This is a genomic window from Parasphingomonas puruogangriensis, from assembly GCF_036663635.1.
Taxonomy (GTDB): domain Bacteria; phylum Pseudomonadota; class Alphaproteobacteria; order Sphingomonadales; family Sphingomonadaceae; genus Sphingomonas.
Genome location: NZ_JAXOJI010000002.1, coordinates 230,040 through 287,710 on the forward strand (window position 1 = coordinate 230,040; position 57,671 = coordinate 287,710).

Annotated in this window: 49 protein-coding genes and 1 pseudogene (2 of these 50 cut by a window edge); 26 read left to right on the forward strand and 24 right to left on the reverse strand. The window is 65.1% G+C overall.

Annotated elements, in window-relative coordinates:
• Nucleotides 1-2,615: the 3' portion of a discoidin domain-containing protein gene (locus U1739_RS06550; RefSeq protein WP_332705408.1), read on the forward strand. The gene continues 388 nt to the left of window position 1, outside the view; the window shows 2,615 of its 3,003 coding nt (coding positions 389-3,003); its start codon lies off the left edge, out of view; the stop codon is at nt 2,613-2,615.
• Here U1739_RS06550 and U1739_RS06555 read toward each other — a convergent pair.
• The gene (locus U1739_RS06555; RefSeq protein WP_332705411.1) at nt 2,588-4,900 is read right to left on the reverse strand and encodes a GH92 family glycosyl hydrolase; all 2,313 of its coding nucleotides are present in this window, start codon (nt 4,898-4,900) and stop codon (nt 2,588-2,590) included. The two genes, U1739_RS06550 and U1739_RS06555, sit on opposite strands and share 28 nt — an antisense overlap.
• A gap of 153 nt (nt 4,901-5,053) precedes the next feature.
• Entirely contained in the window at nt 5,054-6,850 is a 1,797-nt protein-coding gene (locus U1739_RS06560) for a DUF885 domain-containing protein (RefSeq protein ID WP_332705414.1), read from the reverse strand.
• Between the two features lie 187 nt (nt 6,851-7,037).
• On the opposite strand from U1739_RS06560, the gene U1739_RS06565 reads away from it, so the two are divergent.
• Nucleotides 7,038-7,268, forward strand: a complete 231-nt coding sequence (locus U1739_RS06565) for a hypothetical protein (protein WP_332705417.1) — start codon at nt 7,038-7,040, stop codon at nt 7,266-7,268.
• Nucleotides 7,269-7,415: 147 nt separating this feature from the next.
• Entirely contained in the window at nt 7,416-7,775 is a 360-nt protein-coding gene (locus tag U1739_RS06570) for a YbaN family protein (protein WP_332705420.1), read from the forward strand.
• A 4-nt stretch (nt 7,776-7,779) separates the two neighbouring features.
• Here the strand turns inward: U1739_RS06570 and U1739_RS06575 are convergent, their stop codons facing one another.
• Nucleotides 7,780-8,064, reverse strand: a complete 285-nt coding sequence (locus U1739_RS06575; protein ID WP_332705423.1) for a hypothetical protein — start codon at nt 8,062-8,064, stop codon at nt 7,780-7,782.
• A gap of 268 nt (nt 8,065-8,332) precedes the next feature.
• Between U1739_RS06575 and U1739_RS06580 the strand changes: the two genes are divergently transcribed.
• Nucleotides 8,333-8,857 (forward strand): Ros/MucR family transcriptional regulator, encoded by a 525-nt coding sequence (locus U1739_RS06580; protein WP_332705426.1) that lies wholly within the window; start codon nt 8,333-8,335, stop codon nt 8,855-8,857.
• A 40-nt stretch (nt 8,858-8,897) separates the two neighbouring features.
• On the opposite strand, the gene U1739_RS06585 is transcribed toward U1739_RS06580, so the two are convergent.
• From U1739_RS06585 to U1739_RS06625, 9 genes and pseudogenes are all read right to left on the reverse strand, one after another.
• Nucleotides 8,898-9,251, reverse strand: a complete 354-nt coding sequence (locus U1739_RS06585) for a HesB/IscA family protein (protein ID WP_332705429.1) — start codon at nt 9,249-9,251, stop codon at nt 8,898-8,900.
• Entirely contained in the window at nt 9,251-9,724 is a 474-nt protein-coding gene (locus U1739_RS06590) for an SUF system Fe-S cluster assembly protein (RefSeq protein WP_332705432.1), read from the reverse strand. Before U1739_RS06590 ends, U1739_RS06585 begins: the two co-directional genes overlap by 1 nt.
• Nucleotides 9,721-10,935, reverse strand: a complete 1,215-nt coding sequence (locus U1739_RS06595) for a cysteine desulfurase (protein WP_332705435.1) — start codon at nt 10,933-10,935, stop codon at nt 9,721-9,723. The genes U1739_RS06590 and U1739_RS06595 overlap by 4 nt, the downstream gene beginning before the upstream one ends.
• Before the next feature lie 130 nt (nt 10,936-11,065).
• Nucleotides 11,066-11,818, reverse strand: coding sequence for a SufD family Fe-S cluster assembly protein (locus U1739_RS06600; RefSeq protein WP_332705438.1), 753 nt, complete (start codon nt 11,816-11,818; stop codon nt 11,066-11,068).
• Nucleotides 11,819-11,930: 112 nt separating this feature from the next.
• Entirely contained in the window at nt 11,931-12,767 is an 837-nt protein-coding gene (sufC, locus tag U1739_RS06605; RefSeq protein ID WP_332705441.1) for a Fe-S cluster assembly ATPase SufC, read from the reverse strand.
• Nucleotides 12,767-13,093: a hypothetical protein gene (locus tag U1739_RS06610; RefSeq protein ID WP_332705444.1), complete on the reverse strand. Its 327-nt coding sequence runs from the start codon at nt 13,091-13,093 to the stop codon at nt 12,767-12,769. The genes sufC and U1739_RS06610 overlap by 1 nt, the downstream gene beginning before the upstream one ends.
• The gene (sufB, locus tag U1739_RS06615) at nt 13,090-14,574 is read right to left on the reverse strand and encodes a Fe-S cluster assembly protein SufB (protein WP_332705447.1); all 1,485 of its coding nucleotides are present in this window, start codon (nt 14,572-14,574) and stop codon (nt 13,090-13,092) included. Before sufB ends, U1739_RS06610 begins: the two co-directional genes overlap by 4 nt.
• A gap of 154 nt (nt 14,575-14,728) precedes the next feature.
• A pseudogene (locus tag U1739_RS06620) lies at nt 14,729-15,136 on the reverse strand (SUF system Fe-S cluster assembly regulator); the annotation flags it as partial.
• Between the two features lie 236 nt (nt 15,137-15,372).
• The gene (locus U1739_RS06625; RefSeq protein WP_332706571.1) at nt 15,373-16,221 is read right to left on the reverse strand and encodes a helix-turn-helix transcriptional regulator; all 849 of its coding nucleotides are present in this window, start codon (nt 16,219-16,221) and stop codon (nt 15,373-15,375) included.
• Nucleotides 16,222-16,470: 249 nt separating this feature from the next.
• On the opposite strand from U1739_RS06625, the gene U1739_RS06630 reads away from it, so the two are divergent.
• The 3 genes from U1739_RS06630 to U1739_RS06640 all read left to right on the forward strand — a co-directional run bounded on the left by U1739_RS06630 (nt 16,471) and on the right by U1739_RS06640 (nt 21,143).
• Nucleotides 16,471-17,508 carry a quinone-dependent dihydroorotate dehydrogenase gene (locus tag U1739_RS06630; protein WP_332705450.1) on the forward strand — a complete coding sequence of 346 codons (1,038 nt, stop codon included), beginning with the start codon at nt 16,471-16,473 and terminating at the stop codon, nt 17,506-17,508.
• A 49-nt stretch (nt 17,509-17,557) separates the two neighbouring features.
• On the forward strand, nt 17,558-19,222 hold the full coding sequence (ggt, locus tag U1739_RS06635; RefSeq protein WP_332705453.1) for a gamma-glutamyltransferase: 1,665 nt from the start codon (nt 17,558-17,560) through the stop codon (nt 19,220-19,222).
• Between the two features lie 103 nt (nt 19,223-19,325).
• A complete protein-coding gene (locus U1739_RS06640; RefSeq protein ID WP_332705456.1) occupies nt 19,326-21,143 on the forward strand; it encodes an AMP-dependent synthetase/ligase in 1,818 nt (605 codons plus the stop codon).
• A gap of 156 nt (nt 21,144-21,299) precedes the next feature.
• Here the strand turns inward: U1739_RS06640 and U1739_RS06645 are convergent, their stop codons facing one another.
• On the reverse strand, nt 21,300-24,281 hold the full coding sequence (locus U1739_RS06645) for a M16 family metallopeptidase (protein ID WP_332705459.1): 2,982 nt from the start codon (nt 24,279-24,281) through the stop codon (nt 21,300-21,302).
• A gap of 172 nt (nt 24,282-24,453) precedes the next feature.
• On the opposite strand from U1739_RS06645, the gene U1739_RS06650 reads away from it, so the two are divergent.
• The 16 genes from U1739_RS06650 (at nt 24,454) to U1739_RS06725 (ending at nt 38,838) form a co-directional block, all read left to right on the forward strand.
• Complete coding sequence (locus U1739_RS06650) at nt 24,454-25,278, forward strand: aspartyl/asparaginyl beta-hydroxylase domain-containing protein (RefSeq protein WP_332705462.1); 825 nt, start codon at nt 24,454-24,456, stop codon at nt 25,276-25,278.
• Between the two features lie 184 nt (nt 25,279-25,462).
• The gene (locus tag U1739_RS06655) at nt 25,463-26,035 is read left to right on the forward strand and encodes a NifU family protein (RefSeq protein ID WP_332705465.1); all 573 of its coding nucleotides are present in this window, start codon (nt 25,463-25,465) and stop codon (nt 26,033-26,035) included.
• Nucleotides 26,036-26,058: 23 nt separating this feature from the next.
• Nucleotides 26,059-26,652, forward strand: a complete 594-nt coding sequence (locus tag U1739_RS06660) for a malonic semialdehyde reductase (RefSeq protein WP_332705468.1) — start codon at nt 26,059-26,061, stop codon at nt 26,650-26,652.
• 89 nt (nt 26,653-26,741) lie between these two features.
• Nucleotides 26,742-27,377 carry a tRNA (adenosine(37)-N6)-threonylcarbamoyltransferase complex dimerization subunit type 1 TsaB gene (gene tsaB, locus U1739_RS06665; protein WP_332705471.1) on the forward strand — a complete coding sequence of 212 codons (636 nt, stop codon included), beginning with the start codon at nt 26,742-26,744 and terminating at the stop codon, nt 27,375-27,377.
• On the forward strand, nt 27,374-27,850 hold the full coding sequence (locus tag U1739_RS06670) for a GNAT family N-acetyltransferase (protein WP_332705473.1): 477 nt from the start codon (nt 27,374-27,376) through the stop codon (nt 27,848-27,850). The genes tsaB and U1739_RS06670 overlap by 4 nt, the downstream gene beginning before the upstream one ends.
• A gap of 126 nt (nt 27,851-27,976) precedes the next feature.
• Complete coding sequence (locus U1739_RS06675; RefSeq protein ID WP_443025514.1) at nt 27,977-28,387, forward strand: Ros/MucR family transcriptional regulator; 411 nt, start codon at nt 27,977-27,979, stop codon at nt 28,385-28,387.
• A gap of 179 nt (nt 28,388-28,566) precedes the next feature.
• The gene (locus tag U1739_RS06680; protein ID WP_332705479.1) at nt 28,567-28,989 is read left to right on the forward strand and encodes a Fur family transcriptional regulator; all 423 of its coding nucleotides are present in this window, start codon (nt 28,567-28,569) and stop codon (nt 28,987-28,989) included.
• A 159-nt stretch (nt 28,990-29,148) separates the two neighbouring features.
• On the forward strand, nt 29,149-30,021 hold the full coding sequence (locus tag U1739_RS06685) for a lysophospholipid acyltransferase family protein (RefSeq protein ID WP_332705482.1): 873 nt from the start codon (nt 29,149-29,151) through the stop codon (nt 30,019-30,021).
• 106 nt (nt 30,022-30,127) lie between these two features.
• Complete coding sequence (gene miaB / locus U1739_RS06690) at nt 30,128-31,447, forward strand: tRNA (N6-isopentenyl adenosine(37)-C2)-methylthiotransferase MiaB (RefSeq protein ID WP_332705485.1); 1,320 nt, start codon at nt 30,128-30,130, stop codon at nt 31,445-31,447.
• Between the two features lie 221 nt (nt 31,448-31,668).
• The gene (locus U1739_RS06695) at nt 31,669-32,664 is read left to right on the forward strand and encodes a PhoH family protein (protein ID WP_332705488.1); all 996 of its coding nucleotides are present in this window, start codon (nt 31,669-31,671) and stop codon (nt 32,662-32,664) included.
• A gap of 47 nt (nt 32,665-32,711) precedes the next feature.
• The gene (locus U1739_RS06700; RefSeq protein WP_332705491.1) at nt 32,712-32,966 is read left to right on the forward strand and encodes a type II toxin-antitoxin system VapB family antitoxin; all 255 of its coding nucleotides are present in this window, start codon (nt 32,712-32,714) and stop codon (nt 32,964-32,966) included.
• Entirely contained in the window at nt 32,963-33,358 is a 396-nt protein-coding gene (locus tag U1739_RS06705; RefSeq protein WP_332705494.1) for a type II toxin-antitoxin system VapC family toxin, read from the forward strand. Before U1739_RS06700 ends, U1739_RS06705 begins: the two co-directional genes overlap by 4 nt.
• Entirely contained in the window at nt 33,358-33,870 is a 513-nt protein-coding gene (gene ybeY, locus U1739_RS06710; RefSeq protein ID WP_332705498.1) for an rRNA maturation RNase YbeY, read from the forward strand. Before U1739_RS06705 ends, ybeY begins: the two co-directional genes overlap by 1 nt.
• An 8-nt stretch (nt 33,871-33,878) precedes the next feature.
• Nucleotides 33,879-34,796, forward strand: a complete 918-nt coding sequence (locus tag U1739_RS06715; RefSeq protein ID WP_332705501.1) for a hemolysin family protein — start codon at nt 33,879-33,881, stop codon at nt 34,794-34,796.
• A gap of 319 nt (nt 34,797-35,115) precedes the next feature.
• Nucleotides 35,116-37,368, forward strand: a complete 2,253-nt coding sequence (gene katG / locus U1739_RS06720; protein WP_332705504.1) for a catalase/peroxidase HPI — start codon at nt 35,116-35,118, stop codon at nt 37,366-37,368.
• Nucleotides 37,369-37,512: 144 nt separating this feature from the next.
• On the forward strand, nt 37,513-38,838 hold the full coding sequence (locus U1739_RS06725) for a PQQ-dependent sugar dehydrogenase (RefSeq protein WP_332705507.1): 1,326 nt from the start codon (nt 37,513-37,515) through the stop codon (nt 38,836-38,838).
• A 123-nt stretch (nt 38,839-38,961) separates the two neighbouring features.
• Here the strand turns inward: U1739_RS06725 and U1739_RS06730 are convergent, their stop codons facing one another.
• A complete protein-coding gene (locus tag U1739_RS06730; RefSeq protein WP_332705510.1) occupies nt 38,962-39,264 on the reverse strand; it encodes a polyhydroxyalkanoic acid system family protein in 303 nt (100 codons plus the stop codon).
• 10 nt (nt 39,265-39,274) lie between these two features.
• Nucleotides 39,275-39,691: a VOC family protein gene (locus tag U1739_RS06735; protein ID WP_332706574.1), complete on the reverse strand. Its 417-nt coding sequence runs from the start codon at nt 39,689-39,691 to the stop codon at nt 39,275-39,277.
• Between the two features lie 212 nt (nt 39,692-39,903).
• Here U1739_RS06735 and lnt point away from each other — a divergent pair, with 212 nt between their 5' ends.
• Both lnt and metK read left to right on the forward strand, forming a co-directional pair.
• Nucleotides 39,904-41,445, forward strand: a complete 1,542-nt coding sequence (gene lnt, locus U1739_RS06740; RefSeq protein ID WP_332705513.1) for an apolipoprotein N-acyltransferase — start codon at nt 39,904-39,906, stop codon at nt 41,443-41,445.
• A gap of 74 nt (nt 41,446-41,519) precedes the next feature.
• Entirely contained in the window at nt 41,520-42,737 is a 1,218-nt protein-coding gene (gene metK, locus U1739_RS06745; RefSeq protein WP_332705516.1) for a methionine adenosyltransferase, read from the forward strand.
• On the opposite strand, the gene U1739_RS06750 is transcribed toward metK, so the two are convergent.
• Nucleotides 42,685-43,320 (reverse strand): phosphatase PAP2 family protein, encoded by a 636-nt coding sequence (locus tag U1739_RS06750; protein WP_332705519.1) that lies wholly within the window; start codon nt 43,318-43,320, stop codon nt 42,685-42,687. The two genes, metK and U1739_RS06750, sit on opposite strands and share 53 nt — an antisense overlap.
• Nucleotides 43,321-43,394: 74 nt before the next feature.
• On the opposite strand from U1739_RS06750, the gene trmB reads away from it, so the two are divergent.
• On the forward strand, nt 43,395-44,075 hold the full coding sequence (gene trmB / locus U1739_RS06755; RefSeq protein WP_332705522.1) for a tRNA (guanosine(46)-N7)-methyltransferase TrmB: 681 nt from the start codon (nt 43,395-43,397) through the stop codon (nt 44,073-44,075).
• Nucleotides 44,076-44,402: 327 nt separating this feature from the next.
• On the opposite strand, the gene U1739_RS06760 is transcribed toward trmB, so the two are convergent.
• The 8 genes from U1739_RS06760 to U1739_RS06795 form a co-directional block, all read right to left on the reverse strand.
• Entirely contained in the window at nt 44,403-45,611 is a 1,209-nt protein-coding gene (locus U1739_RS06760) for an alkaline phosphatase (RefSeq protein ID WP_332705525.1), read from the reverse strand.
• Complete coding sequence (locus U1739_RS06765) at nt 45,608-46,930, reverse strand: sensor histidine kinase (protein WP_332705528.1); 1,323 nt, start codon at nt 46,928-46,930, stop codon at nt 45,608-45,610. The genes U1739_RS06760 and U1739_RS06765 overlap by 4 nt, the downstream gene beginning before the upstream one ends.
• A 101-nt stretch (nt 46,931-47,031) precedes the next feature.
• Entirely contained in the window at nt 47,032-47,760 is a 729-nt protein-coding gene (locus U1739_RS06770) for a response regulator transcription factor (RefSeq protein WP_332705531.1), read from the reverse strand.
• Nucleotides 47,761-47,847: 87 nt separating this feature from the next.
• A complete protein-coding gene (locus tag U1739_RS06775) occupies nt 47,848-50,733 on the reverse strand; it encodes a TonB-dependent receptor (RefSeq protein ID WP_332705534.1) in 2,886 nt (961 codons plus the stop codon).
• A 742-nt stretch (nt 50,734-51,475) separates the two neighbouring features.
• Nucleotides 51,476-52,975, reverse strand: a complete 1,500-nt coding sequence (locus U1739_RS06780) for a tannase/feruloyl esterase family alpha/beta hydrolase (RefSeq protein ID WP_332705537.1) — start codon at nt 52,973-52,975, stop codon at nt 51,476-51,478.
• Nucleotides 52,975-55,650: a TonB-dependent receptor gene (locus tag U1739_RS06785; protein ID WP_332705539.1), complete on the reverse strand. Its 2,676-nt coding sequence runs from the start codon at nt 55,648-55,650 to the stop codon at nt 52,975-52,977. Before U1739_RS06785 ends, U1739_RS06780 begins: the two co-directional genes overlap by 1 nt.
• Before the next feature lie 59 nt (nt 55,651-55,709).
• On the reverse strand, nt 55,710-56,738 hold the full coding sequence (locus tag U1739_RS06790; protein ID WP_332705542.1) for a hypothetical protein: 1,029 nt from the start codon (nt 56,736-56,738) through the stop codon (nt 55,710-55,712).
• Nucleotides 56,735-57,671, reverse strand: partial view of a CapA family protein gene (locus U1739_RS06795; protein WP_332705545.1) — the 3' portion only. 185 nt of this gene lie beyond the right edge of the window; only the last 937 of its 1,122 coding nucleotides appear in the window; the start codon falls outside the window, past its right edge; the stop codon is at nt 56,735-56,737. Before U1739_RS06795 ends, U1739_RS06790 begins: the two co-directional genes overlap by 4 nt.

Genomic DNA, 57,671 nt, shown 5'->3' on the forward strand with positions numbered 1-57,671 from the left:
TGGAGATCGTCGTCGTGCGCGGGCGCGATGGCGGCGCCGGGCGGATCGAAATCGCCGATCTCGCCTTCACCCCCCTGCCCGTGCCCACCCCGCTGCCGCCACCCCGCGCCAGCGATGCGCGCGCGCTCGATGCCAGGCGGACGCTCGCCCGTCCGCTTACGATCGACTTTGGCGGCGTGCGCGAGTTGGGCGGCTTGACCCTGACCTGGGGGTCACGGTTCGCCCCACGTTACACAATCGAGGCGTCGGACGATCGCCGCCGCTGGCGCACGCTGCGCTCCGTGACGGCAGGCGATGGCGGCGACGATCCGCTCGCTCTGCCCGGCACCGAGACACGCTATCTGCGCCTCACCGCCGCCGGTCGGCCCGACCTGACCAGCGTCCGCGTGATGCCGCCCGAATGGGGTGCCACGCCCAATGCGATGATTGCCGCCCTGGCCCAGGCGGCACCGCGCGGCGCCTATCCGCGCGGTTTTACCGAACAATCCTATTGGACGCTGGTGGCCAGTGACGGCGGCGCAGTATCGGGGCTGATCGGCGAGGATGGCGCGATCGAAGTGGCCAAGGGTGGCTTCTCGATCGAACCGTTCGTCGTCGCCGGCGGCAAGCGCGTGTCCTGGGCAAACGTCACGCCCGAACAGTCTTTACGCGGGGATTATCTGCCGATCCCGCAGGTCCTGTGGCGCGGCGACGGCTGGACCCTGGCGACTACGCTTGTCGCCGACCAGACAACGCCGCGGCTGCTGGCGCGCTGGCGGCTGACCAACACCGGCGATCGTCCCCGCACCTTGCGGCTGGCGCTCGGCATACGGCCGTTTCAAGTCAATCCGGCCGCGCAGTTTCTCAGCCAGCAGGGCGGCGTCAGCCCGATCGCGCGCATCGCCTGGGCCGAAGGCGCGCTCGCCGTGACCTCACCGCCAGCGATCGCCGGCGACCCCGCCGTCACCCGCACCTTATTCCCGCTCACCCCGCCGACTAACGTCGCGGCACGGCCGTTCGATCAAGGCGCACTTCGGCCCAGCGATAGCGGCGCGCTCATGGTGGACGATCCCGCCCACCTCGCCGCCGCCACGCTCGACTGGCAAGCAACGCTAGCCCCCGGCGAAACGCTCGACGTGCCGATGGCGATCGGTGGCGCCATGCCGAATCGCGCCACATTCGACGCCGCCGAGCGGGCCACCGCTGCCTATTGGCAACGCGCGCTGGGTACCGTCACGATCACCGCCCCACCGCCCAAGCAAGCGGTCGCCGACACGCTCAAGACCGCGCTCGCGCATATCCTGATGAGCCGCGAGGGGGCGGCGCTTAAGCCGGGTACACGGTCGTACGACCGCAGCTGGATCCGCGATGGCGCGATGATCGGCGATACGCTGCTGCGGCTCGGCCAGCCGGGGCCGGTGCGCGCCTTTGCCGATTGGTATGGCACCAAATTATTCGCCAATGGCAAGGTGCCGTGTTGCGTCGATGCGCGCGGGCCCGATCCGGTGCCGGAGAATGACAGCCAAGGCGAGTATATCCACCTCGTCACGCAACTCTATCGCTACACCGGCGACCGCGCCGCGCTGGCGCGCGACTGGCCGGCACTGGACGGCGCGCGCCGCTACATGGAGAGCCAGCGCCAGTCGGAGCGCAGCGCCGCCAACCTCACGCCCGAGCGCCGCCACCTCTACGGCCTGCTGCCACCGTCGATCAGCCACGAAGGCTATTCGGCCGAGGCGCAATACAGTCTGTGGGACGATTTCTGGGGGCTGACCGGTTACAAGGATGCGGCCTTTGCGGCCTCGGTGCTGGGCAAGCCGGAGCGCGCCACGATCGCGGCGCAGCGCGACCAGTTCGCCGCCGATATCCACGCGGCGATCGCCGCCTCGACCAAGCGTTTCGCGATCGATTTCATCCCCGGCGCGGTCAGCCTCGGCGATTTCGATGCCACCTCGACGACGATGGCGCTCGATCCCGCCGGCGAAGGCGCGAGGCTCGATCCCAAGCTGCTGAGCAACACCTTTGCCAAGCAATATGATCGCGTCATGGCGCGCGCCGCGCCGGGCGCGGCCTGGGCGGACTATACGCCGTACGAATTGCGCAATGTCTCAGCGCTGGTCCGGCTCGGCCAGCCCGCCCGCGCCAATGACCTGCTCACCGCCTATATGGCCGATCGCCGCCCGGCGGCGTGGAACGGCTGGGCCGAAGTGGTCGGCCGAAACCCCCGCGACATCCGCTTCATCGGTGACATGCCGCACGCCTGGGTCGCCTCGGACTTCATCCGCGCCGCGCTCGACCTGTTCGCCTATGTCGGCGATGACGAGACGATCGTGCTGGTGGGTGGGCTGGACGGCGCCTGGCTGGCCGGCACGGGCACGGCGATACGCGGGCTGCGCACGCCCTACGGCGCGCTCGACCTGGCGGCGCGCGACGATCGCGGCACGCTGCGGCTCGACCTGTCCGGCGACGCCCGGCCGCCAGGCGGGTTCGTCATCGACTGGCCGTTTGCTGGAACGCCCGGCAGCGCCACGATCGACGGCCAAAGGGGCGTCGCGGTCGGGCGCCGGTTACAGGTGCCGGCGGCAGCGCGGCACATCGTGTGGCAGCCTCAATCCGGCCGCGTCGACATCGAATAGGGCCGCGCCGCCGTGCCGCTCGCCCAGATCTTGTTCGGCGTCGCGCTCATCGTGAAACGCAGCTCACCGCCAGTGCGGATCTCGGCATCGGTGAGATAGCTGCGGTTGAGCGCCGCGCCGTTCAAGGTGATGCCCGCGACATAGCGGTTGGTCGGCGACAGTGCGTGGGCGACCATTGTGAAGCGCTTGCCGCCGGGCAGATTGAGCACGGCGCGATCGACGAACGGACGGCCGATGACATATTCGTTCGATCCCGGCGCCAGCGGGTAGAAGCCGAGCGCGGTGAATACCAGCCAGGCCGACATCTGCCCGAGATCGTCATTGCCCGACAGGCCATCGGGCGCCGGCATATATTGCGAGGCGACGATCTGCCCGAGCCGTTCCTGCGTCCGCCACGGCGCGCCGGCAACGGCGTAGAGATAGGCGACGTGATGGCTCGGCTCGTTGCCATGGATATATTGCCCGATCAGCCCGGCGATATCCTCGGCATGGCTGTAATCGACTTTCGAATTGTCGAACTCGAACATCGCGTCGAGCTTGGCGATCGCCTTGCGATCCCCGCCGAGCAAGCGGATCAGCCCGGCCTGATCCTGCGGCATGAACCAGCTATATTGCCAGGCATTGCCCTCGGTATAATCCGATCCGTAATTGATCGCGGTGGGATCGAACGGCGTGCGGAACGCGCCGCTCGACAGCCGCGCGCGCAGCCAGCCGGTCTTGACGTCGAAGCTGTTGCGCCAATTGCCCGCGCGCTTTTCGAACCGTGCGGCAATCTCGCTGCGCCCCATCGCCCGCGCCATCCGCGCGATCGTCCAGTCGTCATAGGCATATTCGACTGTCTTGGACGCTGCTTCCGCCTCCTTGTCGATCGGCACATAGCCGCGCTTGATATACTCGCCCAAGCCACCGTACGGCGCATAATCCGCGCTCGCGACCATCGCCGCCAGCGCGGCATCGGCATCGAAACCGCGAATGCCCTTGAGATACGCGTCGGCGATCACCGGCGCGGCGTGATAGCCGATCATCGTCCAGGTCTCGCGCCCGGCGAACTGCCACACCGGCAGGATTCCGTCCGGGCTATGCTCGCGGCTGGCGACCAGCGAACGCACGATATCGTTGGTCGTCTCGGCCGGCTGGACCAAGGTGAGCAGGGGATGTTCGGCGCGGAACGTGTCCCACAGCGAAAAGGTCGAGCGGAAGGTATAGCCGGTCGCGACACGCACCTGATCGTCCGGCCCGCGATAGCGGCCATCCATATCGCTCCACACGCTCGGTGCGAGCAGCGCGTGATACAGCGCGGTATAAAAGTTGGTCCGCATCGGCGCCGGCGCGTCGATCTCCACCGCGCCGAGCGCGTTGGTCCAGGCCGCCGTGGTGCGTGCGCGAACCGCGTCGAACCCGCCCGGCTCGGCATTGAGATTGGCCACCGCGCCCTGCTCGTCAACCCCGGACAGCGCCACCTTCACCTCGAGCGGCGCGGCCAGCGAACCGAAATCGAGCCGTGCTTCGAGCGCACGGCCGAGCTTCTCGACCAGCGCGTCGCTATCGCGACCGAGGCCTTGAAAGCCCTTGTAGGGCACCGTGGTATCGCGATCGACCAACGCGTGGCCGGTGAGTGGCGCTGAGAAGCGCATGGCAAAGAACAGCTTTCGCCCCGGTGCCCAGCCGCGTGTCTCGCGAAAGCCGGTGAGCGTGCCGTCGGGGCGCAGGTGCAGGCCTGACCATAGAATCTTGCCGGGATAATCGTATAGCGAGGAGCGCAGATCGAGCACTAGATGCGCGGGCTTGCCCGGCGCGAAGGCATAACGATGCACGCCGATCCGCGTCCCCGCGGTCAGCTCGGCGCGCACCCCATTATCGGCCAGGGTCACGGCATAATAACCCGGCCGCGCCACTTCGCTGGCATGATCGAAGCGCGAACGATAGCCCGAGCCAGGCTTGGCGGGATCGCCCGGATCGAGCTGCGCCATGCCCGATTGCGGCATGACCAGGATGTCGCCCAGATCGGAATGGCCGGCACCGGAAAAATGCGTGTGGCTGAAGCCCTGGATCGTCGGATCCTCGTAGCGATAGCCTGCCGCGTGGGGATAGCAGGCGCGGATCTGGCAGCTCGTGTCAGTATCGGGCGACAATTGCACCATGCCGAACGGCGCGGTCGCGCCGGGAAAGGTGTGGCCCTGCCCGCCCGTGCCGATCATCGGATCGACCGCGTCGATCGGCGTGGCCGCCTGCTGCGCCATGGCGGCGCTGGACACGGAAAGGGCGAGCAGCAGTAGGATACGCATGAGCGTGGTTTAAGCAGATGCTCGGCCTGACTGTCCAATCGGACGTGGCCTGACTGTCCAATCGGACGTGGCCTGACTGTCCAATCGGACGTGGCCTGACTGTCCAATCGGACATTGGGCAGTCAGTCCGACGGGAGCACAGTCACAGCGCCCTCAACCGGCCCGCACGACCCGCTCCAGCACCGCCAGCGGCATCGCACCCTTGAGCAACACGGCGTGGAATTGCTTGAGCGAGAAGCCCGGTTTCTTCTCCGCTTCGGCGCGCAGCCGCGTCCAGATCGTGTGGCCGATCTTGTAGCTGCACGCCTGCCCCGGCCAGACGGTGTAGCGATCGATCTCGCTTTGGCTGCGACCGCGCGCGATGCCGGTGGTGGCGATGAGATAGTCGGTCGCCTGCTCGCGACTCCAGCGTTTGCTGTGCATGCCGCTATCGACCACCAGCCGCGTGGCGCGGAACAGCAACGATTGCAGATAGCCGACCTGGCCGAGCGGATCGCCCTCATACATGCCCATTTCGTCGGCCAATTGCTCGGCATAGAGCGCCCAGCCTTCGGAATAGCCACTGAAGAAGCCGCGGCGCCGGATCAGCGGGATTGCCGTGCTTTCCAGCGCGAGCCCGACCTGCAGGTGATGGCCCGGCACGGCTTCGTGATGCGTCAGCGTCGCCAGTCCGAATTTCGGCCGATCGAACGTATCGCGCAGGTTGATGTAATAGATTGCCGGGCGCGAACCATCGAGCGAGGCGTTCTGGTAATAGCCCCCCGGCGCGCCGGCCTGGATCGTCGGCGGCACGCGGCGCACTTCGACCGGCGCGGCGGGCACCGTGGCGAACACTTCCGGCAAGCGCTTCTGCATCGCCTTGATCTGGCTGTTGAGCTGCGCCAGCAAGGCATCGCGCCCGGCATCGGTATTGGGGTAAAGCTGATCGGGCCGCTTGTTCAGCGCGACGAGGCGCTCGCCGACGCTCCCCTGGCTCATTCCCTGACTTTTCAGGATCGTGTCGATCCGCGCACCGATCTCGGCGACCTGCGCCAGGCCGAGGCGGTGGATTTCGTCGCCGCTCATCGCCACCGTCGTCGCCGCCTCGGCCGCCGCGGCGTAATAGGCATCGCCATCGGGCAGGCGCCAGCAGCCGGCATCATGCACCGCCTTGCCGCGCAACGCGGTGACCAAGGCACGCTGCCGCTCGACCGCCGGGAAAATCTCGCGGGCGACGATCGCCGTCGCCTGGGCCACGCGGTCGTCGGGCAGGTTGGCCGCCTTCAGTTTGGCGGCGAAGCTCGCCACCATCACCGTCTTGTCGGCCGGCGCCTCGAGCAGGCTACCGAGCTGTTTCAGCGTGGTATCGAGAATATAGTCCGGTGCGAACACGCCGCGGGCCGCATCGTCGCGCTGCTGCGCCGTGCTGTCGTCGAGCGCCTTGGGAAAGGCAGCGAGCCGCGCGAGATAGGCGTCCGCCTCGCCCGCATCGCGGACCCGCACCTGTGATTCGAGGAAATCGGGCACGTCGCGATACGGGCCGCTCAGCTGGCTCAGCACATAGGGGGCGAACCGGCCGAGGCTGCTGCCATAAGTGAAGCGCTTGGCCCCGGCCAAGGCGCGGGTCAGCTGGTAGCTGACCACTTCGTAATCGAGCGCGGCTGCCGGCGACAGCCCGGCCGTCCCGAAGGCGCGCAGTTCGGCCAGTTCGGCCTTGGCGCGGGCCAGATCCTTGGCCCGTCCCGCCGCCGACTGATCGTCGAGCTGCGCTTTCAGCGCGGCGCGCGCGCCCGTATCCAGCCCAAGCCGCGTTGCCTGTTCGGGCGACTCGCCGAGCCGCGCGTAGAAGAAGCGATCGAGCATCGTGCGCAGCGCCACATCGCGGTTGGCGGCCGCGACGGCCGCGCGCAGCGGCAGCGCGCCGGCCACGGAGACGGCTGCGGCACTGGCGAGAAAACGGCGACGATGCATGGGGATACTCCTGTAATCCTGCCGACGGTCATAGCCGAGCGTCGGCGCCGATAGCCACCGCCATCGCGCGCTGTGCCCGCCAGCCCTGCTCCACGACTGGCCCCCGCCTCCGCCCGTGATCCGCGATGTTCCAAATCGCCCCAGCAAACCCTAAGGGCGTGCCCGAACAAGGCGAAGATGGATCGGCATGACGGGAAGCGAGATACAGGATCTGCTGGTGGCGGCGTTGGCGCGCAAAAGCGGCGGCAGTGCGCGCAGCTGGCGGCTGGCCATCGGCCCGGTCCGCGTCTACGACGCCAGGACGCACCCGTTGTGCAATTGGTCGGTGACGCCGTCCGGCAGCGTGCGTGAAATTGCCGCGATCGAGCATCTGCTCGACACCGTACGGCTGAGCCACCCGATGGTTACCGGGGCCTGAGCCACCCGAAGACTGTTGCGAACCCTTCGCACAAACCATAGGTCAGCCAGGCGGCGCGCGGCGCGTTGCGGTGGCAAACAGAGAGCGATCGTCATCGACAGTTCTACCCCCGACGGCCCGACGCCCACGCCCCGCGGCAACCGCGCGTTGCGTGCCGGCTGGCTGGTGCTGGGGCTGATCTGCGTGGCGCTGGGGGTGATCGGCGCGATCGTGCCGCTGATGCCGACCACCATCTTCCTGATCCTGGCGGCCGGCTGTTTCGCCCGCTCGTCGCCCCGGCTGGAGGCCTGGCTGCTCGATCACAAGCGCTTCGGCCCCACGTTGCGCGCGTGGCGCGCGGAAGGGGCGATCCCGCGCCGCGGCAAGATCGCCGCCTGTTGCGGGATGGCGCTCGGCTTCGTGCTGTTCCTGCTCGGCGCGCATCCGGGCTGGCTTCCCGCGCTGCTGGTCGCGGCGCTGATCGGCGGATGCGCCGCCTATGTCGTGTCGCGCCCGTCGCCGACCTGACCGGCTAGCGCACGATCCAGCGCGGATGACCGTCCGCGCTCAGCACGATATCGGGCACGCCGATCGGGTCGCTGCCCGTCTCCACCCAGCCGGCCCCCGAACAATGATCGCAGATCGCGCGCTTGCAGCGGAAGCTGACCAAGTCGATCTCGACATTCCATTGCCCGTGGCCGCGACATATCGTGCAGCGGCTGTCGAGCGTGCCGTTGCGCGGCTGTAGCGGCACGATATCGAATGCGTGCGGACTGTCCGGCCCAGTACAATAGACGATGTTGCTGTCATGCGGCATTTGGGCGTCCCTGATGAGAAGTGCTCAACGCCGAGCGCGGCGCTTCGCTCCCACTGCGGGCACTGCGCGATCCCGACCGGCGCGCACCGCCACGCGGCACTTTAAACAGCGTGTAGCAGATAGAACCAAAATTGTTTGAATTTAAGTGATGAGTTTCGCGCAGCACTACAAGTATTAGCAGTCGACATTGGAACACCATATATTATATCGAGCGCACCAATTGGGTCGTGCTGGCGCCGCCAGCAACCAAGAATTCAGGAGCGCTTCCATGTCTGATGACACAACACTCGACGCCGTCGAACTTGCTGCCGAACTGACCATCGCCTGGCTCGGCAACCAGAACAACCGCGTTTCGGCAGAAGACGTGCCAGCATTCCTGCGCACGATGTACAGCACGGTGAGCGAACTTTCTGGCGCTGCCGGAACATCCGCTGATGCCGGCGAAGAAACCGCCCCCGAGCAGGAATATACTGCCGCGGTCAGCGTGCGAAAGTCTCTGGCTTCCAAAGATCACATCATCTCGATGATCGACGGCAAGCCTTACAAGACGTTGCGCCGGCATCTTTCCACCCACGGCATGACCCCTGAACAATATCGCGAACGTTATAATCTCAAGGCCGATTATCCGATGGTCGCCGAGACCTATTCGGAACAGCGCCGCGCCATGGCGCACCGCATCGGCTTGGGCCAGAAGGGCCGCGCCGCGCGTGCCGCCTCGTCCGAGACTGCCGCTGCCGCCGGCGCCGTCGCCGACAAGCCCAAGCGCGGTCGCCGTCCAGCCAGCGCCGAATAACGGAAACAACCGCGCGGTCCCCACGGGATCGCGCGGTCGGTTAGACGGTGAAGCTTTCGCCGCAGCCGCACGCACCCTTGGCGTTGGGGTTCTGGAACACGAAGCCGGCGGCGAAATCGTCCTCCACCCAATCCATCGTGCTGCCGATCAGATACAGGATCGAGCCGCCATCGACGAACAACGTGCCGCCCGGCGTGTCGATGCGCTCGTCGAACGGTTTCGCCTCGGTGACGTAATCGACCGAATAGGCCAGCCCGGAACAGCCGCGGCGCGGCGTGGACAGCTTGACGCCGATCGCCTCGGCCGGCGCCTTGCCCATCAGCTCGGCGATGCGCGCGTGCGCCGAGGGCGTCAGGTTGAGCGCCGCAGGGCGCGGGCGAGCGATCGTGGCCATCACAACATCCCCAATTCGAGCTTGGCGTCGTCGCTCATCTTCTGCGGATCCCAGGCCGGATCCCACACCAGATTGACCTCGGACGTTCCAACTCCCGGTACCGCGCCGACGCGCAATTCGACTTCCATCGGCATCGATTCCGCCACCGGACAATTGGGCGTGGTCAGCGTCATGGTCACCACGGCATGGCCGTCGGCGGTGACGTCGACGCCGTAGATCAGCCCGAGATCGTAGATGTTGACCGGGATTTCCGGATCGTAGATTTCCTTCAACGCATCGACGACAGCCTCGTACAGCGCCCCGCCCGGCTCGCCCGGCACGTCGCCGGCCGGCTTCTGCGCCAAAAAGCCTTCGAGATAGTCGCGCTTGCGCTCGGCTGGCGCGGCGAACGGTTCCGGCGCCTCGACGCGGGCGCGCGGCGGCGCGGCGACGGCGCTTACTTCTTCGATCGCTATGCTGCGTTCTTCGTTCATCCGAAGATCCTCGTTACTCGTTGAATACCCGCCACTAGTGCGTCCACGTCGGCGGCCGAATTATACACGCCGAAGCTCGCCCGGGCGGTCGCATCGACACCCAGCACCTGCATCAGCGGCTGCGCGCAATGATGTCCGGCGCGGATCGCCACCTTCGCTTCGTCCAAGATGGTGCCGATGTCATGCGGATGCACCCCCTCGATACTGAACGAGACGATCCCAGCGCTGTCCTCCGGCCCAAACAGGGTGACCGAATTGATCTGCGACAGCGCGTCGCGGGTCTTGGCGACGAGCGCGGTTTCGTGCGCGTGGATCGCGTCGAGGCCGACGCTTTCGACATAGTCGATCGCCGCATGCAGACCGAGCACGCCGACGATATGCGGCGTGCCGGCCTCGAACCGACCCGGCGGCGGCGCATAGGTCGTCTTCTCGAACGTGACCTTGTCGATCATTGCGCCGCCGCCCTGATAGGGCGGCATCGCCTCAAGCAAGTCGCCCCTGCCCCACAGCACGCCGATGCCCGTCGGGCCGTACAGCTTGTGGCCGGAGAAGACGTAGAAATCGCATTCGAGCGCGGCGACATCGACCGCCATGCGCGGCACCGCCTGGCAACCGTCGAGCAGGATTTTCGCGCCGACGCTGTGGGCGATATCCGCAGCCCGACGCGCGTCGAGCACCGAGCCGAGCACGTTGGAGACGTGCGCCAGCGCGACGAGCTTGTGCGCGGGCGTGATCATCGCCTGCATCGCATCCAGATCGATGCGGTGATCGGCGGTCAGCGGGATCACGTCGATCGCGGCGCCGACGCGCTCGGCAACCATCTGCCACGGCACGATATTGCTGTGATGCTCGAGCTGGGAGAGCAAGATGCGGTCGCCGGCCTTGAGCTGCGTGCCGGCCCAGCACTGCGCGACGAGGTTGATCCCCTCGGTCGCGCCGCGGACGAAGACGATCTCGTCGGGCGTGGTCGCGCCGATGAAGCTTGCGACCTTCTTGCGCGCGGCTTCATAGGCGAGCGTCATGTCGGCCGAGCGCTGGTACACGCCGCGATGGACGGTGGCATAATCGGTGTCGTAGCCTCGCGTGATCGCATTGATGACCACTTGCGGCTTCTGCGCGGTGGCGGCGGTGTCGAGATAGGCCCAGCCGCTGGGGATGGCAGGGAAATCAGTCACGCGGTCGAGCGGGCGGGTGTCGAGAAGGACGCTCATCTTCCCCCCTCCCGTTTGCGGGAGGGGCCGGGGGTGGGCTCCCGGCCAACGGCAAACGCAGCGCTACCGGTAAGCGCGAGCCCACCCCTAACCCCTCCCGCAAGCGGGAGGGGGATAAGAACAGCGCGTATCACAACATCCGCTCCAACGCCGCCTGCGCTGCCGCTTCGATGCGCTCCCGCTCGCCGGCATCCGCGATGCCCTCGAACACACTGGCGATGAACGCGCGCAGCAACAGCGCCTTAGCCTCGGCCGGCGCGATCCCGCGCGAGGCGAGATAGAATAAGGCGTTGGCATCCAGCTCGCCGACCGTCGCGCCATGCGCGCACTTCACGTCGTCGGCGTAGATTTCCAGCTCGGGCTTGGCATTGGCGGTGGCGGTGCGCGACAGCAGCGTCGCCTTCACGCTCTGCGACGCATCGGTCTTCTGCGCATGCCGCGCGACCGCGACCTTACCGAGGTACGAACCCGTCGCCCGGCCCGCGAGCACCGAGCGCACGACCTGATTGGAGCTCGCGTTCGGCTCGATATGGTTGAGCGTCGTGACGATCTCCAGCGTCTGATCGCCCCCGCCGAGGATCGCCCCGCCGAGCTCGAAATGCGCGCCTTCGTGGCACGTCACGTCGATCGTCACGCGACCAAGCTTGCCGCCGATGTTGAGGACATGGAACGTCGCGGTAGCCCCGGCGCGCAGGATGACGCGGTAATCGCGGATCGCGACGGCATCGAGCGCGTCATCCTGCAGGATGACGCGCGAGATCGACGTGCCGGCGGGGACATCGATGACTTCCGGCGCGGGCACGGGCCAGACCGAGGCGACAGCCTGCAGATCACTGTAGCGCCAGCTTTCATCCCTCCGTGTGGGGAGTGTTGCAACGTTCATAACCAGCGCACCATCTCTGCGCCCTCAGCACCTCTGCGCGAACCAATCTTTTTTGTTCGCGCAGAGGCGCGAAGGACGCTGAGAAGAAGGGGAGAATGTTTGCCTGCGGCGCTCATGCCATCACCGCCGCATAGCCTTCGCTCTCCAACTCCAGCGCCAGTTCCGCACCACCGCTGCGGATGATCCGCCCGCCGGCCAGCACGTGGACAAAGTCCGGCTTCACGTAATCGAGCAGCCGCTGGTAATGCGTGATGAGGATCACCGCCTTGTCCGGCTGGCGCATGATGCGGTTGATGCCGTCGCCGACGACGCGCAGCGCATCGATGTCGAGCCCGGAATCGGTCTCGTCGAGGATCGCGAGGCGCGGGCCGATAATGCCCATCTGCACCATCTCGTTGCGCTTCTTCTCGCCGCCGGAAAAACCGACATTGACCGGCCGCTTGAGCATCTCCTGATCCATGCTCAGCGCATCGGCCTGCGCGCGGGCGAGCTTGAGGAATTCGGCGCCGGACAGCGGCTTTTCGTCACGCAGGCGGCGCTGCGCGTTGAGCGCCTCGCGCAGGAACTGCACGTTGGACACGCCGGGGATCTCGACCGGATATTGGAAGCCGAGGAACAGGCCGGCGGCGGCGCGCTCATGCGGCGCCATTTCGAGCAGGTCCACCCACGCTCCGGCATCCCGGACTTGATCCGGGATCGCGCTGCCTTCGGCGGCGGCAGCGAAGCTGGGCCCCGGCTCAAGGCCGGGGTGACGGGCGGGCTGGAACTGCACGCTGCCGGCAGTCACGTCATAGCCGGGCCGCCCGCCCAACACATAGCCGAGCGTCGATTTGCCCGCGCCGTTGGGGCCCATGATGGCATGGACTTCGCCCGCATTGACGCTGAGCGACAGGCCCTTGAGGATTTCCTTGCCGTCGATTTCGGCGTGGAGGTTTTCAATCTTCAGCATTACTTTTCACCATTAGATCTGATCGACCGGATTTGCGTCAGGGCTTCCTGCTCGGCCGCCAGCCGCAAGGCGGCGACACGGTCGATCGCCTGTTCCTTGGTCGCGCCCGCCTTTATTTCGGCGAACATCGCAGCGCTCCCGGACGCGAGATTGACCCTCATACAGTTAGAGCGCGCCGCCTCCAGAACGACCCGGTCGTCGTCCTTTGCCTGCGCCAACGTCGCAGCTTGCTTGAGCAGACATTTGCGAAAGGGTTCATACTTTTCACGGCCTGGCGAGGCGCCATCCGCGACGACGGCCTGCAAAAGCAACAGCCAGATGATCACCCCACGCTCCCCTCAAGGCTAATCCCCAACAACTTCTGCGCCTCGACCGCAAACTCCATCGGCAATTGCTGCAGCACTTCGCGCGCGAAGCCATTGACGATCAGCGCCACCGCGCTCTCCGAATCCAGCCCGCGCTGCATCGCGCAGAACATTTGGTCGTCGGAGATTTTCGACGTGGTCGCCTCATGCTCGATCTGCGCAGTCGGGTTGCGCACTTCGATATAGGGCACGGTATGCGCGCCGCACTGGTCGCCGAGCAGCAGGCTGTCGCACTGCGTGAAGTTGCGCACGCCCTCCGCGGTCGGCGCGACGCGCACCAGCCCGCGATACGTGTTGTCCGAGCGGCCAGCGGAGATGCCCTTGGCGACGATGGTCGAGCGCGAGCCCTTGCCGAGATGGATCATCTTGGTGCCGGTATCGGCCTGCTGGCGATTGTTGGTCACCGCGACGGAATAGAATTCGCCGACGCTATTCTCGCCCGACAGCACGCAGGACGGATATTTCCACGTGATCGCGCTGCCCGTCTCGACCTGCGTCCAGCTAACCTTGCTGTTCCGCCCCGAGCACAACGCCCGCTTGGTGACGAAATTATAGATCCCGCCCTTGCCGTTCTCGTCGCCGGGATACCAGTTCTGCACGGTCGAGTACTTGATCTCGGCATCGTCGAGCGCGACCAGTTCCACCACCGCTGCATGCAGCTGGTTCTCGTCGCGCATCGGCGCGGTGCAGCCTTCGAGATAGGAGACGTACGAACCCTTGTCGGCAACGATCAGCGTGCGTTCGAACTGGCCGGTATTCTCGGCATTGATGCGGAAATAGGTGCTCAGTTCCATCGGGCAACGCACCCCCTCCGGAATATACACGAAGGTCCCGTCGCTAAACACGGCGGCGTTGAGCGCGGCGAAATAGTTATCGTGGATCGGCACGACGCGGCCCAGCCACTTGCGCACCAGATCGGGATATTCCTTGATCGCCTCGGAGATCGAGCGGAAGATCACGCCCGCGGCTTCGAGTTCCTTGCGGAACGTGGTCGCCACTGAGACGCTGTCGAACACGGCGTCGACCGCGACACGACGCTTGGGCGTGCCGTCGGCCTCCGTCTCCACCACGCCGGCAAGCATCTTCTGCTCGGAGATCGGAATGCCGAGCTTCTCATAGACGCGCAGGATCTCAGGATCGACTTCGTCGAGGCTGCCGAGCTTCGGTTTGGCCTTTGGCTCGGCGTAATAATAGGCATCCTGGTAATCGATCGGATCGATCTCCAGCTTGGCCCAATCCGGCGTCTCCAGCGTCAGCCACAGGCGATACGCCTTCAGCCGCCAGTCGAGCATCCATTGCGGCTCGTTCTTCTTGGCGGAGATGAAGCGCACCGTGTCTTCGGACAGCCCCTTCGGGGCGAATTCCTGTTCGATGTCCGAATGGAAACCCCATTCGTACGTCTTGTTCGCGGCCTCATAGGCTTCGGCGTTCTTCGTGGCCATCTTAGTTCAAGACCTCAGTGCCCCGGCGCAGGCCGGGGTCCAGTTGGGAAGGTTGCGGTCGGACAGCGGTGGCGTCCGCCATCTGCTGGTCCACGGCTGGGCCCCGGCCTTCGGGGTCCCCAGAAAATAGTCCTTTCTGCGGTGCCCCGTCGCCGGGGAACACGGACAGACTAGCAAGACTGACGCTTGCCAGCGCGCCGCGCACGGCGCCGTTGACCACATTCCAGTGCGGCTTCACCTGGCACGTTTCCTCCGCCTTGCAGTCGCGCGATGCGTGCTCGACACAGGAGGTCAGCGCGATCGGCCCCTCGACCGCCTCGATGATCTCGGCGAGGTTGATCGCCGAGGGTGGCCGCGACAGGCGAAAACCGCCGCCGGTGCCGCGCGCGCTTTCGATCAGCCCGGCCGCGGACAGCCGGCTGACCAGTTTCTGCACTGTCGGCAGCGGCACGCTGGTCTCCTCGGCGAGCAGAGTCGCATTGAGCCGCGCCACGCCACCGCAATGGCGCGCGGCGGCGGACATCATCACGACCGCATAATCGGCAAGGCTCGAAAGACGCATAGTTGCGAGACGTTCTCAAATCGGACTAAATTGTTCCGATTGCCTATTTGGGGATGGGGGCGTGTTAGTCAACCACCTTCATTCCTCCCCCAGTGTGCTGGGGGAGGGGGACCGCCCGCTTTCTTCAAGCGGGTGGTGGAGGGGTTCTTGCTACAAGCGCTCCACTCGCGGCCTACCCCTCCACCACGCGCTACGCGCGCGGTCCCCCTCCCCGAGCAAGCTCGGGGAGGAATGGGTTACGTCCCACTCACCATCGGGCTGACCTGCCCGTCCAACGCCACGCGCTGGGCGAAGGTCAGTTGCTGCAACGCGCCCGGATCGGCGCGGATTTGGCGCGGGGTGAGGCCGGTGAACTGCTTCACTTCGCGGATCAGATGCGATTGATCGTAGAAACCGCGCCCGATGACATCGTCGAGATTCTCGTCCGACATGTGCAGCGCCACCGCCGCGCGCAGCGCGCGATATTTGCGCGCGAGTAATTTGGGTGGCGCGCCATAGAGCGCATTGCATTTGCGCTCCACCTGCCGGCGCGACAGCCCGGTCTGCACCACCAGGTCTTCGATATCGGGCGAGGTCGAAGCCGACAGCCAGCCGTCGACCTGCTGCACGAACCCGCAGGTGGACGCATCGCCGTGCTGGACCAGTTCGCGGATCAGCGGTTCGGCAATGGCGACGCACGCGGCAATGTCCGGCGCCGACGCCAAGGCCGCTGCCGCGATGCGCAGCCGCGCCGCACCGAACAGCAAGGTGGCATCGAGCGTGCGGTTGAGCACGCTCGAGGCTTCGCTGCCGATCATCGCCCCCCAACCGGCCGGCGTCACGCCCATGCCGAACAGCCGCGCCGGGCCGGGCGCGCGCACATGGATCGGCCCGCTGGTCGGCCCGATGATATGAATATCCGGCGGTGACTGTTCGGTACCGTCGATAAAACGATAGGTCTGGCCGCCCGGCGTCAGGCGGAAGCGGAATTGCGCATGATCGGCGCGCTCGTGATCCTCGAACAGCGGCGTATCGACGGCGAACAGATAGAATACCGTGATATAGTCGGTAAGATCACCCGACGGCACGGCATAATCGAGCTGCATGTGCGGCAAGACCGCCTCCCCCAGTTTCGTTTTATCTCGCCATGTTATACTGAATGAGCCCTAAAGAAAAGCGGCCCGGACGGTATACCGTCCGGGCCGTGAGGGAAAGAACCCTCTGTTGCGAAAGGATTCCTTGGGTCGCGCTCGACCTTTAGGACGAACCCGATGTGGTTGTATTGGACGAATCCGCCACGCGCGGCAGCAGCGCGCCGCTTTGACCGCACGCCGGTGGAATGCCATGGGCGCATCATGCTGTTTCCCCTCCTCCGCCCGGCGCTGTTCGCGCTCGATGCCGAACGCGCACACGGCCTGACCATCGCCGCGCTTGCCGCCTGGGGGGGCAAGGGCGGCGCGCCGGTGGCAGACCCGCTGTTGCGCAGCATGGTCGCCGGGCTGGAATTCGCCAATCCGATCGGGCTGGCCGCCGGGGTCGACAAGGACGGGCGCGCCATCGACGGGTTCTTCGGGCTGGGGCTGGGCAGCGTCGAGATCGGCACGCTGACGCCGATCGCCCAGGCCGGCAACGCCAAGCCGCGCATTTTTCGGCTGCGCGAGGATCGCGCGATCATCAACCGGCTGGGCTTCAACAATGGCGGCATCGACGCCGCTTTGCCCCGCGCCCGCGCGGCCAAACGGCGCGGCCGACTCGGCATCAATGTCGGCGCCAATAAGGAGGCGAGCGACCGCGTCAGCGATTATGTCACCGGCGTCACCAAGGCGGCGGCGATCGCCGATTACGTCACGATCAACATTTCCAGCCCCAACACGCCGGGGCTGCGCGATCTGCAGCACGGCGCCGCCTTGGCCGAATTGCTCGCCGCCGCCGATGCCGCGCGCCGGCACGGCGACCGCCGTCCGCCGTTGTTCCTGAAGGTCGCCCCCGATCTTACCGCGCGCGAGATTGACGGCATTGCCCGCGCCGCGATCGAGCACGGCATCGACGCGCTGATCGTCAGCAATACGACGCTGTCGCGCCCCGCGCTGCGCTCGGCGAATGCCAAGGAAACCGGTGGCTTGTCCGGCGCGCCGCTTGCCGCGCTCGCCCGCACCCGCCTGACCGATTTCCGCACCGCCACCGGCGCCGCGCTTCCGCTGATCTCAGTCGGTGGCATCGACAGCGCCGACGAGGCCTATGCCCGCATCCGCGCCGGGGCGAGCCTGGTGCAACTCTATTCCGCGCTGGTCTTCGCCGGGCCGGGGCTGCCGCGGCGCATCGCTACCGGGCTGGCGGCACTGCTCAAGCGCGACGGCTTCGGGTCGGTCGCCGAGGCCATCGGCGCCCGGTAACGGCGGCGGCAGCTTGCACGCCGCCGCGACCACGTTACGGTTGGCCGCGATGAACAAGCTCCTCCTCGCGCTGACCGCGCTCACCCTGCCCGCTATCGCTTCGGCGCAAGGCATGGTCACCTCCGCCGATCCACGCGCGACGCTCGCCGGGCAGGAAATCCTGCGCGAAGGCGGCACTGCGGCCGATGCGGCGATGGCGATGCTGCTCGCGCTGACCGTGGTCGAGCCGCAATCCAGCGGCATTGGCGGCGGCGGCTTTCTGCTGCACCATGACGGCACGACCGGCATGATCGATACGATCGACGGCCGTGAGACCGCGCCCGCCGCGGCCACGCCCGATCGCTTCCTCGGCCCCGACGGCAAGCCCAAGCCGTTCTTCGACGCTTTCCCCGGTGGCACGTCGATCGGCGTGCCCGGCAATGTCCGGCTCATGGCGCTAACCCATGCGCGCTGGGGCAAGCTGCCGTGGAAGACGTTGTTCGCCCCCGCGATCAAGCTGGCCGAAGACGGCTATCAGGTCACCCGGCCGATGAACGCGGGCATCACCATGACCTCACGGCTGTGGGGCGACTTCCCCGACATCGCCAAGCTCTACAGCGACGATGGCAAGCCGCTCGCCATCGGCACACCGGTCAAGAACCCCAAGCTGGCCAAATACCTCCGCAAGCTTGCCGATGGTGGCCCCGAGGCGTTCTACGCGGGCGACAATGCCAAGACGATCGTCGACACCGCCACCCGCAGCAAGGTCTCGCCGAGCGACCTCACGCTCGCCGATCTCGCCGCCTATCGGGCCAAGCCGCGCCCCGCCGTGTGCGGCAAATACCGCGCCTACAAGATTTGCGGCATGGGCCCGCCCTCGTCCGGCGCGATCACCGTGCTGCAGATCCTCGGCATGCTCGAACGCTTCGACATGGCCAAATTGGGCAAGCACTCGCCCGTCGCCTGGCATTTGATCGGCGAGGCGATGCAGCTCGCTTATGCCGATCGCGACACCTATCTCGGCGACACCGATTTCGTTTCCGTGCCGCTCGCCGGGCTGATCGACCCGGCCTATATAAAATCGCGCTCGCGGCTGATCTCGGCCAGCAAGACGCTGGCCAGCTATACGCCCGGCACCCCGCCCGGCGCCGAGCCGCGCACCCACGCCCCGTCTGGCGAAGTACCGAGCACGACGCATTTCATCGCCGTCGATGGCCGCGGCGATATCGTCACGATGACCTCGACCGTCGAGGGGCCGTTCGGCAGCCAGCTGATTGCCAACGGCTACGTGCTTAACAACGAGCTGACCGATTTCACCTTCGCGCCGGAAAAGAACGGCATGGCGGTGGCCAACCGCGTCGAGGGCGGCAAGCGGCCCCTGTCCTCTATGTCGCCGACGATCGTTTATGATGCGGCGGGCAAGCCAATCTTCACCGTGGGCGCCGCCGGCGGCCGCACGATCATCATGCAGGTCGCCAAGGCGCTGATCGCGCATCTCGACTGGAAGGAAAGCGCGCAAGACTCGATCGGCGAAGGGCTGGTCTTCTTCAACAAGGACGGCCTGGTGCTCGAACAGGGCACCGCGCGGGAAGCCCTGCTCGCGCCGCTCGAACAGCTCGGGCACAAGGTCGTGGTCGCCAAGCTGGGCCTCAAGGCCAATGCCGCCGAACTAACCCCGACCGGCTGGGTCGGTGCAGCCGACCCGCGCAGCGTGGGCACCGCACTCGCCCAATAATAGTCACGCTATCCTCCGGGACCGCGCTTGCCCTTCGACAAGTGCGGACCGACCGCGCTAGAGTCCGCACTAAGGCCGAAAAGAAGCCGTCCAGGAGAAGCCCATGACCGCGCGTCAGCTCGAATATTTCCCCAATCTCGTGACCATGTTCTTCACCCGTGCACGCGAGGAAGGCGACAAGCCGTTCCTGTGGCACAAAGCGGGCGGCGCCTGGGTCTCGCTCAGCTGGGCAGACGCGGCAAAACAGGTCGCCAGCCTGGCCGCGGGCCTTACCGCGATCGGCCTCGAACGCGGCGACCGTGTCATGCTGGTCAGCGAGAACCGCCCCGAATGGTGCATCAGCGATCTCGCCATCATGGCCGCGGGCTGCGTGACGGTGCCGACATACGTCACCAATACCGAGCGCGATCACGCGCATATCATCGAGAATTCGGGCGCCCGCGCGGTGATCGTGTCGAACGCCAAGCTGGCCAAGACCTTGCTGCCCGCCGCGATCCGCGCCTCGCAGGCCAAGATCGTCATCGGCATCGACGAATTGCGCGTCACCCAGGGTCTGGAATGGCATGGCTGGCACGCATTGATCGCCGATCACCCGACCAGCGCCGAAACCGCCGCCGCCAAGGCGAATTTCGTGCGCGAGGATCTGGCCTGCATCATCTACACCAGCGGCACTGGCGGCAGCCCACGCGGCGTGATGCAGCATCACGGCGCGATCCTGCACAATGCGGCCGGCTGCACCTCGGTGATTTCGGAAGATTTCGGCTGGGGCGATGACGTGTTCCTGTCGTTCTTGCCGCTCAGCCATGCCTATGAACATACCGGCGGCCAGCATTTCGCGATCGGCCTGGGCGGGCAGATCTATTATGCCGAGGGGCTCGACAAGCTCGCTGCCAATATCGAGGAGACTCGCCCGACGATCATGTTCGTCGTGCCCCGCCTGTTCGAAGTGCTGCGCACGCGCATCACCAAGGCAGTCGAGAATCAGGGCGGCGTATCGGCCTATCTGCTCAAGGTCGCGCTGGATGTCGGCGTGCGCGAGTATGAAGGCCGGCTGCGGCTGATCGATCGCCCCCGCCAGTTGCTGGTCAACAGCGTGTTCAAGCCGCGCATCGCCAAGAAGTTCGGCGGGCGGATGAAGGCGATGGTCTCGGGCGGCGCGCCGCTCAACCCGGAAATCGGCATCTTCTTCCAGTCGATCGGTCTCACCTTTTTGCAAGGGTATGGGCAGACCGAAGCCGGCCCGGTGATCTCGTGCAACCGCCCCGCCGCCGGCGTGCGCATGGATGGCGTCGGCCCACCCCTGCCCAATACCGAAGTGCGCATCGCCGAGGATGGCGAGATCCTGGTGCGTGGCGAACTCGTCATGCACGGTTACTGGCGCAACGAAGCGGAAACCGCACGTGTGCTCCAGCCAGCCCCGGCAGAGCCCGGCAAGGCCCCCTGGCTGCACACCGGCGATATCGGCGAGATCGACGCCGCCGGCCGGATCAGGATCACCGATCGCAAGAAGGACATCATCGTCAACGACAAAGGCGAGAATGTCGCGCCGCAAAAGGTCGAGGGCATGTTGACGCTGCAGAACGAGATCGCCCAGGCGATGATCTATGGCGATCGCAAGCCGTATATGGTCGCGGTGATCGTGCCCGATCCCGATTGGACGCAGGAATGGTGCGCCAAGAATGGCGATGTGTGCAATTTCAAGCGCCTGGCGGAAAATAGCGAGTATCGCACCGCGATCGGCCACGCCGTCGAGCGGGTGAACAAGGAACTGGCGGTAACCGAGCGGGTGCGGCGCTTCGTGCTGGCCGACACCGCGTTCGGCATCGAGAATGAGCAGATGACCCCGTCGCTAAAGATCCGGCGCCACGTGCTGAAGCAGGTCTATGGGGCCAGGTTGGACGGGCTGTATAAAGCTACTTAAATTCCTCCCCAAGCTTGCTCGGGGAGGGGGACCGATCGCGAAGCGAATGGTGGAGGGGTACGCCGCAACCGTTGCGCGTGCCGAAATACCCCTCCACCATTTGCCGAAGAGGCAAATGGTCCCCCTCCCCCAGCGAAGCTGGGGGAGGAATAGGGATTACCGCCCGGCCTTTTTCGTCGTCGCCGCCGCAGGAACCGCCGCCACCGGCGCCACCACTGGCGCCGCCTCAACCAAGCTCACCGCCTTGCCATCCTTGCCCCGCGGCAGCACCGCCATCGTCCAATCGACATCCGGCCGCAGATATTTCGCTGCGATCTGCTGCAGCTGCACCGCGGTCATGCTGCCAATCCCGCGGAACATATTGCGCAACGCGTCAATCCGCCGCGGGTCATACGTCCCGCCCTGCAACTGGTTGAGCCAGAAGGTATTGCCGGTCGCCTGGCGCAGGATCAGTTCCTTCATCGGCGTCAGCGTGCGCTGCAGCTCGTCGTCGCCGATCGGCTTGGCGACCAGGTCGGCGGCGATCTCGCGCGACATTTTGAAGAACAGCCCGACATTGTTCGGGGCGACCTGCCCGATCGCGAACAATCGCCCGCCCGACGCCAGCCCCTCGGGCCACTGGCTCTGCACGCTCGGCGAATAGCTCGCCCCGGCCTCGGAGCGTAGGCGATCGAACAGGCGATCGCTGAACACCGCCGCCAGCACGTCGAGCGCATTGCTGTCCGACGCCAATTCGACGCCGCCGCCGGTCGGCCACACGATCACCGCCGCGGCCTGCGTCTCCGGCCCGCCATGCGTCAGGATCAACGGCGACACGTTATGCGCCGGAAACTTGACCGGCGGTGCGGCGCGGGTCGGTGCGGCACGCGCCGGCAGCGCGCCGATGCTCGCCGCGACCGCCTTGATCGCCGCCTCGGCATTGATGTCGCCGAACACCTGCACTTCGATCGGCCCCTCGGCCAGCACCGGTTCCCACAAAGCGCGGAAATTGGCTGGCGTCGTGGCATTGACCTCGTCCACGCTTGGCGTGCCCCAGCGTGGGTCGCCATCGTGCAGCAATCCTTCCAGCTCGCGCGCCAGTACGCCATCGGGCGAGGCGTCGAACCCGGCATAGCTGGCCAGCGCCAGCGATTTGGCGCGCGTCACCGGATTGGGATCCCAGCCCGGTGCCGCCATGCGCGCCGCAATCAGCCGGAGCTGATCGGCTAGGTCGCCCGGCGACGTCATCGAGCCATAGACGAAGGCATCTTCGCCGACATCGAAATCGAGCCCGATGCGGCGCCCGGCGGTCAATTGCTCGAGATCGCCCTGCCCGAGCTTGCCGATCCCGCCCGCGACCAGCGCCATGTCGCCGGCCCAGACCGGCGTCTCGCGGTCGGCCGGCAGCGCATTATAGCCGCCGCCGAAGCGCACGCGGACATAGACGCGCGTCGATTCCGCCGGGCTGACGCGCAGCATCAGCCGTACGCCGTTGGAGAAGACGACCTTCTCGGCGTCGAAATCCGGAATCTTTTCGCGGCTGACCACCGTCGCCGGGCGGCCGAGCTTTGGCAGCTTGGAGAAATCCACCTTGCCCTGGGCATTGCGCTTGCCCGCCAGGCCTGACACGTCGCTTTCCAACGCCGCCGCCAGCTTGGTCGCGGCGCTGCCATCAGGGGTCTGCGTGTTGACCAGAGCGCGCGTCACATCGCCGGCGAAGATCCGCTTGGTCGAGGCGAGCACGGTCTGTGGCGTGAACATCTTCTTGGCGATGGCGTCCTTCAGCACGGCATAGATCGTCGCCGGCGCCGTAGTGGTCTCGCGAATATCCACCGCTTCGACCATGTCGTCGGCCTGCGAGCCGCCCGCTTCGGCGCCCTGCGTCTCGACGCGGGTGCGCATCACGGTATCGAAATCGGCCAGTTCGCGCTGCACTTCGTCCGCGCTCGGCGGCGTCTTCAACGCGTCGGCGATCACCGCGCGCACGTCCTTCAACGCCGCCTCCCAATCGTTGCCGATCGGCAGGATCGAGACGAAGGTCAGGCTGGCCGAGCGCGATTCATCGCTGGTGCTCACGCTGGCGCGCAGGAAGCTGCCGCCGGCACGCGCCCGGGTCTCGAGCCGCCGGCTGATCACCCGCGCGGCGACCGAATCGACCAGCCGGTTCTGGTTCATCACGATCGTGTCGGACTGGTATTTCCACGGCTTCAGCGTCGCCATCATCACCACCGGCGGTAAGGTCGGCTCGGCGACCACCGCAGTGGCCGGCTGCTTGGGATCGGGCTTGCCGAAATCGGGATCGGCCGGGTTCTTGCCCGTGCCTTTCCAGTCGGAAAAATTCTTGATCACCAGCCGCTCGAACATCGCCGGATCGAAATCGCCCGAGATCACCACGACCGCGCGCTCCGGCCGATACCAGCGATCGTGGAACGCCTTTACCTTGGCGGCATTGGCCGCGTTGAGCATGTCGATCGTGCCGATCGGCGAGCGATCGGCCAGCGGCTGGCCGGCGAAGAAGGTCTTCAGTTGCGCCTCGCTGAAGCGCACCTGCGGGCCCGGTGCTTCGCGCTGCTCGGCGAGCACCGCGGGGCGCTCGGCGGTCAGCGCGGCATCGGTGATGTTGGGCTTGCTGACCATCCCGGCCATGATCTTCAGGCTCTCGTCGAGCCGCGCCTCGTTGGCGCTGGGCAGATCGAGCTTGTACACTGTCTGGGTCGAGGTGGTCGAGGCATTGGTGTCCGATCCGAACGTCGTGCCCATGCGCTGCCAGATACGCTTCGCCTCGCCGTCCGGCACGAATTCGGAGCCGCGGAACGACAGATGCTCGATCAGATGCGCATAGCCCCGTTCGCTGTCGGTCTCCATCAGCGACCCGGCGTCCATCCGCACGCGCACCGAGACCTGGCCCGGCGGCACGCCATTCTTGCGCACAGCATAGCGCAGGCCGTTGGGCAACGTACCGAAATGCCATTCCGGATCGGGCTTGATGTCGCTGTCGACAAACAGCCAGTTGCGGCGATCGACCTGACCCGCTTGGACGACGCTGGCGGCAGCGACGGCGGTCTGCGGCGCGGCCTGTTGCCCTTGGGCGGGCAATGCGAGACCGAGCAGCAGGGCAAGGATCAGCGGACGGCGCGAGGCGCGCGATAGGACATGCATGGCCCCTGTCGTAGCGCGGGAATTCTGAACCCGCCAGTAACGTCATCTTTTGGACCAAGATTCTGCGTATGCTGGCCCCAGCGAGACGATCGACCATGTCGCCGGGTCAGGGTTTCCGGGCTGCCTGGCAAGAAAGGACGGCATCGTGCAAGTGACTGGCGCGCAAAGCAGAATGCGGCAAGATTCGGGCAATTGGCGTGCCGCGCCCGGCCCGCGCGTGCCTGATCTCACCGTCATCTCCAGCGCGCCCGAGCCTGGCGCACCGCTGCAGGCGGAACGCAACCGCCCGGCGCTGATCAAATATGGCAAGCATCTGCGCGGGCTGTTCGATCGACTGATCGCCTCCTCGTCCTTGGTGTCGAACGCTCCGGTGCTCGACATGCGCGATTTCGCCTGGACCGCGATGCTGCGCGATCATTGGCAGGTGATCCGCGACGAAGCAGTCGCCGTCGCGCTGCGCGGCGCGCCCAGCCTGGCGACGATCTCGCCCGATCACCGCGCGATCGCCAAGATCGATATGTGGCGATCGTTCTTCCTGTGGGGCTACGGCTTCCCGATCCCGGAAAACCTCGCCCGCTGCCCGGAGACGCAGCAGCTGGTCGAGCGTATCCCCGGGTTGGTCAGCGCATTCTTCTCGATCCTCGCGCCGGGCACGCACATTCCCGACCATCGCGGCGTCAGCAAAGGGCTGATCACCTGCCATCTCGGGCTGATCGTGCCGCAGGACGGCGACGTGCGCATGCGCATTGGCGATCGCATCGTGCGTTGGGCCGAAGGCGAGACATTGGTGTTCGACGATACCTACAGCCACGAAGTGTGGAACGAGACGCGGGGCACCCGCGTCGTCCTGCTGATCCAGTTCGCGCGGCCCCTGCGCCAGCCGGGCAAGGCGATCGCCGCCTTTTTCCTGGGCTGCGTGCGCCGCTCCGCGTTCGTGCAGGAAGCGCGGCGCAATATCGACAAGTGGAACGACGCGATCCGGCGGCTGGACGGTTGATGCTCCCCTCCCTGGAAGGGAGGGGTTGGGGGTGGGTCGGTGTGGGGCAGGCAAGACGCTCCCTCGATAGCAACCCACCCCCTGCCCCTCCCTTCCAGGGAGGGGAGCCTGTTGCGCTCCACAGCAACCCTCCGTTTCGCGCGCTAACCTTGCGCCAACCGCTCCCGCGCGCCACATGCAGCGCATGCTGATAGAAACCGAAACCACGCCCAACCCGGCAACGCTGAAATTCCTTCCCGGTCGCACCGTGATGGACGCCGGCACGCGCGATTTCGCCACGCCGGAAGAAGCCGAGGCCAGCCCGCTGGCGCAGCAATTGTTCGATCTCGGCGATGTCACCGGGGTGTTCTTCGGCAGCGACTTCATCTCGGTCACCGCCGCGCCCGGCGTCGACTGGTCGTATCTAAAAGGCGACGTGCTCGCGCTGCTGCTCGATCATTTCAGCGCGCAGATCCCATTGTTCAAGCCGGGCAATGCCGGCGGCATCAGCGTGCCCAGCGACGACGCCTTTACCGACAATCCGGAAGACGCCGATATCGTCGCGCAGATCAAGGATCTGATCGAAACGCGCGTCCGCCCGGCGGTGGCCAATGACGGCGGCGACATCATCTATCGCGGCTTCGACCAGGGTAAGGTCTTCCTGCGCATGCAGGGCGCCTGCGCCGGCTGCCCGTCCTCGACCGCGACGCTGAAGAACGGGATCGAGCAATTGCTCAAATATTACGTGCCGGAAGTCACCGAAGTCCGCGCCGTCTGATCATCCGCCAAAAGGGTTCTACCATGACCGAGAAGCTGTCCGACGCGGCGCTCGATACGATCTTCCGTACCGCGCGTTCTTACAACGGCTATACCGACCAGCCGGTCGCCGAATCCGAGCTGCACGCCATTTGGGAGCTGATGAAGTGGGGCCCGACCTCGGCCAACCAACTGCCCGCGCGGCTGATTTGGTGCGTGTCCGATGAATCGAAGCAGAAGCTGGCCGCGTGTACCAGCGCGCAAAACGCGCCGAAAATCCTCAGCGCGCCGGTCTCGGTGATCATCGGCATGGACACCGAATTCCACGAACATCTGCCCGAACTGTTCCCCCACACCGATGCCAAGGCCTGGTTCGACGGCAATGCCGAGCTCCGCGCCGTCTCGGCGATGCGCAATTCGACGCTGCAGGGCGCCTATTTCATCATCGCCGCCCGCGCACTCGGCCTCGATACCGGGCCGATGTCTGGCTTCGACAATGGCAAGGTCGACGCCGCATTCTTCTTCGATACGCCGGCGGTGCGCAGCAACTTCATTTCCACGCTCGGCCATGGCGACCCGGCGACGATCTTCGATCGCCTGCCCCGCCCGGCGTTCGAGAAGTTCAATACGATCGCTTGATCGCTTGACCTGTTGCCGTCACCCCAGCGAAAGCGGGGGTCTCCAAGGTTCAAAGAGATGCCCGCATTGGCGGGCATGACGGAAAGTTGATGTTGCGCACCCTAGTCATCGAAACCGCCACTGCCGCGTGCTCGGTCGCCTTGATCGAGCATGGCGCGGTGATCGCCGCCGCGCACGAGGTGGTCAATCGCGGCCATGCCGAACGACTCGTGCCGATGATCGCCGAACTGCCTGACGGCGGCCGCGCCCAGCGCATCCTGGTCGATTGCGGCCCCGGCAGCTTCACCGGCGTGCGGGTCGGCATCGCCGCCGCGCGCGGACTCGCCTTTGGCTGGGACGCGGAAATCCACGGCTACTCCTCGCTCCCGCTGATCGCCGCCGCAGCCTTTGCCGGCGACCCCGCCTTGCGCGATCTTGCCGTCGTGCTGGAAGGGGGCCATGGCGAGGTCTTCATGCAAGGCTTCACCGCCCCGCCTTTCGCCGCCACGGAGGCGTTCGCGTCGCTCAAGCCCGCGGCCGCTCTGGCCTCGCTCGGCCAGCGCGCCGCCTTTGGCAGCGGCATCCGCCACCTCGCCGCGCTCGACGACACGCTGGCGCTGGGCGACCGCCTGCCCGATGCCGCCGCCGCGATCCTGTTGCCGGCCGCGTTCACCACCCTGCCCCCGCGCCCGATCTACGGCCGCGCGCCCGATGCCACGCCACCAGCGCCGCGAGTGCGCGCATGAGCACGGTGCTCAACCTGATCGACTTGCGCGCTGGGACGACCGCCGATCTCGCGGCAGTCGAGGCGCTGATGGCCGACGCGTTCGATCCGCGCTTTGGCGAGGCATGGACGCGCGGCCAGTGCCTCGGCATCATGGCACTGCCCGGTGTGTGGCTGACCGTCGCCTCGATCGACGGCACCCCCGCCGGCTTCACCTTGTCGCGCATCATTCTCGACGAGGCGGAACTATTGTTGCTCGCCACGGCGCCGTCCTGTCGCCGCCGTGGCGTCGGCGCAACGTTGCTGCGCGCAACAATTGCCGACGCGCGCGATCGTGGTGCAGTTACCCTCCATCTGGAAGTCCGTGACGGCAACGATGCGGTAAGATTGTACAGTAAGGCCGGTTTCGCCAAGGTCGGCCAACGACGCGGCTATTATCGCGGCACCAACGGCCAGGTGTCGGACGCCTTTACATATCGCTGCGCGTTAGCCTGATGCACCGATCTTGACGAAAATGTTACTTGCGCCGGTTCGATCGAACGACGATAGGCGCACCCACGGCCGGAAATGTAATTCAGCCGCTCACGGGTCGAAGGAACTACCATGGAACTAGAAAACGAAATGGGTGATGCGCTCATCACCCTGACGGCCGATATTGTCGCGGCCCATGTCAGCAACAACAGCGTAGCAGTCTCCGATCTCGGCGTGCTGATCTCCAACGTGCATGGCGCGCTCGCCGGCCTTGGCGGTCCCATTTCGGAGCCGGAAGTGAAGCAGGAACCGGCCGTTTCGGTACGCTCCTCGATCAAGCCGGACTTCATCGTCTGCCTCGAAGATGGCAAGAAGCTGAAGATGCTGAAGCGTCATCTTATGACGCACTACCAGATGACTCCGGAACAATATCGCGCCAAGTGGAATCTTCCTGCCGATTATCCGATGGTTGCGCCTAACTACGCGGAACAGCGTCGCACGCTGGCCAAGAAGATCGGCCTCGGCACCAAGCGCCGCAAGGTCACCGCACCGGCCCGTTGAGCTACAGGGCGCCGATCGCCGATGGCATCGGCGCCCCGTTACCCCGGCACGGCCGGGATCGTTGTGAATGCACAGCGCACCTGCTCCCCGGCACCCCCGCCAAGCCGAAGCGGCAATAAGCTCTTATTGAGAATCACTCTCCTCTTTATCAATAAGCCCAGAGCGCCTACATTGGCGTCATGGCCCGAAAGATTGATCTCGAAGCTCTTTGTAACGAAAAGGGTCTGCGCATCACCGAGCAGCGCCGCGTTATCGCGCGCGTGCTCTCAGAAGCGGAGGACCATCCCGACGTCGAAAAGGTGTATGCCCGCGCCTCGGCGATCGACCCTGGCATCTCGATCGCCACGGTGTACCGCACCGTGCGCCTGTTCGAGGAAGCCGGCATCCTCGACCGCCATGATTTCGGCGACGGCCGCGCACGCTACGAGCCCGCCCCCGAAGCGCATCACGATCACCTGATCGATGTCGAGAGCGGCAAGGTGATCGAATTCGTCGATCCCGAGCTGGAGCAATTGCAGAAGGCGATCGCCGAACGCTTGGGCTTTCGCCTGGTCGATCACCGCATGGAATTGTACGGCGTCGCGCTCGACCGCAAGGCTTAAATCCTACAACGGCGTCATCCCCGCGCAGGCGGGGATCCCTCGTCGCAGCGACCACGATCAATACCAAGTTTCGCCAGTATGGATTCCCGCCGTCGCGGGAATGACGAATGTGGATGACTCGCTGGAGAGCCGGATGCCGATCCATCCCCAAGCCAAACCATGCTGACCCCCGAGCAACGCGCCGCCGCCGCCGCCGGCACGCCGCCACCGATCGACGCGCTCGGTACGCTCCGCATCACATTGCGCGCCACTGGGCTGGTCCTGGCTCTGCTCCTCACCGTCCCGCTCCACTATCTGTGGCGCCTGCTCCGTCAGTCCTCCCCCTGGCCGAAAATCTTCCTCGGCTGGGCCGCCCGCCTGGCCGGCGCACGCGTCACCCGTGTCGGCACGCCGCTGAAACGCGACGTCTTCTATATTTCCAACCATCTGAGCTGGATCGATATCCTCGGTATCGCCGGGCAGAGCGGCACCGCCTTCGTCGCCAAGCAGGAAATCCGCGACGCGCCGATCGTCGGCTGGCTCTCCACGCTTAACCGCACCGTGTTCGTCAAACGCGAAAACCGCCTCGGCGTGGCCGAGCAGATCAACCAGTTGCGCGATGCGCTGGAGGATAATTGGTCGGTCACCGTGTTTCCCGAAGGTACCACCACCGACGGCCAGTCGCTGCTGCCGTTCAAGACCCCGATGCTGCGCGTGCTGGAACCGCCGCCGCCCGGCGTGCTGGTCCAACCCGTGCTGCTCGATTACGGCGCGGTGGCGGAGGAGATTGGCTGGATCGGCGAGGAGACCGGCGTGAACAACGCCAAACGTCTGATGTCACGCAAGGGCAGCTTTCCGCTGAGAGTACATTTCCTCGAGCCGTTCTTCCCGGCGGATTTCGGCGGGCGAAAAGCCATCGGCGCGGAAAGCCGCCAGCGGATCGAGCAAGCGCTGATCGCGACCTTGGGCAAGCCGCTCAGGCCGTTCGCCTATGCAGTGGAGTCGGTGAAATTCTCTCCTCCCCGGCACGGGGAGGTGGCAGCCGAAGGCTGACGGAGGGGGTGGCCCGGCAACGCAATCGTAGCGTGTTCGGAAGTCCCCCTCCCCGTTCCGGGGAGGATTTGAGGTTCCGCCTCACCCAGCCTATAGCCGCGTCATCATGAAACCCGCTCCCAAGACCTTTGCCGTCAAATCCTTCGGCTGCCAAATGAACATGTACGACGGCGACCGCATGGCCGAGCTCATGCTCGCGCAGGGGCTGACCCCGGCCGACACCGCCGATGCCGACCTGATCGTGCTCAACACCTGCCACATTCGCGAAAAGGCGACGGAAAAGGTCTATTCCGATATCGGCCGCCTGCGCAAAGACGCGCGCAAGAAACATGGCGGCGATCCGATGATCGCCATCGCCGGCTGCGTCGCGCAGGCCGAAGGCGCGGAAATCGTCACGCGGGCCAAGGTCGATATCGTCGTCGGCCCGCAAGCCTATCACAACCTGCCCGCTCTCGTCGCCAAGGCGGCGCGTGGCGAATCCGCGCTCGACACCGGCATGCCGGTCGAGACCAAGTTCGGCGCGCTGCCCAGCCGTCGCCGCGTACCGCCATCCGCTTTCCTCACTGTGCAGGAAGGCTGCGACAAATTCTGCACCTATTGCGTCGTGCCCTACACGCGCGGCGCCGAAGTCAGCCGCGGCTGGCAGCAGATCGTCGACGAGGCCAAGGCCTTGGTCGATGCCGGCGCACGCGAACTCACGCTGCTCGGGCAGAACGTCAACGCCTGGACCGATGGCCCGCGCGGGTTGCATGATCTGATCGCCGAACTCGACAAGATTACGGGCCTCGCGCGCATTCGCTACACCACCAGCCACCCCAACGACATGACGCAAGGCCTGATCGACGCGCACCGCGACGTGGCCAAGCTGATGCCGTTTCTCCACTTGCCGGTCCAATCCGGCAGCGACCGCATCCTCAAAGCGATGAACCGCAGCCATGACCGCGAATCCTACCTGCGGCTGCTGGAACGCGTCGTCGCGGCGCGGCCGGACATCGCGCTGTCGGGCGATTTTATCGTCGGCTTCCCCGGCGAAACCGAAGCCGATTTCCGCGAGACGCTCAGCCTGGTCGACGAGGTCGGTTACGCCCAGGCGTTCAGCTTCAAATACAGCCCGCGCCCCGGCACGCCCGCCGCCGGCATGGACGAGCAGATCGCGCCCGAGGAAATGGATGAACGCCTGCAACGACTGCAGGCCGCGCTCAACCGCGATCAGGCCGCGTTCAACGCACGCACGCTCGGCCGCACGTGCCGGGTACTGATCGAGCGCAAGGGCAAGCTCCCCGGCCAGATGCTCGGTAAGTCGCCCTGGCTGCAATCGATCCACCTGCTCACCGACGCGGCGATTGGCGATTTGGTCGAGGTCGATATCGTCCGTGCCGATCCCAATTCGCTGTCTGGCGTGGAGCGGATAAAAATCGCCGCCTGACCTGCAGCGATTTCCGCTGTCCTACACGCTGCGGCTCTGCCAGACTTGCTGGCGGATGCAGCCGACTCGTCTCTCCAAAATGCCCCGCGGTCTCGACCGACCGTTGTCGCGCCGATTCCGCCACATATATAGGCATTTGACGCCGCCCTCCGGCGTCTCGGCGAAATCGTCCAGGCCTAACCTTTGACTAACCTTAGCCTCACCCCCAGCGAAGGAATTGCATGAGCCGCAAGCCCGTCCCCGCCCAATCGGGCGAGCGTAGCCGCGCCGAACTGGTCTTCGACCGCCCCCAGCTCATGTCGCAATTGTTCGGTGAGTTCGACCAGAACCTGCTGCAACTGGAAAGCCGGCTTGGTGTCTATATCACCGCGCGCGGCAACAAGATCCAGCTCGAGGGCCGCGCCGAGGCGGTGGCCGAAGCGCGCGACGTGCTGCAGGGCCTGTACAACCGCATCGTCCGCGGCGAGCGCGTCGACCAGGGCATGGTCGATGCGGTGATCGCCATGTCGGCCGAACCGACCTTGGCCGGAATCATCTCGGTAGATAGCGGCGCGCCTAGCATCATGATCCGCACGCGCAAGAAAACGATCGTCCCGCGCACGGTGGCGCAGGCACATTACATGCGCGAACTGGTCAATAACGACATCATCTTCGCGCTCGGGCCAGCGGGCACCGGCAAGACCTATATCGCCGTCGCGCAGGCGGTCGCGCAACTCATCACCGGCAGCGTGCAACGCCTGATCCTGTCGCGCCCGGCGGTGGAGGCGGGCGAGAAGCTCGGCTTCCTGCCCGGAGACATGAAGGACAAGGTCGATCCCTATCTGCGCCCGCTGTACGACGCGCTCAACGATTGCCTCCCCGCCGAGCAGGTCGAACGCCGCATCGCCAGCGGCGAGATCGAGATCGCCCCGATCGCCTTCATGCGCGGGCGCACCTTGGCCGATGCCTTCATTATCCTCGATGAAGCGCAGAATACCACGCCGAGCCAGATGAAGATGTTTCTCACCCGCTTCGGTGAGAACAGCCGCATGGTCGTCTGCGGCGATCCCAAGCAGACCGATCTGCCCGGCGGCATGAACGCCTCCGGCCTCAACGACGCCGTCGTCCGGCTGGAGGGCGTCGAAGGCATGTCGATGTGCCGCTTCGGCTCGGGCGACGTGGTGCGCCATCCGATCGTCGGGCGGATCGTGGAGGCGTATGAGGGGGTGGATGCTTGAAGCTAGGGATATCCTGACGTATCTTTGGGATATCCAGGAGATGCATCATGGCTTCTTTGTTCATCAAGGACAGTGAAACAGCGGCGCTTGCCACAGAAATCGCCACTAGGCTCGGCACGACCAAGACGGAGGTGGTGCGTGATCTGTTGCGCCGAAAGAAGGCTGAACTCGGCGACGAAGAGCCCAAGCAGGACTTCCTCGAATGGATGCGGCAATATCGGCGCGACCATCCGTTGCCGCCGCCGACGGGGCTGAAGGCAGACAAGGCATTCTTTGACGAGATGTGGGGTGAAGAGCCTTGACGACCTTCGTCGATGCGTCGGCGCTGGTAGCGATTATCGGCGATGAGCCGGATGGCGACCATTTTGCGCAGATAGTACGAGACACTGATGACCTGATATGGTCGGCCATGTCTTGCTGGGAGACGATATCGGCGCTGCGCTGTTCGCATGAGTTCGGGGTCGAGCGGGCGCGACGCGAGGTTTCCGCCGTCGCGAACCGAGCCGGGTTGGTGTTGGTCGCGATCGGATCGGATGAACTCGACTGGGCGTTGGATGCCTATCTTCGATATGGCAGGGGTAGACATCCGGCCAAGCTCAATATGGGTGACTGCTTCGCCTATGCCTGCGCGAAAGCAAATAATGCCAAGCTTCTCTACAAGGGAAATGACTTTGCCCAGACCGATCTCGCCTGATGCTTGAGACCGCCCTATCCATCGAATCCCCCTGGGACGATAGCGTCGACTGGGAGGCCCTCGCGCTGCGCGCCGCGAAAGCCACGGTCGAGCGCACCCCGCACGGCGAACTCGCCACCGGGACCGCCACCGTCGAGATCTCCATCCGCCTCACCACCGATGCCGAGGTCCAGACGCTCAACGCGCAATATCGCCAGAAGGACAAGCCGACCAACGTGCTCAGCTTCCCGATGGTGCAGGCCGATCTGCTCGACACGATCGGGCAGAATTCGGACGATGGCGAGGTGCTGCTCGGCGATATCGTGCTCGCGCACGGCGTCTGCGCCGCCGAGGCGGCGGAAAAAGGCATTTCCGTCGAGGCGCATACCACACATTTGATCGTGCACGGCACGCTCCACCTGCTAGGCTATGATCATCTGGAGGATCACGAGGGTGAAGCGATGGAGGCGATCGAAATCGACGCGCTCAAGTCGCTCGGCCTCGCCGACCCCTATCTGATACGTGAGGACTGACCGCGACCATGCCCGAGGGCCAAAGTACCACCGACGCCGGGGACGCCGGTACCAACGAAGGCAGCATATGGCGCTCGTTGCGCGCCATGATCTTCGGCGAACAGGGCGACGATTCGCTGCGCCATCAGCTCGAGGAAGCGATCGATGCGCACGAGGATGATCCCGCGCCCGACGCCAAGGGCGATCTCTCGCCGCTGGAACGCACGATGGTGCGCAACCTGCTGCATTTCGGCGAGCGCGATGCCGGCGATGTCGGCGTCCCCCGCGCGGACATCGTCGCGGTCGAGGAACAGACGCCCTTCGCCGATCTGATCAAGATCTTTGCCGAAGCCGGTCACAGCCGTCTGCCGGTCTATCGCGAGAAGCTCGATACGATCATCGGCATGATCCATCTCAAGGACGTCTTCGCGATCCTCGCCACCGGCGCGGATCATCCCGACACGTTGGAAGGGCTGATCCGCCAGCCCTTGTTCGTGCCGATGTCGCGCGGCGTGCTCGATCTGCTCGCCGACATGCGCGCCAGCCGCGTGCACCTGGCCGTCGTGCTCGACGAATATTTCGGCACCGAGGGGCTCGTGACGATCGAGGATCTGATCGAAGAGATCGTTGGCGATATCGAGGACGAGCATGACGAGGCGGCCGAAGCGCTGCTCGTGCCGCTGGACGGCGGCGCCTGGGATGCGGACGCCCGCGCCGAGCTCGAGGATGTCGGCGAAACGATCGATCCACGGCTGGCCGAAGTGGACGAGGATATCGACACGCTCGGTGGCCTCGCCGCCTTGCTCGCCGGGCACGTGCCACAACAAGGCGAATGCCTCGATCATCCCAGCGGCTGGAAGATCGAAGTGGTCGCCGCGGATACGCGTCGCGTGACCAAATTGCGCCTGCACCCGCCCCGCCCCGAACCCGAAAATGTCGATGCCTAATCCCGCACCCACCGTCATCCCCGCGAAAGCAGGGATCTATACCCCTGACGCTAGATAGTTGCCGGGTGAGCCAATATGGATTCCCGCCTTCGCGGGAATGACGATGAAGTGTTTCGACAGACCAGTTTGACGGCACAATGGATAGACCAGACCAACCTCATTTGCCGCTGATCGCTTAACTCACTCTCTCAGATCAGTTTAAGTCATCGCGTAAATGATTGCCGTTCTCTCCCCCGAGGTTCACAACGGCGACACGTTAATACGATAGTTTCCGGGACCGGATAGACCGATCCCGAAAACACAATGAGGAGTTGAGGATATGGACGCCATCACCACAGGCAGCCCGTTAAGCGATCCAAGCAAGGAACCGGCCGCACTGCGCACGCTGCTCGGCCGTACCAACCGCGATTGGTGGCCCAACCAGCTGAGCCTCGAAATCCTCCACCAGCACGGCTTGTCGGCCAACCCGATGGGCGACGATTTCGATTATGCCGAGGCCTTCAAGGCGCTCGACTATGCCGCGGTCAAAGCCGACCTGACGGCGCTGATGACCGACAGCCAGCCCTGGTGGCCGGCCGATTACGGTCATTACGGCCCGTTCTTCATCCGCATGGCCTGGCACTCCGCCGGCACCTATCGCACCGCCGATGGCCGCGGCGGCTCGTCGTCGGGGTCGCAGCGCTTCGCCCCGCTCAACAGCTGGCCGGACAATGGCAATCTCGACAAAGCGCGCCGCCTGCTGTGGCCGGTCAAGGCTAAGTATGGTCAGGCGCTGAGCTGGGCCGATCTGTTCATCATGGCCGGCAATGTCGCGATCGAATCAATGGGCGGCCCGGTCTTCGGCTTTGGGGGCGGCCGCGAGGACGTGTTCGAGCCCGGCAAGGACATCTATTGGGGCACCGAGACCGAATGGCTCGGCGCCACCCGGATCGACGAGGAATCGGGCAAGGCACTGGAGAACCCGCTCGCCGCGATCCAGCTCGGTCTGATCTACGTCAATCCCGAAGGTCCGGGCGGCTGCCCGAACCCCTTGGGCTCGGCCCGCGACATGCGCGAGACCTTCTCGCGCATGGGCATGAACGACGAGGAAACCGTCGCGCTCACCGCCGGTGGCCACACCTTCGGCAAGGCACATGGTGCCGGTGATCCCAAGCTGGTCGGGGTCGAGCCCGAGGGCGCGGACATCGCGACGCAGGGTCTCGGCTGGGTCTCAGGCCATGAGACCGGCATGGGCGATCACACCATCACCTCGGGCATCGAGGGTGCGTGGACGCCGACGCCGATCACCTGGGACATGACCTATTGGGAAATGCTGCTTGATCACGAATATGAGCTGGTGAAGAGCCCGGCAGGTGCACATCAGTGGCAGCCGGTCGGCAATCCCGACGAGACGTTAGCGCCGGCAGCGCATACCGCTGGCAAGCGCGTGCCGACGATGATGACGACCGCCGATATGGCGCTCAAGAAGGACCCGGCCTATCTCGAGATCAGCAAGCGGTTCCGCGACAATCCGGACCTGTTTGCCGATGCCTTTGCCCGCGCCTGGTTCAAGCTGACCCACCGCGACATGGGGCCGCGCGTCCGCCTGCTCGGGCCGGACGTGCCGACCGAAGATCTGATCTGGCAGGATCCGATCCCTGCGGCCGATTACGCGCCGATCGATGCCACCGACGTCGCCACGCTCAAGCAGGCGATCACCGATTCGGGCCTGTCGATCTCCGAACTGGTGACAACGGCTTGGGCTTCGGCCTCGACCTATCGCCATTCGGACCATCGCGGTGGTGCCAATGGCGGGCGCATCCGTCTCGCCCCGCAGAAGGACTGGGAAGTAAACCGTCCCGAGCAGCTCGCTCGCGTGCTGCAGGTATATGAAGGCATCAAGGCGGACTTCGATGGCAAGGCTGTGGGTGGCAAGAAGGTGTCGATCGCCGATCTGATCGTGCTCGGCGGTTCCGTCGGCATCGAGGCGGCAGCCAAGGCCGCAGGCACGCCCATCGAAGTGCCGTTCGCGCCCGGTCGTACCGACGCCTCGGCCGAGCAGACCGATGCCGAAAGCTTCGGCGTGCTCGAGCCGCTGGCCGATGGCTTCCGCAACTATCTGTCGGTCAAGTTCAGCGTGCCGACCGAGGAATTGCTGGTCGACCGTGCTCAGCTGTTGGGCCTTAGCTCGCCCCAGATGGCGGTGTTGGTTGGCGGTCTTCGCGTGCTCGGGGCGAACCACCCCAAGGCAGAAAAGCACGGCGTGTTCACCGATCGTCCGGGCCAGCTGACCAATGACTTCTTCGTCAACCTGCTCGATATGCAGACCGCGTGGAAGCAGCTCAGCGACGAAAGCGACGAGGAATATCTCGGCACGCTGCGCGAAACCGGTGAGCAGAAGTGGACCGCCTCGCGCACCGATCTGGTCTTCGGCGCCAATTCGCAACTTCGCGCGCTGGCGGAAGTCTATGCCTCGGCCGATGCCGGCAAGAAGTTCGTCAAGGACTTTGTCGATGCCTGGGTCAAGGTGATGAACGCCGACCGCTTCGATCTTGCCTCCGGGCATGTCGAGGGTAAGCCGGCGGTCGCATAAGATAGCCCTCCTATCCGTCATCCCGCGAAGGCTGGGATTTCCTGGTTCGGGTCGCAGCACCCGCCCCATGGAGACCCCAGCTTTCGCCGGGGTGACGGATAGGGGCCATTGCCCCCTCCCCCCGCCCCGACTATCCTCGCCCTTATGCGCAAACACATCCTTATCGTCCTGCTGCTGATCGTTCTGGTCGTCGGCGGCATTCTCTTTTGGCTCAGCCGCCCCGATGTCGCGAAGCTCGATCTCGCCGCGGTCACCGGCCCCCGCCCGACCATTTCCGAACCACGCAAGCAGCTGTTCCCGACGATCGCCGTCGCCGATGCGGTCGGCTGGCCCGCGGGCGCCAAGCCGATCCCCGCCGCCGGCCTCGCGGTCGATGCCTTCGCCACCGGGCTCGATCATCCGCGCTGGCTGTATCGCCTGCCCAATGGCGACGTGCTGGTCGCGGAAAGCAATTCGCCGCCGCGCAAGGGCGGCGGGATTACCGGCTGGGTGATGGGCCTGCTGATGGGCAAGGCCGGCGCCGGTGTGCCCTCGGCCAACCGCATCACCTTGCTGCGTGACGGCAATAATGACGGCGTGGCGGAGCAAAAGAGCACGTTCATGACAGGGCTCAACTCACCCTTCGGCATGGCCCTGCAAGGCGACTGGCTGTACATCGGCAACACCGACGCCTTGGTCCGCGTACCCTACAAGACCGGCGACACGACCATCACCGCCGAGCCCGAACTGGTCGTCAAGCTGCAAGGCGGCGGCAATCATTGGGCGCGCAACGTCATCGCCGACCCCGAAGGCAAGACGCTGTACGTTAGCGTCGGCTCCGCGTCGAATATCGCCGAGAACGGCATCGAGCGCGAAAAATACCGCGCCAACATCCTCGAAGTGTTCCCCGCGGCCAAGACCTTCCGCGTCTTTGCCGCTGGCCTGCGCAACCCCAACGGCATGGCGATCGAGCCGCACACCAAGCGGCTATGGACCGTGGTCAACGAGCGCGACATGCTCGGCTCCGATCTCGCGCCCGATTATCTGACGCAGATCGAAATGGGCGATCATTTCGGCTGGCCGTGGTATTATTGGGGCGGCTATCCCGACATGCGCGTCGAGCCGCAGAACCCGGCGCTGCAGGAATATTCCAAGCGCCCCGATTACGCGCTCGGGCCGCATGTCGCCGCGCTCGGCCTGTCCTTTGCCGGCGATGCCAAGCTCGGCGGGCAGTTCGCCAATGGCGCGTTCATCGGCGAACACGGCTCGTGGAACCGCAAGCCGGTATCGGGCTACAAGGTCACCTATGTGCCGTTCGGCGATAACGGCTATCCCGCCAAGGGCGCCAAGCCGGTCGACGTGCTGACCGGGTTCCTCGACAAGGACGGCGCCGCACAGGGCCGCCCAGTCGGCGTGATCACCGATGCGGCCGGCGCGCTGCTGGTCGCGGATGATGTGGGCAACGTGATCTGGCGCGTGCGGGTGAAGTAGAGCGTCACCAAGCAAATCTAACCGTCACCCCGGGCTTGACCCGGGGCCCAGCTTCTTACTTCTGGCCGTCGAAGGAGAAGCTGGGCCCCGGCTCAAGGCCGGGGTGACAATTGGGTTTGCGCGTCACTTCAACAGCTTCGGCGCTTCCTTGGCCAATTTGTCGCGGATCTTCGCCGCGAACAGCGCCAGAAACGGCGGCAGATCGATCGTCGCGCGAACCTTGTCGTCGAACAATTCGACCTTGCTCGCCACGCGCTGCCCCAGTCCCTCGATCGTGAAGTGCAGCGTATCCCCGTCCCAGCGGTGATCCTTGACCACCCCGCCCGGCACCACGCCAGCGATCTTGTCGACGCCGCTATCCAGCTTCGCGCGCACGCCTTCGCGGCCATATTTATGCGGGATATCCATCGTGATCGGATCGGTCATCTAGCAGTCCTCAGGTCGCAAACAGCATCGCATCATCGGCAAACGCCTTGAACTCGAGAGCGTTGCCCGATGGATCGCGAAAGAACATCGTCGCCTGCTCGCCCGGCTGCCCCTTGAAGCGCACATAGGGCGCGATCCCGAACGGCACGCCCGCGGCGGCGACACGGTCAGCTAGCGCCTGCCAATCCGGCATCGTCAGCACGACGCCGAAATGCGGCACCGGTACGCTGTGCCCGTCGACCGCATTCTCCACCGCGACGGGCTTCGCGTCGGGATCGAGATGCGCCACGATCTGATGCCCGAACAGGTCGAAATCGATCCACGCGTCGCTGCTCCGCCCCTCGGCGCAGCCCATGGTGCCGCCATAAAAGGCGCGCGCCGCGGCGAGATCGTGGACGGGAAAGGCGAGATGGAAGGGGCGGATCATTTGCGTGGCGTACACGATCCTCCCCGGCACGGGGAGGGGGACCATGCGCATTCTTCATGCGAACGGTGGAGGGGGTGCGCCGGCAACGGGACGTTTGCGAAAGCGGACTCTACGGAGCGGAGCGCTGCCGCCCCCCTCCGTCAGCCTGCGGCTGCCACATCCCCGTCCGGGGAGGATTGTGCGATTTCGCGTTCCAGGCGATAGCGCGTCCCGTGAAACGCCTCGCCCCTTTTCTCGCCCTTGCGCTTGGCGCGATCGCCGCCACCGGCTTCGCCCCGCTCGACCTATGGCCCGTCGCGCTGGCCAGCCTCGCCGCGTGGATGTGGCTGGTCCACGACGCGCCGACGCTGCGCCAGGCGCTGCTGCGCGGCTGGGCGTTCGGCGTCGGGCATTTCGCGCTTGGCAATAACTGGATCCAGCACGCCTTCGTGTTTCAGGATAATATGCCGCATTGGCTCGGCTATCTCGCCGTGCTGCTGTTGGCGCTGTTCCTCGCGCTCTACCCGATGGCCGCGGCCGGGCTCGCCTGGCGCTATGGACGTTCCCCGAACCAGAGCCCGGGCGTCGTCTATGGGCTGCTGTTCGCCGCCGCCTGGATCGTCACCGAATGGCTCCGCGCCACGCTGTTCACCGGCTATCCCTGGAACCCGCTCGCTGTGCTGTGGCTGCCGCTGCCCGGCGTGGCGCACGTCGCCGCCTGGGTCGGCACCTATGCGCTGTCCGGCCTGACCATCGCCGTGGCCGGCGCGCTGTGCGGCGCCGCGGCGCGCGCCTGGCGCTATCCCGCCATCGCCTTGGGCAGCGTCGCGCTGCTCGCCATGCTCGGCACGCCGACCCCGCCCGCCGCACGGACCGACCCCGCCGCCCCGCGCGTGCGCGTCGTGCAGCCCGATCTCGGCCAGGAGGAACGCCCGCAGGACGATTATGCCGAAGCGAATTTGCAGGCATTGCTGGCGCTGAACGGCACGCCCGGCCCCGCCCCGCGGCTGATCGTCTGGCCGGAAGGCGCGGTGCGCTACATGCTCGAGGACGGCTATCCCACCACGGCCTATTGGCGCGGCAGCGCGCCCTTCACCCGTATGCGCATTGCCGCCCCGCTCGGCCCCAACGACGTGGTGCTGACCGGCGGCAACGGCGTGCAGTTCGATGCTCAAGGCGAGATGATTGCCGCCACCAATTCGATCTTTGCCATCGATTCCCGCGCGCGCATCCTCGGCCGATACGACAAGGCGCATCTCGTCCCCTACGGCGAATATCTGCCCGCCCGCCCCTTACTGTCGCGCATCGGGCTCAACCGGCTGGTCCCGGGCGATATCGATATCCTCGACGGCCCCGGCCCGAGCGCGCTCGCCATCCCCCAATTCGGCGCGGTCGGCATGCAGATTTGCTACGAGATCATCTTCTCCGGCCAGGTGGTCGATCGCGCGCATCGGCCAGCCTTCATCTTCAATCCGTCCAACGACGCCTGGTACGGCTCGTGGGGCCCGCCGCAACACCTCGCGCAAGCGCGCCTCCGCGCGATCGAGGAAGGGCTGCCGATCCTACGCGCCACGCCGACCGGTATTTCTGCGATCATCGGCCCGGACGGCGCATTGCTCGCCACCATCCCGCTGAACACCGCCGGGGCGATCGAATTGCCGCTTCCCGCGCCCTATCCCCCCACATGGTTCGCACGCACCGGCAACCTGATGGCCGCGATCGTGACGGCGGCGCTGCTCCTGTTGGCATTTGCCTTCCGTCGCCGCGCTCGCTAGTGGGGCGATATAAGGAAAGCTTTATATCAGGCATGGCAACGGCCGAAGCTCTCCTCCACATCGAGGATAACCACATGCGTTCCAGTTTTCTCTTCACCTCCGAGTCGGTCTCCGAAGGCCATCCCGACAAGGTCGCCGACCAGATCAGCGATACGATCGTCGATCTGTTCCTGGCCAAGGACAGCCAGGCGCGCATCGCCTGCGAGACACTGACCACCACCAACCTGGTCGTGCTGGCCGGTGAAATCCGCTGCAAGGGCGTGTTCGAAAATGGCCAATGGGCCGATGGCGCGCTGGCCGAGATCGAGGCCGCAGTGCGCCAGACGGTCAAGGACATCGGCTACGAACAGTCGGGCTTCCACTGGAACGACTTCAAATTCTACAACAATCTTCACGGCCAGTCGGCGGAGATCGCGATGGGCGTCGACGAGACCGGCAATAAGGACGAAGGCGCCGGCGACCAGGGCATCATGTTCGGTTACGCGACCGACGAGACGCCTGGCCTGATGCCAGCCACGTTGTATTACAGCCACAAGATCCTGCAGCGCATGGCCGCCGACCGCCACTCGGGCGCCGCGCCGTTCCTCGAGCCGGACGCCAAGAGCCAGGTGACGCTCGAATATCGCGACGAAAAGCCCGTCGCCGCAACCGCGTTGGTCGTCTCGACCCAGCATGCGCCCGGCTATTCCGAAAAGGGGCAAAATCCCGATCCGGTGAAATATGCCGAGTTGCGGGACTATGTCATGGGCGTGTTCAACGATGTGCTGCCCGCCGGCTTCATCTCCGATGCGACGCAGATCTACATCAACCCGACCGGCGCGTTCGAGATCGGCGGGCCTGATGGCGACGCCGGCGTCACCGGCCGCAAGATCATCGTCGACACCTATGGCGGCGCAGCCCCACATGGCGGCGGCGCGTTCAGCGGCAAGGATCCGACCAAGGTCGATCGCTCGGCCGCTTATGTCGCGCGCTATCTCGCCAAGAATGTCGTTGCTGCCGGGCTGGCGCGGCGCTGCACGATCCAGCTCAGCTACGCCATCGGCATTGCCGAGCCGCTGTCGGTCTATGTCGACACGCACGGCACCGGCTCGGTCTCGGAAGCCAAGCTGGAGGAAGTGCTGCCCAAGCTGGTCCGCCTGACCCCCAAGGGCATTCGCGAACATCTCAAGCTCAATGCGCCGATCTACAAGAAGACCGCCGCCTATGGCCATTTCGGTCGCGAGCCCGAAGGCGACAGCTTTACGTGGGAGAAGACCGATCTGGTTGACGCGCTGAAGGCTGCGGTCGCCTGATCCCGGCGAGCGCCGCCTCCGCACCCCGGAGTGCGGCGCTCGCCACCAATTCGCCGATATAGCCGACCACCGCGCCGGCGACCGTATCGAGCAGATAATGTTTGCCGCTGGGCAATTGCGCGGCAGCCGCGGCACCCGCCACTGCGTATACCAGCAATGCCGCGCCCGGCGCATCGTGCGCCACCGCGCTGGCGATCGCCACCGCGCCCGCCGTATGGCCGGAGGGAAACGACGTCTGGTCGTGTTCCCGGCTGTCGCCTGTCTTGAACCGATGTTCGCCGCTGTCGAGCGCCTTGGCCGGTCGCGTCCGATCCACCGAATGCTTCACGACGTTCTTCAGGCCCGTTGCGATCAGATGGCTCGCCAGCATGCGCACGCCGCTTTTCGCCACCGCCGGTCGCCGCAGCACCGCGCCGACCAGGATCGTCACCACACTGAGCACGATCAGCGGCGGTTGGTCGGCAAGGTCGCCCGCCGCCTCGACGCGCTTCACGGCCGGCGTATCGCGCTGCGCCGCGGCCTTGCGGCTCAACTTGCGATCGGCCTTGACGACCGAAGTCGCCGCTTTCTTGCTTTTACCCATTACCCCCCAACCATCCCACCTCCAAATAGCTCCGCCGACTGGACGCGCGTCGTGCGTTCGCTAGAGCAGCGCCGATGATCGATCCGATGACCACCCGCCGCCTCTATGGCCGCCGCCAGGGCCACAAATTGCGCCTCGGCCAGGCCGAACTCGTCGAAGAGCTGCTGCCGCGCATCAGCGTGCCCGATAGCGGCCCGCTCGATGCGCTCACGCTGTTTGGCGATGCGCGCCCGCTCCAGCTCGAAATCGGCTTCGGCGCGGGCGAGCATCTCGCCGACCAGGCGATGGCGCATCCGGACACCGGCTTTATCGGCTGCGAGCCGTTCTTGAACGGCGTGGTCGGCGCGCTCGCGCATGTCCGCGATGGCGATCTCGCCAACGTCCGCCTCTATATGGGCGACGCGCTCGACGTGGTCGAACGCCTGCCCGATGAGTCGATCGATCGCCTGTACCTGTTGCACCCCGATCCGTGGCGCAAGGCGCGCCACGCCAAGCGCCGCATGGTCAATCACGGCCCGCTCGATCTGATCCATCGCAAGCTTAAGCCCGGCGCCGAATTCCGCCTCGGCACCGACGATCCGACCTATTGCCGCTGGTCGATGATGGTCATGAACCAGCGCCGCGACTTCGTCTGGCAGGCGGACACGCCGACCGACTTCCTGACGCGCCCGGACGACTGGCCGGAAACACGCTATGAGCGCAAAGCCCGACGCCAGGGCCATGAGGTTTGGTACTTCCGCTATATTAGGATCTGATATCCTAAAAAGCGACGAACTCTGCGCTTTTCTGGCTTCTGCGCGCCTTGAGTTACCCCAGTTCTCTACGGGGCGTGATCGCTGCGTGATGCTGGGAGCGCTTCATGGCCGTCGGGGAATAACCGGCGGCCTGCCTTGAACACCGACTAACGCGCGAGCCGGCTTGGGCGTCTGGCAGTCGCGATCGCTCAAGGAGTGGCCCCAAGCGCGGCCGATGGTCGATCGCAGCCTTCCCCGCCGATCGGAAGGACTCGGGCTATTGATAGCCCGAGTCCTATAGCCGGCACCTGATCAGGGTTCGCCCATCCTCAAGTGCCGGACCTTAGCTCATTTATCTGCTTTCCATCCGAACGCCGCCATCAGGATGTCAAAGAGCCCCGTATTGGGGAGGAAGCCGCGAACCTTGTCCGCGCCGGGGCCAGATGCTGCGGCGATCACCTCTTCGCCGGTATGACCGTCTTGAACGCTGATCACCTCGTTGGTGGCCGCGGTCATGTTGGGCTTGGCGGCTTCGGCCACGAACTGCGTGGCCAGCGGCGTACCGCGCTTGCCGCCGCCCATACGCAGCCCGAAGCTATGATCTGCGGTGAACAGGATCAGTGTATCCTTGCCGGCGATCGCGCTGACGCGACGGATCGTGTCGTCCATTTCGATAACGTGACGCAGGCCCTTATTGACGTCATCAGTGTGCATGTCCCATTCGACCATCAGGAAATAGCCTTTGGGATTGCGCTTGAGTTGACCGATCGTCGCCTCGACCGCGGGTATCGGCGCGAAATCTGTGTCGCGCAGGATCGCGGCGCGGTTCGCCTGGCGCACCAGCGCGGGATCTTCGCCGAAGCGATAGCCGGCGGCGTTAAACGCCTGGTCGGCCGTGGTCTGGCGGGCCGCGAAAGAGGCCAGCGCATCGGCACGTCCCTTGCCGATCAGGATATCGACGCCGTTGCCGAAGCGCGGCGCCAGCATCTGACGAAAAATCTCGTCCTTGTCCTTGCGCGACGCGACGTGCGCGTAGGTGGCGGCCGGGGTGGCATCCCAGATTTTCATGTTGGTGATCACGCCAGTCGAGAGCCCGAATTGCTCGGCATATTCCAGCAACGTCTTCACCGGCGTCACGCTGCCGCCCTGTGCGTTGGGCACGACCGAAACCATCGCATTGTTGGTCTTCCGCCCGGTCATGATCGCAGTCATGCCAGCGCCGGAATCGGTCACCCAGTTGTTGAGCGATGAGGTATCGGACAGGCCCACATGGGGCATCGACTGGATGAATAGCGATTGCGCGCGGTCATGCGCGAGGATCCCGGCGGCATTGATGGTGGAGAGGCCGCCGGCATCGCCGAGGAACACGATGACATTGCGCGCGCGCGGTACCACCATTGCGGGTTTGGCGCGCGCCCGAACATGCTCTTGCGCGGCGGCGGGACTGCCCTGCATGGCGACGCCGGCCAGGAGGCAAGCGAGCGACAGGCCGGCCGAAATGGACCGCATGCGGACCAGCGGCCGACGCGCGGACTGTCTGAAGAGATTGGTGCTCATGGTAAGTCTCCGAGTTGATTAGCGTTGAAAGAATGGGAATGGAGCGGCAGAATCAGTCGGACGCGCAGGCCGGGCTTGTTGTCCTCCAGCATCAGCGTGCCGCCGTGCAGTGATGCGACGGCCTTCGCCAGCGTCAGCCCCAGGCCGCTGCCGGGCGTACTGCGCGCGCTATCTAGACGCCCGAATTTACGCAGCGCCTCGCTTCGCCGCTCAGCGGGGATGCCGTTGGCGCGATCGGCAACACAAAGTTGCACCGCACCGTCCGCAACCATCGCTTCGAGCACGACGTGACCACCCTGGGCGCCGTATTTTAGAGCGTTGTCGATCAGGTTCGCCACGGCGCGGGCGATCAATGACCGGTTACCCTGCAGCATCAGGCCGGCCGGGCTGGTCACCGTTATTCGCACACCGTTGGTGGCGGCGAGCGGCTCATATATCTCGCACAGGTCGAAGAGCATTGCGCCGATATCGAGGTGCTTGAAATTGCCTCGGCCGATCCCAGCCTCGGCGCGGCTGATCTCAAGCGCGCCATCCAGGATGCGCAACACATAATCCACCTCCTGTGCAATGGCCTGAAAGCGGGGTTGTGGATCACCCAGTGGGTCGGTGCGCGCGCCGGACACCTGAATATGAACACGAGTCAGCGGCGAGCGTAGATCGTGCGCCAGGGCATCGGTGAGCACGCGATGTTCTTCGACCAGCGCCTCGATCCGCTCCAGCAACGTATTCAGCGACAGCTTCAACCGATCGACCGGATCGCCACTGCCATCGGTCTCGACGCGGCGGCTGAGATCCCCGGCGCCGACCTGCTGACCGACATCGGCAATCGCCGCCACCATGTGATTCATCTCGCGGACGATCGCCAGGCTGCCGAGCAGGCCGAACGGCACCGCCAGCACGAAGGCGGCGAGCAACGCCAGCAACAGTGCCCGGTGCATGTCCGCGCGGCTATCGAGTAACCCCCCGAGCAACAGGCGTTGCCCGGTGCCTAAGCGCACCGTGCGCACCAGAAACTCTTCTGGATGGGCGCTTCCTTCGCGTTCGAGCCACGCCGGGGTCCAATCCTGCGGTGCAGCGACGCCGCGCGGCCAAGCGGTCAGATTGCCGGCCATTTTGCGCCCTTGCGCGTCGACCAGCAGGATGGCCGTCTGATCGCGATGCGCCCGCTCCGCGCGGCTTTCCACCGCCGCCGTCAATCCGGCAACGCCGCCGATCCGATGTTGCTTTTCGAGGTTGCTCTGGCGAAACTCCAGGGGGCGGGCAAAGTCCGCCACCAGGATCCGGTCGATCTGGACATATACGAACAGCAGGATCGGCAAGGTGCATGCCATGGTGAGCACCAGGTGGAGAAGCACGAAGCGGCCGCTGGTCGAGCGCCACGGCCATCTGTTGCGCACGCCGCGCGGGGAGGCAGGGTTGCTCACAGACCCTGCTCGTCCGCCGACATCCCAAAGCTGTCGGTAGGCATAGCAGGTCCCAGTCGATACCCTGCGCCTCTGATCGTGTGCAGCAACGGCACCAAGCCCGGGCGGTCAACTTCCTTGCGGAGATTGCTGAGATAGACGTCGATGACGTTGGTGCCGGGATCGAAATCGTAATTCCACACCTTCTGGAAGATCATCGAGCGGGTGACCACCTGCCCCTGATTGCGCATCAGGAATTCCAGAAGCTGCAGGGCTCGCGGTTGCAATTGCAACGGATCGCCCGCGCGCTCGGCGCGCGACGCGAGGAGATCGAGCGTCAGATCGACGCAGGTCAGCCGCGTAACCACGCCCGCGGACGCGGTCCGTCGGCGATGCAGTACTTCCAGCCGGGCGAGCAACTCGGTCATGGCGAAGGGCTTGACCAGATAATCGTCCGACCCTGCCTTCAACCCCCGAACCCGCTCGTCGGTCGAACCGATCGCGGAGAGGATGATGACCGGTATGTCGTTCCCCTCCCCGCGCAACGCTTCGAGCACCGACAACCCGTCCAGGACCGGCAGCATGCGATCGAGCACGATGCCGTCAAAGGCAAGGCGTCGTGCCAGTTCCAGTCCATGGCCGCCATCGGCGGCCAGCGTGACGCGATAACCTGCGTCCTCTAGGCCGGAACGGAGGAACGCGGCCGTTGCCAGATCGTCTTCAATAACAAGGATCGTTCTAATCATTCTGTTTCCCGCCCGCGATACTGCTCGGGCATTCCGGTAACGATAGGAGGCGGCGTGTCCCCGAGGGTCAGCGCCGCCTCCGATCGCTCAGAAATTCAATCGCACGCCTGCCAGGTAGCGGCGACCGAACACCTCATGTTCGATCTGGCGCTCCGGGCTGCCCTGATAACGAATGCCTGGTTCATTGGTCAGGTTGTTGGCATCGACATAGAGCTGCACGCGCTCGTTAATGGCATAGCGCAGCGAGGCATCGAGCCGCGCGACATCCGCCCAATAAGCATCGCCGATAATGTCTCCCGCGCCGAGCGAGTCGAGATACGCCTTCTGCCACTGGTAGCTAACGCGCGCCGACAGGCCGTAACGCTCATAATAGCCCGAGAAATTGTAGATCAGTGGCGAGGCGCCGGGCAGATCGGTGGTGCGGCCGTCTGGTGTCGTCGCCTTGGAGTCGTTCAGCGTCAAATTTGCCTGGACGCCGAAGCCCTGTGCCCAGTCCGGTAGGCCGACGCTGCGGGCGAGACCTTCCAACGGCTGCGAAAAGGCGAATTCCAGGCCCTTGATATGGCCGCCGCCGCCATTGGCGACGGTCGCGTAACGATAGCCCGACCGATCCACGCCGTTGGAGTTGAGCACGTCGAGACCAAAAGACGACAATTCAACGTCGTACAGGATGTCCTTGAGCTGCTTGTAATAGACGCCGGCCGAGAAAAAGCCGCGCGATGGCATGTACCATTCGTAATAGAGGTCGATGCCCTTCGCGCGCTCAGGCTTCGCCTTGGGGTTGCCGCCCGACACCACTTCCTCGACATCGTCATAAGAGAAGTTGGGCCGCAGCTGATCATAATCCGGCCGCGCCGCGCCGGTATTGCCCGACAGACGCAGCTTCATGTCGCGGTTGATATCCCAGTTGACGTGCACGCTGGGATAGACCGACGTAAAGCTGCCCGACACGCTGGTCGGAACGTAGCCGCTAGCGGTCTTGGCCATGGCCGAGCCGGTGTTCTTCACGCGTTCGAGGCGCGCGCCGTAGACGATATTGCCCCAACCGAAATACGTCGTACCCATCAAATAGCCGGCAGCGACTTCCTCGCTGACGCGGTAGTCGTTTTCCTCGCTGGTATTGGCCTGCACCCGCGAGGCGCCCGCCGCGACATATTTGTCGAACAGCGCCTCGCCGAGATCGCTGGAGAAGTATTTGAAGCCGTAACCGAGCGCGAAATCGCCCTTATACGGTGTGTCGATGCTGATATCGCTCTGTGTCGGGCTGGCTAGCCCCGCGGCGGCGAGCGTGGCGGGAGTGACTTCGAGCACGGTGCGGCGCGATGTCTTGGTGCGCTTGTCATATTCACCGCCGAACTTGAACACGGTGTCCGCGCCGAACAGCGACAGGTTATGTTCGAGGTCAAGCTTGGCAGTGTAGGCGTTGGTGCGGTCCAACTGGCGATTGCGCGTCATGGTCAGGAAGTTGAGTTCGGTCGGCGAGATAAAGGGCCGCGCCGCGCCCGCGCTATAGGTGCCGTCCGCGTTGCGCACGGTATTGAACAATTGCACCTTGCTCTGGTTCGGGTCGCTGAAGTCGTAGACCAAAGTCGGACGCGACGTGAAGCTGGCCGGGCTTACCCAGGAAGACTGGAACGGCGGCTTGCTGCGCGCATCGGCCCGCGTGTAATTGAGGCGCCAGTTGATTTTCCAGGTATCGAGATCGTGCTTGCCGCCCAGCGTGTTGGTGAAGATGCTCTGTCGCGATGAGCTGCTGTTCAGCGTGCTCTCGATTTCCGAGCCATACAATGTGCCGCGTTGGGGCGTGTTCCCGGTGCGGATATCGGCATAGCCGGTGGTCGTGCCGACCGTGCTGCTCGCGGTCTTCTTGGCATCCTGATCAAGATCGAAAACCCAGGCGTTGCGCAATTCGTCATCGCGGAACTGGCTGTAGATCGAGCTCAGGAAGATCTGGCTGTTGGCATCCGGGCGCCATTCGAGCCGACCGGAATAGGACGTATTGCTGCGCTTCAGGCGATAGAGCTTGTTCTGTGTTTTGGCGTTCCAGATCCGGTTGGCGCCGCCGGCTTCGAGATCTTCCGGTGCGATTTCCCAGCTATTCTCGAAATTGTCCGTGACCATGTCGCGCTCGTAGCGCGACGCACCGATCAGGACACCCAACGTGTCGCCGGCAAAGCGTTCGGAAACGAAGCCACCGACGTTGTATTGTTTACCCTGACCGAGATCGTTGAAACCATAGCCGCCGTCGAGCGCCGCCTTGAAGCCCGGATAGTCGAACGGGCTGCGCGTGATGATATTGATGTTACCGGCCACCGTCTCGCCCGGCATGTCGGGCGTCACCGCCTTATGAATCACGGTCTGGCTGGCGATGGCCGACGGGATCGTGTCGAAGCGCGTCTCACGGCCGTCCGGACTGATCACATTGACCCCGTCGAAGGCCAGGGTGGTCCAGCTCGACGGTGCGCCGCGCAAGCTGATATAGCGCTCCTGCCCCTGATCGCGACCCACGCTGACGCCGGGTAGACGGCTGACTGCTGCGGCGATGTTCTGATCGGGGAAGCGGCCCGCGCTATCTGCGGCGATCACGTCGACGAGCGAGGTCGATGCACGCTTGAGCTGGAGCGCTGCGGCCTCGGACTCGGCGATCGGGCGCGTCCCGCTGACGATGATGTCCTCGCCATTTTCGGCGTCGTTCGGCTGCAGCACCAGCCGCACGTCGACCGGGCGGCTGGAGTTTACGGAGACCGATTGGCGCGCATTTTCATAGCCGACATAGGTAACGGTCAATTGCTGATCGCCGGTAGGAATACGCTGCAACGTGAATTGCCCGTCATTGTCGGTAACGCCGACGATGTCCGAGCCCTCGACGCGCACCTGCGCACCGCGCAACAGATCACCGGAAGGGGTCGTAACCGTGCCAGTTACCCGGCCGTCGCCCTGTGTCTGGTCCGCCGCCTGGGCATGCGCCGGCAAGCTGATCCAGCCACCGCCGATCGCAAGAGCAGACAGCGCTATGCAAGATGAAATTGATCTCTTCGAGCGGCGATAACGTATGGACACGATAAAATACCCCCAACCCCGCGCACTACTCCACGGGGTATATTTGTGAAAACATCAGGATGATTAATAAACGACGCCAAATATTAGGCCGGACAGAACATCAGAACGGGAAAGTTGCTTGGCGCGACGCTGCTTTTATTATTTCGCCGCTTCCACAATCGCGGCACTAAGGGGCAGTATTTACGTTTCTGTGACAGAGTATAACATTAACGAAATTTAAGACTTGGGAATTGGATAGGGGAAGATCCAACCGAGACGGCGGGTCTGGCATAGGGGTGAGCAGAATAATCCCCTCCCGGTCGTTCAAGCCGCCCTCCCCCCTCCCCAAAGCGGACTTTCGTTCTGACGCACTTTTCAAATGGGGGATGACGACGGCATGCCACGCGCGTCGGCGATCACGGCGGGGGCAACGTTGCTGCCGACCGCGCCTGCCTCAGCCTCGGCAATCACGCGATATTGCCGCGGAAACACGGCGTCTGGCTGCCCTGCTTCCAGCCCCGATAGCCGAAATGCAGGAATGGGCGGGGCGCATCCGAATGCTTGGCGGCGGGTTGCTCGACTAACCAGCCCCGCACCGACCTTGGTGGCTTGCGTCGCTCTGGTTCCTGCGGGTGGTGTCGCCAGACGCCCACGGCGGTGGACTGAGCCGGCGAGCCTATTTGGCGGAGATCAGACGCACCAAGGCAGGGTCGGTCTTGCAGCTGCTGGACGTCGCCTGACCAGCTAAACCGCGCCCGTCATACTGTGCGGATTGCGGAAACGGACACAGCATGCGGGTGAAGCGGACCGTGCCGCCGTCGCGTTTGGCAGCGATCAGCCGTTGGGGAATTCTGCCCTGTTCGACCCAGCCGATCAGCGCCCACAACACGTCGCGCTCCGGATCGAGGGATTCACCCGCTTGCCCGGAGCCGCCGAACGCATCGACGCCAGGTCCGCCACGGCAATGATACATGCCCGGCACCATGAACAACCGCACGGAATCGTCGAGCTTGGCGATCCCGCCCTGTGCGCGGGCAAGGGCGCCGTAATAATGCAGTGTTGGCCCGGCATTGGTCGAAGGGTCAGCCCAGCCCTGATAGAGGATCGCCTTCCCGCCAGCGCGGACGAACGGCGCGATCGCCGTCTTATCGGCGCGCAGTTCGGGCATCAGCCGATTGGCGGCTGCAAGATCGGCGGTGCGGCGAAAGCCGTCTTCGTTCCACTTGGGATCGTTGTAGACCCCGTCTGCCCACATCGCGCGCAACAATGGCGATGGCGGCCCTGGCCGCGTGCGTACGCCGGGATACAGGCCCCAATCCATCGCCCTGCCCCGCTCGTCCGGCATCGGCTGCACGATCGTCTGCAACATCGCCAGCTTGGGCCCGGATAGGCAATCCGCACTCTGGCCCGGCTTGCACGCCAGGTCGCGGGGCTTGAACGTGCAGCGCAACGGGTTCTCGACGATGCCGTCCGCGACGCCGTCAATCTTGTCGCAAGCAGCAGTGGCGCGCCGCTCGTACAAGGCCCAATCGCTGTCGCCCAGTGCCCCTGCGGGATCGTTCTTCTGCAACAGCGCGCCCCACATCATGCGCACCGATTGCAGCGGCATATATGGCCCCGGCGCGCCGGCCACGACGCCGTCATAATCGCCAGGGTAATTTTGCATCTCTTTGAGCGCCTGGCGCCCGCCGCCGGAGCAGCCGAGATAATAGCTCTTGTCGACGCCGCGACCGTAAAAGGCGCGCGCCAATGATTTCGCAGCCTGCGCGGTGAGGTGCGTCGCGCGGTGCTCGTAATCGACCCGCGCTTTGGGGTCGGCCATCCAGCGCAGCTGCGTGGTCTTGTGGCCGCTATCGGTAGTGACCGTGGCGAAGCCCTGGGCGATGCGGCGGCTCATGTCGCTATAGTTGAACACGCCGGCGTCACCGCCGACGCCGGCCCCCAGCAGCCGCCCATTCCATTCGGCAGGCAGCCATAGTTCGAAGCCGATATTGCCCTCGATCGTGCCTTCGACGCGGCATAACGGCACGCGCACCGGCTCCGGCTTGTAAAAGCTGGCGGTAATCGGGGTCCAGACCGGGGTTGGCGTGACCATCGTCGCCCGGACGATGGTCACGCTGGCCGGCGCCGGGCCGGCGAGCGCGGCGCAGGCCGCCGCCGCCGCGGCGGCCAGCATCAGAACTTGACCTGTGCCGTGACCGAGAAGATGCGCGGCACGGGATTGGCCGACTGCGGATCATAGCCGCCCGTGGTATCGACGAACGGCGGGTTCTCGTCGAACAGGTTGCGCACATCGCCCGTCAGCGTGAGGTGATCGTTAAAGGCATAGCCGACCGACAGATCAAACGTATCGTAATTGCTTACCGCCTGGATCGGAACGACCGTATTGTTGTCGTAGCCGGCCAGATGGTTCCAGGTGAAGCGTGAGCGCAGCCCGTCCCATTGGAGCCCGACATCGGCCTGCGTGCGGAACTTCTGCGCGAAGCCGAACGTGTCGAGCACATCGACCAGCCCGGAGCCGGGCACCGCTTCGAAACGGTAATCGAGGATATACGTACCCTGGATTCCGGCATCGAGCTTCACGTTGCCGAGGCTCCAATCATAGCTCAGCCCGAAATCGAGCCCGCGCAGCAGCGTCGTGCCGAGATTCTGGCGGCGGCCATCGGCGATGAACGTAACCTGCGACTGATCGATCGCGGCATTGATCGGCAAGCCCGAATTGACCAACGCGGCGATCGTCGCCGCGCTCGGATTGAACTGCACGAAGCTGGCGTAAAGCGGGTTGGTCAACAGGCCGGTGGTGCCGCGCAGCGCCTGGATCTGATCGGTATAGTCGATCCGGAAATAGGTCACGCTGGCGCGCAAGCCCGGCATCTCGACCGGCGCGGCTTCCACGCCGAACGACCAGGTCTTGGCCGTCTCCGGCTTGAGGTTCGGATTGCCGCCGGCCAGGCCGATGCCGATCTGGTTGCCCGATGGGCCCGGCAGCGTATCGAAATACAGGCCGGCGCCACCTGCGACGGTGGACTTTTCGGCAAAGGTCGGCGCGCGGAACGAGGTGCCGTAGCTGCCCCGCAGCGTCAGGCCCCGAAACGGCTTGTAGGTCAGGCCGAACTTGGGATTGGTGGTGCTGCCGAAATCGCTGTAATGTTCGTAGCGCAGCGCGAGCGACAGCGAGAGTTGTTCGATCCCCGCCATCGCATTGGCCGATCCGACGACAGGCACGAACAGTTCGCCGAACGCGGCGTTGACCGTGCGACTGCCGGCATCGTTGACGCTGACCGGCGTGGCCGCCTGACCGGTGAGCAGATCGCTATAGGTATATTCCACGCGATGTTCGCCGCCGAGCGCGATCCGCACATTGCCGCCGGGCAGCGCGAACAGTGACCCGTCGACCTGCCCATTGACCACATCGAGCCGGGTGCGGCCGGTGATGACGAACAGATTGTCGGTTAGCCGCGCGATCGTCGCCGGATTGTTGGGGCCACCAAACAGGTTGAGCGCGGTCGCCGGATTGGTATCGGCCAGTGCCGCAGCCAGCGCACGGGCATTGACGCCCGAATAGCGGCGATCGGCAACTTCCTCGGACTCGCCATGGGCGTAATAGACCGTGCCCTTGAAGTCCCCGAACAGCTTCGCCTCGACGCCGCCAGACACGTTCCAGGATTCGGAATGGAACGGATTATATTGCAGGCCGATCGTCGGCACGAGCGAATAGGCCACCTGCACCGAGGTCGCCCCGGCCACCGGGCTGACGAAGAACGGATTAGTGTTGCGCACCGTGGCGTTGATCGTCGGGTTGATCGCCAGCTTGCCCTTACGATAGGAATAGAAGCCGTCGGCAAACACGCGGATACCGTCGGTGATCTCCTGCCCAAAGGCGCCCGTGACGCTGTAACGTTGCTGTTCGGCAATCACCGGATCTAGCCCGCCATAGAAGCAGCGGTTGGCGGTCCCGCGCACCAGCGACCCGACATTGGCCGCGGTCACGCCGCCGGTGGGAATGGCATAGGTGCCGCCGCCGACGGTGATGGTGCCTGGATCGCAATTGGTTACGCGCAGGTCGCGGCCGCCCCGGGCGCGATTGTCGTTTTGGTAGAAATCCAGATCGCTGCCGTACAGCGCCGCATTGGCGGTATATTCGCCGGCCAGCATGGCATAGCCGCCGTCCCACTTCTTGCCGGCGATCAGGGCGGCCTGCTTTTCGTCGTAATTGCTGTCGGTAAAGCCGTAGCGTACGCGACCCTCGATACCGTCGAGATCTTTGCGCAGGATGAAGTTGACCACCCCGGCAATGGCATCAGAACCGTAGATCGCCGAAGCGCCGTCGGCGACGACCTCGACGCGGCCCAGCGCGATCGAGGGTAGCACCGAGGGATCGGTGAACTGGCCCTGCGTGCCCTGCGGGGGCAAGCGGCGACCGTCATAAAGCAACAAGGTTGCGTTGGTGCTGAGCCCGCGCAAGTTGATGCCGGCGCCGCGGGTGGCGTTGGCCGCGCCGTTCTGCGCCGAGCCGCCGGCGCGGTTGGCGCCGAGCGAGACGACCTGCGGCACGCGGCGCAACAGATCGTTGGTCGAGATCACCGGCTCCTGCGCAATCTTCGCTTGATCAATGGCGATGACGTTCGAACCAACCGGCGCGACGCCGCGGATGCGGCTGCCGGTGACGATGATGTCTTCCGCTGCCTGCGTGTCGAGCGCACCCTGCTCGGCCGGGCTCGCGGTTGCCTGTTCGGTTTCGGGGACTTCCTCTGCCGTCTGGGCAAGGGCCGGCATGGCCAGACCGATGGCGAGTGCGCCGAATGCGGCCTTGCTCAGCCAGGTGACGCGGCGCGCATGGGTGTTCATCATTCTCTCTCTCCCGATGATCGCCTGCCGCTTAATGTTGCGGCTCGGCAAAATAGTGGTGGTCAGACAGTCTCGGCGCGGGCCGGGACAACGCGCCGCGACAGGCGCGGCGCCAGCGAAAGCAGTACAATGGCGGCAATCAGGATGGCGGCACCGACGAGCTCGGCTGGGCGCGGCATCGGCAGACCCCAGAACCAGGCCAGGATTACCGCGCCGCCCACGCCGGCGACGAGGCTGGCGGCGCGCTCGAGCGGCACGCAATAAGCATTCTCGCGGGCATCGAGCAGGATGATGATGGCGAAGACCGAGATGATGGTCAGCGTCAAGCCGATGGCGAATAGCGGGAAGATCACCGGATCGCTCCACACCGAGATAAAGCCCCAGCCGAGCGCCCCGGATTGCGAGCCGATGCCGGAGGCGGAGATCGCCGCCAGTACTGCCACCGACAGCGGCAAGGCGATGACCTTTTCCTCGACGAAATAGCGCCGTACCGACGCCGGTTCGCCGGTCTTCGACACCTTGGTCATCACCGCCAAGCGGAGAAAATAGCCGGCGGTGTAGAGGATCACGGTAAGGATCGCGAGCGGCGGCAGATCGAAACCGCCGCGATCGAACAAGGTAATGATCAGCGCGACCAGCACCATCGCCAGCGCCGCCCAGCTCCACCAGCGCACCTTGCGGCCGAACATCAGATCGACCAGCGGCGCGATAAGCAGGATATCACCGCGCATCAGCAATTGGATGAACGGGATCGAGACGCCTTCGAAAGTGAAGGACAGGGGCACGGTGAACAGCACTAAGGCGGTGCCCAGACCGGATAGCAACGTATATTTGGTCGGCACAGGCACACGCGCGCCGGCAATATGCACGGCATTGGCATCGCGGTGCCAACCCGAAGCCCAGATGAAGATGTAGGTCAGCACCGTGCTGATGATGAGGGACGCGGGCAGCGTCTCCAGCCCGGTCAGCGGACGGCCCAGGCCGGCATGCGGAGTGCTCGTCACCAACTTGGTGATGATCACGTTGGGCAGATAGGCCAGGAAATAGAGCAGGACATAGCCCTCGAGCGGAAAGCGCTGCCAGCGGCTCATGCAACCGCTCCCAGTTCGACCATGTCGTTGGTCACGGTATAGCGCGCATTGAGCCCGGCCTCGGCCGTGATCGCGGTCATATATTCGACGATCTCGGCATGGCGCGCGCTCCCCGGTTCGACCAAGCGGGGCACGGCGTCGGTGTCGATATAGAGCGGCAAAAGCCCGGCGCGGACGATCTTGCCACCAGCAATTTCGAGGCGCGCAACGATCGACAGGCGCGATGCGGTGGGAAAATTGTACAGGCTATCGAAATCGGGCTCCCATTCCTCGGCCAGCACGCGGATCTCGTTGAAGCTCTTGGATGCGGCGTGCGCAGGGTCCATCCGCAGATCGGTAGCGAAGTTGCACAGTGAGTAGAATACCGGCTTGCCGTCGATCAATTCACACCCTTTCAGGATATGCGCATGGCCGCCAAGGATGGCATCGGCCCCGGCGGCGATCGCCGCACGGGCCACGTCGCGCTGGTAGTCGGCAATCGTCGCGCGGACGAAATGGATGCCCCAATGCTGCGAGACGATGACCAGATCGGCCTCGGCCCTGGCGGCGCGAATATCCGCTTCCATCGCCGCCAGATCGTCGCGATGCGGGTAGGTGTGAATCCGGGCCGGCGTGCCCGGCTGGTCGTGCTCGACCTGCTCGTACACGGTGAACGCACGCATCGGGGTACACCCCGGGCGGCGCTCGTCGGCCCAATAGGCCTGTGGCAAAATGCTGCAATAAGCCAGCACGGCGACCGTCGTGCCATCGCCCAACGTAAACCGGACAGGTTTTCGCGCCTCGAGGATATTGGCGCCGGCGCCGACCGTCTTGACGCCGGCGGCTTGCAGATTGGCCTGCGTCTCGAAGAACGCGTCATTGCCCCAGTCCAACACATGGTTGCCGGCGAGCGACACGATATCAAAGCCCGCGCGGCCCAGCGCTGCGGCGCCA

Coding starts and splice junctions, on each gene's coding strand:
- U1739_RS06595 (WP_332705435.1), bottom strand. CDS start 10,935: ATGAGCGTCCTTCTCGACACCCGCCCGCTCGACCGCGTGACTGATTTC.
- U1739_RS06585 (WP_332705429.1), bottom strand. CDS start 9,251: ATGGCCACGATCGCTCGCCCGCGCCCTGCGGCGCTCAACCTGACGCCC.
- U1739_RS06625 (WP_332706571.1), bottom strand. CDS start 16,221: ATGCAGCTCGATTATGCCGTGCCGTCGGGTGATCTTACCGACTATATC.
- U1739_RS06785 (WP_332705539.1), bottom strand. CDS start 55,650: ATGATGAACACCCATGCGCGCCGCGTCACCTGGCTGAGCAAGGCCGCA.
- U1739_RS06685 (WP_332705482.1), top strand. CDS start 29,149: ATGCTGACCCCCGAGCAACGCGCCGCCGCCGCCGCCGGCACGCCGCCA.
- U1739_RS06790 (WP_332705542.1), bottom strand. CDS start 56,738: ATGAGCCGCTGGCAGCGCTTTCCGCTCGAGGGCTATGTCCTGCTCTAT.
- U1739_RS06675 (WP_443025514.1), top strand. CDS start 27,977: ATGGGTGATGCGCTCATCACCCTGACGGCCGATATTGTCGCGGCCCAT.
- U1739_RS06715 (WP_332705501.1), top strand. CDS start 33,879: ATGCCCGAGGGCCAAAGTACCACCGACGCCGGGGACGCCGGTACCAAC.
- U1739_RS06750 (WP_332705519.1), bottom strand. CDS start 43,320: ATGGGTAAAAGCAAGAAAGCGGCGACTTCGGTCGTCAAGGCCGATCGC.
- metK (WP_332705516.1), top strand. CDS start 41,520: ATGCGTTCCAGTTTTCTCTTCACCTCCGAGTCGGTCTCCGAAGGCCAT.
- ggt (WP_332705453.1), top strand. CDS start 17,558: ATGAACAAGCTCCTCCTCGCGCTGACCGCGCTCACCCTGCCCGCTATC.
- U1739_RS06735 (WP_332706574.1), bottom strand. CDS start 39,691: ATGATCCGCCCCTTCCATCTCGCCTTTCCCGTCCACGATCTCGCCGCG.
- U1739_RS06630 (WP_332705450.1), top strand. CDS start 16,471: ATGCTGTTTCCCCTCCTCCGCCCGGCGCTGTTCGCGCTCGATGCCGAA.
- U1739_RS06780 (WP_332705537.1), bottom strand. CDS start 52,975: ATGCTGGCCGCCGCGGCGGCGGCGGCCTGCGCCGCGCTCGCCGGCCCG.
- U1739_RS06565 (WP_332705417.1), top strand. CDS start 7,038: ATGACGGGAAGCGAGATACAGGATCTGCTGGTGGCGGCGTTGGCGCGC.
- trmB (WP_332705522.1), top strand. CDS start 43,395: ATGATCGATCCGATGACCACCCGCCGCCTCTATGGCCGCCGCCAGGGC.
- U1739_RS06680 (WP_332705479.1), top strand. CDS start 28,567: ATGGCCCGAAAGATTGATCTCGAAGCTCTTTGTAACGAAAAGGGTCTG.
- U1739_RS06640 (WP_332705456.1), top strand. CDS start 19,326: ATGACCGCGCGTCAGCTCGAATATTTCCCCAATCTCGTGACCATGTTC.
- U1739_RS06600 (WP_332705438.1), bottom strand. CDS start 11,818: ATGAACGTTGCAACACTCCCCACACGGAGGGATGAAAGCTGGCGCTAC.
- U1739_RS06770 (WP_332705531.1), bottom strand. CDS start 47,760: ATGATTAGAACGATCCTTGTTATTGAAGACGATCTGGCAACGGCCGCG.
- U1739_RS06730 (WP_332705510.1), bottom strand. CDS start 39,264: ATGACCGATCCGATCACGATGGATATCCCGCATAAATATGGCCGCGAA.
- U1739_RS06760 (WP_332705525.1), bottom strand. CDS start 45,611: ATGAGCACCAATCTCTTCAGACAGTCCGCGCGTCGGCCGCTGGTCCGC.
- U1739_RS06590 (WP_332705432.1), bottom strand. CDS start 9,724: ATGAACGAAGAACGCAGCATAGCGATCGAAGAAGTAAGCGCCGTCGCC.
- U1739_RS06700 (WP_332705491.1), top strand. CDS start 32,712: ATGGCTTCTTTGTTCATCAAGGACAGTGAAACAGCGGCGCTTGCCACA.
- sufC (WP_332705441.1), bottom strand. CDS start 12,767: ATGCTGAAGATTGAAAACCTCCACGCCGAAATCGACGGCAAGGAAATC.
- miaB (WP_332705485.1), top strand. CDS start 30,128: ATGAAACCCGCTCCCAAGACCTTTGCCGTCAAATCCTTCGGCTGCCAA.
- U1739_RS06580 (WP_332705426.1), top strand. CDS start 8,333: ATGTCTGATGACACAACACTCGACGCCGTCGAACTTGCTGCCGAACTG.
- U1739_RS06555 (WP_332705411.1), bottom strand. CDS start 4,900: ATGCGTATCCTACTGCTGCTCGCCCTTTCCGTGTCCAGCGCCGCCATG.
- U1739_RS06725 (WP_332705507.1), top strand. CDS start 37,513: ATGCGCAAACACATCCTTATCGTCCTGCTGCTGATCGTTCTGGTCGTC.
- U1739_RS06560 (WP_332705414.1), bottom strand. CDS start 6,850: ATGCATCGTCGCCGTTTTCTCGCCAGTGCCGCAGCCGTCTCCGTGGCC.
- katG (WP_332705504.1), top strand. CDS start 35,116: ATGGACGCCATCACCACAGGCAGCCCGTTAAGCGATCCAAGCAAGGAA.
- sufB (WP_332705447.1), bottom strand. CDS start 14,574: ATGGCCACGAAGAACGCCGAAGCCTATGAGGCCGCGAACAAGACGTAC.
- ybeY (WP_332705498.1), top strand. CDS start 33,358: ATGCTTGAGACCGCCCTATCCATCGAATCCCCCTGGGACGATAGCGTC.
- U1739_RS06645 (WP_332705459.1), bottom strand. CDS start 24,281: ATGCATGTCCTATCGCGCGCCTCGCGCCGTCCGCTGATCCTTGCCCTG.
- U1739_RS06660 (WP_332705468.1), top strand. CDS start 26,059: ATGACCGAGAAGCTGTCCGACGCGGCGCTCGATACGATCTTCCGTACC.
- U1739_RS06650 (WP_332705462.1), top strand. CDS start 24,454: ATGCGGCAAGATTCGGGCAATTGGCGTGCCGCGCCCGGCCCGCGCGTG.
- U1739_RS06655 (WP_332705465.1), top strand. CDS start 25,463: ATGCTGATAGAAACCGAAACCACGCCCAACCCGGCAACGCTGAAATTC.
- U1739_RS06695 (WP_332705488.1), top strand. CDS start 31,669: ATGAGCCGCAAGCCCGTCCCCGCCCAATCGGGCGAGCGTAGCCGCGCC.
- U1739_RS06575 (WP_332705423.1), bottom strand. CDS start 8,064: ATGCCGCATGACAGCAACATCGTCTATTGTACTGGGCCGGACAGTCCG.
- U1739_RS06670 (WP_332705473.1), top strand. CDS start 27,374: ATGAGCACGGTGCTCAACCTGATCGACTTGCGCGCTGGGACGACCGCC.
- tsaB (WP_332705471.1), top strand. CDS start 26,742: ATGTTGCGCACCCTAGTCATCGAAACCGCCACTGCCGCGTGCTCGGTC.